Origin of the sequence: Allokutzneria oryzae, from assembly GCF_042429765.1 — a bacterium.
Lineage (GTDB): Bacteria > Actinomycetota > Actinomycetes > Mycobacteriales > Pseudonocardiaceae > Allokutzneria > Allokutzneria oryzae.
Genome location: NZ_JBHLZU010000002.1, coordinates 284190 through 341456, shown reverse-complemented (window position 1 = coordinate 341456; position 57267 = coordinate 284190). Strand labels below are relative to the sequence as shown.

Below are 57267 nucleotides of genomic sequence, written 5' to 3'. Positions count from 1 at the left end.
GGCGCGGACGGGCCGACACGATCAGGGCGGCGGCCCGCGCGCGCGGGCGGCGGCTGGGCGAGCTCGTGCTGAACCACGCGGGTCTCGACGACTCCGGGCGGCGGATCCTGGAGCACGCCGCCGCGGTCACCGCGCTCGTGCTGCTGATCCGGTCGAGCGCGTCGGCCGCCGAGGAGAAGGCGCGCGGGGAGCTGCTCACCGACATCCTCGCCGGGCGCGACGAGGTGCGGGACCGGGCGCGGCGGCTCGGCGTCGACCTCGACTCGCCGCACTGCGTCGTGGTGGTGACCGGGGCCGCCCGGCTCGCCCCGGCCGCGGCGCGCTTCGCGGGTGCCCACGGCGGGCTCGCGGTGGAGCACGACGGGCACGTCGTGCTGCTGCTGCCCGGAGCCGACGCCGCCGACCACGCCAACCGGTGCGCGCACACGCTCGGCGCCGAGCTGCGCAGGCCGGTGACCGCCGGGGCGGCGCCCGCGCGCGAGAGCGTCGCGCACGCCCACGCGGAGGCGCGGCGGTGCCTGACCGCGCTGCTCGCGCTCGGCGGGACCGGGCGGGGCGCGAGCGCGGAGCAGCTGGGGTTCGTCGGGCTGGTGCTCGCCGACCGGCCGGAGCCCAAGGTGTTCGTGCGGGCGACGCTCGGGCCGTTGCTGGACCACGACGCCCGCAGGGGGACGAGGCTGGTGCCGACCCTGCGCGCGTACTTCGCCGCCGGACGCAGCCCGACCAGGGCGAAGGACCTGCTCAACGTGCACGTCAACACGGTGGCCCAGCGGATGGAGCGGATCGGCTCGCTGCTCGGTCCCGGCTGGCAGGAACCCGGAAGGGCACTGGAGGTCGAACTCGCGCTGCGGTTGCTCGACCTGATGTGAATGTCCTTCTGTGTAAGTGTGAAAAACTCAATTAGCCCGCTAATGGACCTGCCGGGGACACAAAGCCGAACTTATCATCGGTAATTGCCATAGTCCCAGGTCACGTTGCCAGCGCTATACCGCCGGGCGGAGTGGTGCGATGCCGCCGAAAAGAACAGGACCACGTTCGAAAAACGGACAGCTGTGTACGTTACCGGCTGGTACGTCTAGGCTGCTGAGCGTGGTGACCCGGCGCGACAACGACGGGGCGAGCGGCTGGCTGCCCAACGGGGCGGACTGCCGCTACGCGGTGGTGCTCGCGGTACTGGTGATTTCGGGATCGACGCTGATCGGCGAGCTGCTGGACAACGCGCGGCCGCCCGACGCGTGGGGCTACGCCCTCGCGATCGTCAGCTCGGCGGCGCTGGCCTGGCGCAGGCGCGCCCCGATGGCCGCGCTGGCGGTCACCGTGGTGGCGGTCGGCGTCTACACGCTGCTCGGCAACCCCTACGGCCCGATCCACCTGTGCATGGTGCTGGCGATGTTCGAGGTCGCCCTGCGCCGGTCGGCCGCGGCCTCCAGCCTCGCCTGCGGCGCCGCGGCGGCGGCCGGGGTCGCCTTCGCGGCCCCCAGGCTGATGACGGACTTCCGCCAGCCCGTGCTGATGGTCATCGCGTGGACCGGCTGGTTCGTCGTTCCGTGGCTGCTGGGCAGGCTCGCCCAGGTCAGGCAGGCCGCGTCGGACCGGATGCGGCACGCCCTGATGGCCAAGGCCGCGCTGGAGGAGCGCATGCGGATCGCCCGCGAGGTGCACGACGTCGCCGGGCACGGCTTCGCGGTGGTGGCGATGCAGGCAGGGGCGGCGCAGGTCGCGCTGGACGCGCGGCCGGACCAGACGAAGGCGGCGCTGGAGGCGATCCGGCTGACCAGCACGCAGGCGCTGGCCGAGCTGCGTTCGGCGCTGGACACCATCCACGCCAGGGACACCGACTGCCCCGCGGCCACCGGACTGCGGGGACTGCCCGCGCTCATGTCGAGGGTGCGCGCCGGCGGGATGCTCGTGGAGCACGAGGTGAGCCTGCGCGGCGTCGAGCTGCCCGAGGACGTGGACGCTGCCGTCTACCGCGTGGTGCAGGAGTCGCTGACCAACGTGCTGCGGCACGCCGGGCCGACCAGCGCGAAGGTGCGGGTCTGCCGGGAGGCCGACGAGATCGTCGTCGAGGTGGCCGACCGCGGCCGCGGCGCGGTGCAGCGGTCCAAGCCGCCCGGCCGTGGCCTCACCGGCATGCGCGCCAGGGTGGAGGCGGCGGGCGGCAGCTTCCTCGCCGGTCCGCGCACCGGCGGGGGCTTCGAGGTGCGGGCGCGCTTCCCCTGCAACACCTGACGAGATACCTTTGACTGCGTCAACGATATAGTTGAGGTGGTCAATGGATACCCAGGTCGCGGCCGTGCGCGCCTTCTCGCGCTTCTACACCAACTCCGTGGGGGCGCTGCGCGACGGCCTGCACGACAGCCAGTACTCCCTGACCGAGGCGCGGGTGCTCTTCGAGCTGGCGCAGCGCGATTCCACCGAGGTCGCTGACCTGCGCAAACGACTCGACGTCGATGCCGGGTACCTCAGCAGGATGCTGACCCGCTTCGACGCCGACGGGCTCACGACGCGGTCGAGGTCCACTGTGGACGCCCGCCGCCAGGTGATCGGCCTGACCGAGCACGGCAGGAACGCGCAGCGCGAGCTGGACGACGCCTCCTCGGCGCAGGTGGCAGCGCTGCTCGACCGGCTCACCGAGGAGGAACGCGGACGCCTGGTCGGGGCGATGGACACCATCCGGCGGCTGCTCGGCGACGAGCCGAAGGACCGGACGCTGGTCCTGCGGCCGCCGCGCGTCGGCGACTACGGCTGGGTGGTGCAGCGGCACGGCGAGCTCTACGCGCGGGAGTACGGCTGGGACGCGACCTTCGAAGCGCTCGTGGCGCGGATCGTGGCGGACTTCGCCGAGGACCACGACCCCGCACGCGAGGCGGGGTGGATCGCCGAGGTGGACGGCGAGCGCGTGGGCTGCGTCTTCTGCATGCGCGAGGACGAGCAGACGGCGAAGCTGCGCATCCTGCTGGTGGAGCCGAGCGCGCGCGGGATGGGCGTCGGCGGGCGGCTCGTCGAGGAGTGCGTGCGCTTCGCCAAGTCGGCCGGGTACAGGCGGATGACGCTGTGGACCAACGACGTGCTCAGCGCGGCGCGGCGGATCTACCAGCGAAACGGGTTCGCGCTGGTGGACGAGGCGCCGCACCACAGCTTCGGGGCCGACCTGAACGGCCAGAACTGGCAGCTGACCTGGGACTGAGCGCCCTCACCCCGGTCGGACACCCGTTTCTCGCGTTGTGGCGACTCAGCGCGAAAGAGAGCGTTCCCAATGCGCGCTGAGTCGCCACAACGCGAACGGTGGGTGGGGTGGGGCTATTCCACGGGATGGCCGATGACGACCGAGGGGCCGCAGTCGTCGTCGTTGTCCCGGCAGATGCTCGCCTGGGCGGAGACCGAGAGCGAACCCGTCTCCACGTGGAACTTGACGGTTCCCGGTCCGCACTGCTTGTTGGAGTGCCTGGTACCGATCGCCCAGCCCTGGATGAGCTTGACGTAGAAGCAGCCCGGCTCGGTCACCACGAGGTTGCCGTCGGCCTTGATGGCGTCGACGGGACCTCGGACGTAGCCCCAGGTGCCGTCGGTGACCGACGCCCCGTGGTGCGGGGTGAGGTTCAACGGCGGCAAGGCGGAGGCGACTCCCGCACTGGCGAACATCGTCGCGACCGCGATACCGGCCAAAACTGTCTTGCGCATTCGTTCCCCCATCACTGATCAGAAGAACGGCCGACGTTAGCCACCTCGGGTATCGCGGTCTTATCCGAACTTTGGCGGTAGTGCTAAGGAAGGACGGTGACGGAGACGTCCACCGGGGCGACGCCCATGGACAGCGGGGAGATCTTCTCGAAAGCGCCGCTGGTGAGGTTCACGCAGCGATCCGTCTGGGCGGCGAAGCGGTCGTTGATGCGGACCACCACCGACAAGCCCGTGCGGCGGTGGGTGACCTTGACCTGGGTGTCGAAGGGCAGCGTCGCGTGGGCCGCCGTCATCGCGGCCGGGTCCAGCAGCTCCCCGCTGGCGGTGTAGACCGGCGTGGTCGCTCCCGGCTTGCCGTACCAGGTCGCCGTGCACTGCTCGGGCTTCGGCTCGGTCACCGGAGGCCCAGTCACCGGAAGCCCAGTCACCGGAGGCTCGGTCACCGCCGGGGGCTCGGTCGTGGCCGGGGGCTCGGACGCCGACGCCGGGGCGGCGAGTCCGAACACCATCAACACCGCGGTGAGCAGGGCAGCCGTTCGCACCAACAGTCTCCTTGATCGGTTCCGAGGGTCGGAGCCGATGCTAGGCAGGCGGCACCGTCCGGTAGAAGATCACCCACTCGGCCGGGCGAAACCGAAGGCGCCCCGGTCGAGCACCACCGAACCGTCGGCGTTGGCGGTCCGGAACGCCACCTCGCCGGGCGCGGTGAGCCACGCCGACACCACCAGCTCCTCCCCCGGCCACACGGGCGCGGAGAACCGGCCGGACATCCGGCGCACCAGGTTCGCGTCACCGCCGCAGAACTCGTTGACCAGCAACCGGCAGGTGATCCCGTACGTGCACAGGCCGTGCAGGATCGGCCGGTCGAAGCCGCCGCGCGCGGCGAACACCGGATCGGTGTGCAACGGGTTGTGGTCCCCGGTCAGCCGGTACAACAGGGCTTGGTCCACCGCCGTGGTGAAGCGCGGCTCCGCGTCCGGCGGGCGCGCGGGCGGCTCCCAGGACACCGACGGCCCGCGTGCGCCGCCGAAGCCACCCTCACCGCGCACGAAGACCGACGATGTCGTTGACGCCAAAGGCTTTCCGGACTCCTCGTCGACCGCGTCCCAGCGGCTGACCACCAGCGCGCCGGAGCCCTTGTCGAACACGTCGGTCACCGTGCGCAGCACCGAGATCGACCCGCGCACCGGAACTGGTCGGTGCACAACGATCTCCTGCTCACCGTGCAGCAACAGGGCGGGGTCGTAGTCGCCGAGCTGCTCGTCGAAGGCTCCGAACTGGGCGAGCACGATGCCGAACGTCGGCAGCACCTGCTGCACGACGCCCTCGGTGTTGTTCGTCGTCCACGCCAGCTCGCGCATCGGATCTTGTTGGCCCGCACCGACCCCGAGCGCGTAGAGCATCGCGTCGGACTCCGTCCACGAACGCCGCAACGGGCCGGCGGTCTGACCGACGAGGCCCTGGAAGATCGCCACGGCTCAGCCCTTCGGTCCGCCGTCGACGTAGAGCACCTGGCCGGTCACGAAGGACGCGCCGTCGCTCGCCAGGAAGGCCACCACGCTGGCGACGTCCTCCGGCCTGCCGATCCGCCGCAGCGGCACAGCGTCGGCCACCGCCTTCTGGAAGGTCTCGAACTCCACGCCGATCCGGCTCGCGGTGGCGGCCGTCATGTCGGTGGCGATGAAGCCGGGAGCGACCGCGTTGACGTTCACCCCGAACGGGCCGAGCTCGATCGCCAGGGTCTTGGTGAAGCCCTGGATGCCTGCCTTGGCCGCCGCGTAGTTGGCCTGGCCGCGGTTGCCGAGCGCCGACGTGCTGGACAGGTTGACGATCTTTCCGTAGCGCTGCTCGACCATGTGCTCCTGCGCGGCCTGACTGCACAGGAACGCGCCGCGCAGGTGCACGTCCATGACCGTGTCCCAGTCGTCGTCGGTCATCTTGAACAGCATGTTGTCCCTGATCACCCCGGCGTTGTTGACTAGGATGTGCAGCCCGCCGAGCTCGGTGACGACCCGCTCGACCGCGCGCTCGACGGCCTCGCGCTTCGAGACGTCCGCGCCGACGGCGATGGCCCTGCCGCCCGCCGAGGTGATCGCGCCGACGGTCTCCGCGCAGGCGGACTCGTCCAGGTCCACCACGGCGACCGCGGCGCCCTGCTCGGCGAGGGTGCGCGCGGTGGCCGCGCCGATCCCCCTCGCCGCCCCGGTCACCATGGCGATCCGTCCCCGCAATGTGCTCACCAGTCGGCCCCTCTCAGTAGTCAGCCCAGTTCAAGGGCAAGGTAGAGATCCACCCGGTCGTGGAAGGAGCCCAGGTCGCGCCCGGTCAGCTCCTCGATCCGGCTCAGCCGGTACCGCAGCGTGTTCACGTGCACGTGCAGCCGGGCCGCGCTCCTGGTCGGCGACCCGGCGCAGTCCAGGAACACCCGCAGGGTCTGCACCAGCTCACCCTTGTGCGCGCCGTCGTAGTCCAGCAGCGGCCCGAGCAGCTTGGCGCGGAAGGACCTCCGCAGCTCGTCCGGCACGGTGGCCAGCAGCAGCAGGTGCGAGGCCAGCTCGGCGGCGGTGGCCACCTTCGCCCGCCCCGGCCGGTGCTCGGCGAGCCGCCGCGCCTGCCTGGCCTCCTCGACGGCGGCGCGCAGGCCGCCGACCGTCGCCAGCCCGCTGACCCCGACGACCAGGCGCGCGTCGCCGAGCCCCTGCTCCACCGTGCGCACCGCCTCGGCGATCTCCTCAAGCGCGGCGGCCAGCCCCTCGGCGTCGGCGGAGAGCAGCGCCAGCGCCTCCTGTCCTGCCACCGCGACCAGGCCGCGCGCCGGTGCCCCGTGCACGAGCTCGCCCAGCACGATCGGCGCGAGCCCCGGCCCGCCGCCCGAGGTCGTCGCGGCGAGCACGCACAGCGGCTCCCCCCTGGCGAAGCCGAGCACGCCCAGCCGCGCGTCCACCTCGGTGGCCTCGACCTCACCGTGCATCGCCGACAGCAGCAGCGGCCCGGCGAGCCTGCTCTCCAGCCGCTGCCGCTCCTCCCGCCGCGAGCGCTCCAGGGCGATCAGCGTGGCCAGCTCGGTGGCGGTCGCGCTGGTGGCGGCGTCCCACTGCTCGTGGTCGCCCTCGACGACCAGGAACCAGCTCGCCAGCCGCTGCCCCGCCCTGCTGGCCGAGGGCAGCAGGGACATCGCGCCGCCCGCGCGGTCGCGTGCGGTCTTGGGCAGCCGGTCGGCGTGCAGGAACTGCTGCACCAATGAGCGCCTGCGCGCGGCAGCCGGGGGTGGGGCGCTGCCGCCGACGACCCGGCCGGAGGGCGAGAGCACCCAGCAGTCGGCGCCCAGCCGCGCCGCGCCCAGCTTCAGCACCGCGGACGGCCCGCCACCCTCCACCGCAGCGGCGACCATGCGGCGGTGCCAGTCCAGCTCCCCGCGCTCCCCTGCCAGCGCGAGCACCACCCGTTCGGTGATCGTCGCGAAGGAGACGTCGACCGGAACGCCCAGCAGTGGCACGCCGTGCCTGCGGCACGCCTCCACCAGGTCGGCGGGCACCGCGCCCAGCTCGGCGTCCCCCGCGGCGAGCGCGGTCACCCCGGCGGCGGCCAGCGCGGCGACGAACTCCTCGGAGTCCTCGGCGCGGCGCCGCCACACCAGGCCGGTGAGCACCAGCTCCCCGCCGGAGAGGTACCGGCTGGGGTCGCGCAGGTCGGTGGTGTAGATCCACCTGATCGGCCGGTCGAGCTGGTCGGAGCCGACGAGCAGGGCAAGGTGCAGGTCAGCCGCCTCCAGCAGCGTGCGCAGCAACATCGCCGTCGGTTCGCCTCTCCGTCTCGGTTGCCCGAATCTACCGGCGACCCGGCCCGCTCACCCCGTGTCGCGGCCGGTTGGCGTAGCGGACGCCCCCGGCCCGCCGAGGCGGTGCGAGCCCGGGCTTTGGAGGAAGTTACGAAAGCCTCACCCGGCTGCGCGCTCACGTTCATGCCTTCTCGCCATAGTCGCGACCAGGACGACCCGTGTGTACTCGAACGCTCTCGGCCGCCAGGAGGGACATTGCCCACCGTCCTCGACGAGTTCAACGCCAGCCCGGAGCCGGACGCGCGCACCGAGCTGCTCGCCTGCTGCGCGAGCCCCGTGTGGGCGGAACGGGTCGCTCTCGCCCGCCCGTACCCCGACGTCGAAGCCCTGGTCGCCGCGTCCGCCAAGGAGCTGGCGGAGCTGGACTGGGCCGAGCTGCGGGTCGCTGTGGACGCGCATCCCCGGATCGGCCAACTCTCCGACGGCCCGGGGCGCGAGGCGCGTTGGTCGCGGGGCGAGCAGGCCGCGGCCGCCACCGAGGACGACAGGGTGCGGGCCGAGCTGGTCGCGGGCAACATCGCCTACGAACAGCGGTTCGGCCAAGTGTTCCTGATCTGCGCGACCGGCCTGTCGGCGGCGCAGGTGCTGGCGGGGCTGAACGACCGGCTGGACAACGACGAGACCGCCGAACGCGCGGTCGTGCGGGAGGAGCTGGGCAGGATCGTGGAGCTGCGGTTGCGGAAGCTGGTGGCGGGATGAGCCTCTCGACGCACGTGCTGGACTCCAGCAGCGGACTGCCAGCCACGGGCATGGCTGTGCGGCTGGAGCGGCTGAGCGGGTCCGACTGGGAGCCGCTGGCCGCGGCGAAGACCAACTCCGACGGGCGGATCACCGACTGGGGACCCTCCGTCGAGGTGCCGCCCGCGACCTACCGGCTGGTCTTCGAGACCTCTTCCTACCTGGTGCGGCAGAACCTTCCGGTGTTCTTCCCCGAGGTCACCATCAGTTTCGTGATCACGGACGGTTCGCGGCACCACCACGTGCCGCTGCTGTTGAGCCCGTACGCGTACTCGACCTACCGGGGGAGCTGACATGGCAATCACGCTCGGCGGCAACCAGTACGGCAAGGCCGAGGTGCGGCTGGTCCGGGTCGACCTCGACGGCGAGCGGCACCGGGTCACCGACCTCAACGTCAGCGTCGCCCTCTCCGGCGACTTGACCGACACGCACCTCACCGGTGGCAACGCCCACGTCCTGCCGACCGACACGCAGAAGAACACCGTCTACGCCTTCGCGCGCGACGGCGTCGGCGAGATCGAGGAGTTCGGGCTGCGGCTCGGCGAGCACTTCGTGCGGTCGCAGCCCGCGATCCACCGCGCGAGAGTGGCGTTCGAGCAGTACACCTGGGACCGCGTCGAGCAGCGGCCGCATTCCTTCGTGCGCAACGGTTCCGGGACCAGGACGGCGACGGTGACGTGGGCGGAGGGCGGCGTGCACGTGGTCTCCGGGCTCACCGGCCTGACGGTCATGAACACCACGGACTCGGAGTTCTGGGGCTACGTCAAGGACGGGTACACCACGCTGCCGGAGACCACCGACCGCATCCTGGCCACGGCCGTGGACGCGAGGTGGCGGCACGACGCGCTGCCCTCGGACTGGGCGAAGTCCTACGAGCAGGCCAGGAACGACCTGCTCGCCGCGTTCTCCGACACCTACAGCCTTTCGCTTCAGCAGACCCTGTACGCGATGGGACAACGGGTGCTGGACAACCAGCCGGGCATCGCCGAGATCCGCCTCGCGCTGCCGAACAAGCACCACTTCCTCGTCGACCTCGCGCCGTTCGGGCTGGACAACCCGAACGAGGTCTTCTACGCCGCCGACCGGCCGTACGGGCTGATCGAGGGCACCGTGCGCCGCGACGACCTGCCAGAGCAGCACTCGGCCTGGTGACTTGAGAAAGGAGTCCGCAGTGGACTTCATCCGCCCCGCGACCCTCGCGGAGGCCTTGCGCGCCAAGGCTGACATGCCCGAGGCGGTGCCGATCGCCGGGGGCACCGACGTGATGGTCGAACTGAACTTCGACCGCAGGCGGCCACCGGCGCTGCTGGACCTCAACGGCGTCGGGGAGATCGCCGAGTGGTCCGAAGTGGACGGACGGGTCCGGCTCGGCGCCGGGGTACCGTACGTGCGGGTGATCGGCGAGCTGGGCGACCGGCTGCCCGGCCTGGCGATGGCCGCGCGCACGGTGGGTTCGCCGCAGATCCGCAACCGGGGGACCGTGGGCGGCAACCTCGCAGCGGCCTCCCCCGCCGGTGACTCGCACCCGCCGCTGCTGGCGTCCGACGCCGTGGTCGAGGTGGCGTCGGTGCGCGGAGCGCGGACCATCCCGATCACCGAGTTCTACTTGGGAGTCAAGCGAAGCGCGCTCGAACCGGACGAGCTGATCACCGCCGTGGTCCTGCCACCCGCCGACGGGCCGCAGCAGTTCTCCAAGGTGGGAACGCGCAACGCGATGGTGATCGCGGTGTGCTCGTTCGCGCTGGCGCTTCACCCGTCGAGCGGAACCGTCGGCACCGGGGTCGGTTCGGCCGCCCCGGTTCCACTCCGCGCCCGCGACGCGGAGGACTACATCGCCGGGGAGCTGTCGGCGCTGTGGCGCTCTCCCGCTCCGCTGGCCGACTCCGTGCTGCGCCGGTTCGGCGAGCTCGTCGGCAGCGCGGCACGACCCATTGACGACGTTCGGGGCAGCGCCGCCTACCGGCGGCACGCCCTGGCCGTGCTCGCCCGCCGCACGCTCGGCTGGGCCTGGCACGACTACTGCGAAGGGAAGGTGACGGCATGCGCGTGAAGTTCACGGTGAACGGCGAGGAGCGCACGGCCGACGACGTGTGGGAAGGCGAGAGCCTGCTCTACGTCCTGCGCGAGCGGCTCGGCCTTCCCGGCGCGAAGAACGCTTGCGAGCAAGGCGAATGCGGCTCGTGCACGGTGTACCTGGACGACACTCCGGTGTGCGCGTGCCTGGTCGCGGCGGGCCAGGTCCAGGACCGCGAGGTCCGCACGGTGGAGGGCCTGGGCTCGGAGGACGAGCTCGACCCGGTGCAGCGTGCGTTCGTGGAGCGCGGTGCGGTGCAGTGCGGCTTCTGCACGCCCGGTCTGATCGTCGCGGCGCACGACCTCATCCGGCGCAACCCGTGCCCGAAGGACGCGGAGATCCGTGAGGCTCTTGCCGGGAACCTCTGCCGCTGCACGGGTTACGAGAAGATCATCGACGCTGTGCACACCGCAGCAGCCCACGCCCGAGACGGGGAGGCGGCGCGATGAGGACAGTCATCAACGGCGCGTTCGTCGCGACCGTGGACGCGGCGGGCACCGAGCACGCCTCCGGGCACGTCGTGGTGCAGGACGGCGTGATCGTCGCCGTCGGCGAGGGCGCGGCGGAGACCCGCGAAGGTGACCAGGTTGTCAACGGCTCCGGCTGCCTCGTGACACCGGGGCTGGTCAACACCCACCACCACCTCTACCAGTGGGCGACACGCGGATTCGCCCAGCAGGCAACGCTGTTCGAGTGGCTGGTGGCGCTGTACCCGGTGTGGGCGGGCATCGACGAACGGATCGTGCACGCGACCACGAGCGCGGGGTTGGCGTGGATGGCCAAGTCCGGTTGCACCACAGCCGCCGACCACCACTACGTATTTCCGCCGGGCGGCGGCGACCTGATGGCCGTGCTGGTCGACGGCGCCAACCGGGTCGGTACGCGGCTGCACGCGGTGCGCGGCTCGATGGACCGAGGCAAGTCGCACGGTGGCCTGCCGCCGGACTCCATTGTGGAGTCAACCGAGCAGGCATTGCTGGCAACTGACAAGGCCATCACCGACTACCACGACTCCGCTCCGGGAGCACGGGTGCGGGTAGCGGTCGGCCCGTGCTCGCCGTTCTCCGCCAGCGAGGAGCTGATGCGGGAAGCCGCCGCGCTCGCCAGGCGACACGGCGTGCAGATGCACACCCATCTCGCCGAGACGGTCGACGAGGAGGAGCACTGCGTCGAGCAGTTCGGCTGCACTCCGTTGGAGTACGCGGACAAGCTCGGCTGGCTCGGGCCGGATGTGTGGCTGGCGCACGGAATCCACTTCTCCGACAAGGAAGTGCGGCGGTTGGGTGCCACCGGAACCGGCATCGCGCACTGCCCCAGCTCGAACGCACGACTCGGCGCGGGCATCGCGCGCGTGCGCGACCTCCTCGACGCGGGCTGCCCGGTGGGGCTCGGCGTGGACGGTGTCGCGTCGAACGAGGCGGGCGGACTCGGCGAGGAGCTGCGGCAGTCGCTTCTCGTCGCACGGCTGCGCAACGGTCCGACCGCGCTCACCACGCGTGAGGCGTTGTGGCTCGGCACGATGGGCGGCGCGCGCTGCCTCGGCCGGGCCGACGAGATCGGTTCCCTGGAGGTCGGCAAGCAGGCCGACATCGCGGTGTGGCGCGTGGACGGCCTGGGACACGCAGGGATCGCCGATCCCCTCGCGGCCCTGGTGCTCGGCTCGCTGCCGCCGCTGGAGCTGCTGCTGGTCGGCGGCGACCCGGTCGTGCGGCTGGGTCAACTGACCACTGTGGACGAACAGCAGCTGGCAGAAGACCTGGAGACGGCCTGCGAGGTCCTCGCCGAGCGAGCGGAGGCGGCAGGATGACCCGCGCACAGACGACTCGGACGGCGAACCCGCCGTTGACCACGCCCATCGCCGGTGGTGTCGGCGAGAGCCCGCTGCGGCCGGACGGGGCCTTGAAGGTGCGCGGGGAGTTCGCCTACTCCTCGGACCTGTGGGCTGACGAGATGCTGTGGGGCGCGACGCTGCGCACTCCGCACCCCTATGCCCGGATCCGGTCCATCGACGTCGGCCCGGCGCTGGCGATCGCCGGTGTGCACGCGGCGCTGACGCACGAGGACGTCCCTGGCCAGAACGCGTACGGGCTTGAGCACATAGACCAGCCCGTGCTCGCCGTGGATGTCGTTCGCTACCAAGGGGAAGCGGTCGCGATCGTGGCCGCCGACCACCCGGAGACCGCGCGCAGGGCCGCCGCGGCGATCGTGGTCGACTACGAGGTCCTGGAGCCGGTCACCGACGCCCAGGTCGCGATCTTCGGTGCGGACGTGCCGAAGCTGCACGAGGGCGGGAACCTCGTGCGCTACGTGCCGATCCGGCACGGCGACCAGGACGCGACCGCCGAGGTCGTGGTCAGCGGGACCTACGAGGTCGGCATGCAGGACCAGGCTTTCCTTGGGCCCGAGTCCGGGATGGCGGTACCAGCGGAGGACGGCGGCATCGACCTGTACGTCGCGACCCAGTGGCTGCACGTCGACCAGCAGCAGATCGCACCCGCGCTGAACCTACCGCAGGACAAGGTGCGGATCACCCTCGCCGGGGTCGGTGGCGCGTTCGGGGCTCGCGAGGACCTGTCGATGCAGGTGCACGCCTGCATGCTCGCGCTGCACACGGGAAAGCCGGTGAAGATGGTCTACTCGCGCGAGGAGTCCTTCTTCGGCCACGTCCACCGGCATCCCGCCGTCATGCACTACGAGCACGGTGCCGACCGCGACGGGAAACTCGTCTACGTCAAGGCGAAGATGTACCTCGATGGCGGTGCGTACGCGTCCAGCACCAGTGCGGTCGTCGCCAACGCCGCGACGCTCGGCGTCGGTCCGTACAACGTGCCCAATGCGACGATCGAGGCATGGGGCGCTTACACCAACAACCCACCGTGCGGCGCGATGCGTGGTTTTGGTGCTGTACAAGCATGTTTCGCCTATGAGTCCCAGATGGACAAGCTCGCTGAAGCCATCGGCGTTGACCCGGTGGAGATCCGTCTGCGCAACGCGATGACCGAGGGTTCGGTCATGCCGACCGGGCAGCTGGTCGACTCCGCCGCTCCCGTCGCCGAGTTGCTGGAGCGGGTCAGGGACAAACCGCTCCCAGCGGAACTTTCGTCCGAAGTGGACATCCGGACGATGCCGGGCGGAGCGTCCAACACCACGCACGGCGAAGGTGTCGTGCGCGGCGTCGGCTACGGCGTCGGCATCAAGAACATCTGTTTCTCGGAAGGCTTCGACGACTACTCGACCGCGCGCGTGCGCTTGGAGGTCATCGGTGGAGAACCCGTCGCGATGGTGCACACCGCGGCCGTCGAGGTGGGCCAGGGGCTGGTCACCCTCCAAGCGCAGATCGCCCGCACCGAACTGGGCGTGCAACGGGTGACCATCCAGCCCGCCGACACCTCGGTGGGCAGCGCGGGCTCCAGCTCGGCGTCGCGGCAGAGCTACGTCACCGGCGGAGCCGTGCAGGCTGCGTGCGCGGCCGTCCGCGAGCAGGTGCTCGACCTGGCCAGGCAGCGCTTCGGTGGCGACGACCTGGCTCTGGAAGGCGGAAAAGTCGTCTCCGCGAGCCGGGGCGTGCTCGCCGACCTCGCGGAGGTCCTCGGGGAACAGGCGGTCGAGCAGACCCGCGAGTACCACCACCGCCCGACCTTCCCGATCGACCCGCTCACCGGCCAGGGAAACGCGCACGTGCAGTACGGCTTCGCCGCGCACCGTGCCGTGGTGGACGTGGACGTGGAGCTCGGGCTGGTGCGCGTGGTGGAGCTGGCGTGCGCGCAGGACGTCGGCAAGGCGATGAACCCCGACGCCGTGGTCGGGCAGATCCAGGGCGGGTCCGCGCAGGGGCTCGGCTTGGCGGTGATGGAGGAGATCCAGCTCTCCGGCGGCAAGGTCCGCAACCCGTCCTTCACCGACTACCTGATCCCCACGATCCTGGACATGCCGCCGATGACCATCGACGTCCTGGAGCTGGCCGACCCGCACGCCCCCTACGGCCTCCGAGGGGTCGGCGAGCCGCCCACCATCTCCTCCACCCCCGCCGTCGTGGCCGCCATCCGCGCCGCCACCGAGGTCGCTCTCACCCGGATCCCCGTCCGCCCCGAACACATCACCGGCACCTAACCCCGCCATTCGCGGGCTTATGGACGTGCGAGCGCGCTCAGAAAGGTCCATAAGCCCGCGAATGGCCGGAGGGGAACGTTGGGAGAGGAGGTGGGAGCGTGCGGGAGATCAGTGGGGAGATCGCGCGGTGGGGTGATCGTGACTTCGCGGTCGCGACGGTGATCGACGTGCGGGGCAGCGCCCCGAGGAGCCCCGGTGCCGCGATGGCCGTGCGCGGCGACGGGCACGTGGTGGGCAGCGTCTCCGGCGGCTGCGTCGAGGGCGCCGTGTACGAGCTCGCGCAGCAGGTTCTCGCCGAAGGCGGGACCGTGCGGCACAGCTTCGCCAGCTCCGAGGGCGACCCGTTCGCGGTCGGCCTCACCTGCGGCGGCGAGATCGAGGTGTTCGTCCGAAGTGGACGATCCGCCGCGATGACCGCCGCGGTCGAGGCCGCGGGGAGCGCTCAGTCGGTCGCGCTGGTCACCGCTCTCGACGGCCAGGCCGTCGGCAAGGAGGTGGCGGTCTTCGCAGACCACCACGTCGGCGAAGAGCTGCCGGGAGCGCTCTCCGTGGCGCGCTCGATGCTGCTGTCCGCGAGCACGGGACTGCGCACGCTGCCGGACGGGACGGAGGTCTTCGTGGAGTCGATCGCCGCTGCCCCGAGGATGCTGGTGTTCGGCGCCGTGGACTACGCGGGAGCCGTCGCGCGGATCGGCCGGTTCCTCGGCTATCACGTGACGATCTGCGACGCGCGAGCGGTTTTCGCCACCACAGAACGGTTTCCCGACGCCGACGACGTGGTGGTCGAGTGGCCGCACCGGTACCTGGCGAGCACGCACACCGACTCCAGGACCGTGGTCTGCGTGCTCACCCACGACGAGAAGTTCGACGTGCCCGTGCTGGTGGAGGCGCTGCGGATGCCGCTGGCCTTCGTCGGCGCACTGGGCTCGCGGCGCACTCACGAAGCGCGGCTGGAACGGCTGCGTGCCGCCGGCGTGCGCGAGGACGCCCTGGCGAGACTGCGCTCACCCATCGGGCTCGATCTGGGCGCGCGCAGCCCCGAGGAGACCGCCGTGTCGATCGCCGCGGAGATAGTCGCGGCCCACCACGGCGGCACTGGACGACCACTGTCCGAAGTGGATGGACCGATACACCGGCACGGCTGAACACGGAGGCGGGTATGGCACTGCTGTTCCTCAACGGAGGCGGTATGCGCGGCGGCCCACTGCACCACCAGTTGCAGGGCGCGGAGCCGGTGCGGATCGCGCGCAGCGCACCGAAGTACCGGTACTTCTCGGTCGGCAACCGCTTCCCCGCCATGCACGAGGTCGGTGAGGGCGGGCACAGCGTCGTCGGCGAGGTCTACGACGTGCCCCTGGAGACGCTGCTGCACCACCTGCTGCCTGCCGAGCCCGCCGAACTGGAACTCGGCGTGATCGAGCTGGAAGACGGGACCGCCTGTCTGGCAACGGTTCTGCGCAAGTCCTACGGCGGGGCCGACCAGCTGATCGACATCTCGGAGATCGGCGACTGGCGCGCGTGGTGCGCGACGCGGAGCACTACCTCGTGACCACCTACGACCTGGTCGTCCGATCGCGCGCGGTGCACCTTCCGGACGGCGTCCGAGCGGCGGCGGTGTGCGTGCTGGACGGCCGGATCGCGGCGATCGAGGACTACGAGTCCACACTGGAGACGAGCAGCGAGGCCGCCCTGGGTGATCTCACCCTGCTGCCCGGCCTGGTGGACACGCACGTGCACATCAACGAGCCGGGCCGCACGGAGTGGGAGGGCTTCGCGTCGGCCACCCGCGCCGCGGCGGCCGGTGGCGTGACCACACTGATCGACATGCCGCTGAACTCGCTGCCGCCCACAGTGGACATGGCGGCACTTGAGGTCAAACATGCTGCGGCGCAAGGAAAGTGCTATGTCGATGTGGGCTTCTGGGGTGGAGCGATCCCGGGCAACACCGGCGAGCTCCGCGCGCTGCACGAGGCCGGGGTGTTCGGGTTCAAGTGCTTCACCTCACCGTCCGGAGTGGACGAGTTCCCGCCGCTGTCCTGGGCGGAGCTCCCCGAGGTACTCGCCGAGCTGCGGCGGATGGACGCGCTGCTGGTCGTGCACGCCGAGGACCCGGCGGAGCTGGCTGAGGCCCCGGACAGCGACGACTACGCGGACTTCCTCGCATCACGTCCTCCGCGCGCCGAGGACAAGGCGATCGCCCGCCTCGCCGGGCTCGCGCAGCGGGCGCGGGCACGCGTCCACGTGCTGCACCTGTCCTCCGCGTCGGCGCTGCCGGAGATCCGCTCGTCCACCGTCAGCGCGGAGAGCTGCCCGCACTACCTCACCCTCGACGCGCAAGAGATCCCCGACGGCGCGACGGCTTTCAAGTGCTGTCCGCCGATCCGTGACCGCGGCAACGCCGACGAACTGTGGCGCGCGTTGGCTGACGGCACGATCACCTGCGTCGTCTCCGACCACTCCCCCTGCACAACAGAGCTCAAGGACGGCAGCTTCGGGACGGCGTGGGGCGGTGTCTCCTCGCTCCAGCTCGGGCTGTCGGCGATGTGGACCGAGGCCAGGCGCCGTGGCCACGAGCTCGCCGACGTGGTGCGGTGGATGAGCGCAGGACCCGCCGCGCTCGTCGGTCTGGACGACCGCAAGGGCGGCATCGTGGTGGGCAGGGACGCCGACCTCGTCGCGTTCGACCCGGACCGCGAGTTCACCGTGGAGGCCGGGGAACTGTTGCACCGCAACCCCGTCACGCCGTACGCGGGCCGAACCCTGCGCGGTGTGGTGACCCAGACCTGGCTGCGCGGCACCCCGGCAGGCCAGGCCCCCGTTGGAGAACTGCTCAGGAGGGACCCCCGGTGACGGACCTGCCCGATCTCGCCGCCCGCTCGCTCGGCGGCTCGGTGATCGCCGCCAACGACGAGTTCTTCGCCGAGAAGGAGAACCTGATCAAGGTGGAGCCGCCGACCTTCCGGCCGCACACCTTCACCCCCAAGGGCCAGGAGTACGACGGCTGGGAGACCCGGCGGCGGCGCGGCGAGCCGGGGCAGGACTGGGTGGTCGTCCGGCTCGGCGCGCCCGGCCTGATCAGGTCCGTCGTGGTGGACACCGCGTTCTTCGTCGGCAACTACCCGGAGAGCTGCACGGTGGAGGCCACCGCCGTGGAGGGCTACCCCTCGCCGGAGGAGCTCGACGACCACCCGTGGGTCGAGCTGGTGCCGCTCAGCCCGCTCCAGGGCAACACCGCCAACTCCTTCCCCGTCTCCACCTCGCAGCGCTTCACCCACGTCCGGCTGACCATCCACCCCGACGGCGGTGTCGCACGGCTGCGCGTGCACGGCGAGCCGCTGCCCGATCCGCGCGAGCTGGCCGACCTGCCGCTGGACCTGGTGTCGCTGCACAACGGCGGCCGGACCGTCACGTGCAGCGACAGCTTCTTCTCCCCGCCCAACAACATGTTGCAGCCCGGCGAGTCAAGGTTCATGAGCGACGGCTGGGAGACCGCGCGACGACGCGGCGAGGGCAACGACTGGGCTGTGATCCGCCTGGCGGGGGCCGCCGTGCCGAAGGTGGTCGAACTGTCCACTTTGCACTACAAGGGCAACGCGCCCTACTCGATCACCTTGCGCGGCAGCGAGAACCCCGATGACCCCGACTCGTGGTTCCCGTTGCTGGAGCGGGCCAAGGTGCAGCCGGACACCCGCCACCGGTTCCGGCTGACCGGGGACCGGCCGATGACCCACGTCCGGCTCGACATCCACCCCGACGGCGGGGTGGCGCGGTTCCGGTTATGGGGCAGGCTGACCGAGGACGCGGCCACCGGCCTGGCGCTGAGCTGGTTCAACCTGCTGCCCGCGGACCAGGCGGTCACCGTGCTGACCGGAGACTGCGGACTGACCGACCAGGCGGCGGCAGAGCTGGTCGCGGCCAGACCCGCCGCGCGGCTGCCGGAGGAACTGACGATGATCCTCGGATGAGCGCGCGTCACTACCCGGCGGCCGGGATCGTGCTGGCCGCGGGCGCGGGCGTGCGCTACGGCGGTCCCAAGGCACTGGTCGAGCTGGACGGCGAACTGCTCGTGGAGCGGGCCGCGCGGCTCCTGCGCGACGCGGGGGCCGACCCAGTGGCCGTGGTGCTCGGGGCGCGGGCCGACGAGGTCCGAGCCCGCGCGGCACTGCCGGGCGCGGTTGTGGTGCGCAACGACGCGTGGGCCACGGGCATGGGGTCCTCGCTGCGGGCCGGGCTGATGGCGCTGATCTCCTGCCGGGCGGCAGCGGTGCTGGTGCTGCCGGTTGACCTGCCGGGGATGACGGTGGCGGCGCTCCAGCGGGTCGGCGAGCTGGCCGCCCCGGGCGTGCTCGCGGCGGCCTCCTTCGGCGGCGAGCGCGGCCATCCCGTGCTGCTCGGCCGGGAGCACTGGGCCGGGGTCGCGGCCTCGGCCACGGGGGACCGAGGGGCGCGCGACTACCTGCGCGCCTTCCCGCCGACCCTGGTGCCCTGCGACGACGTGGCCGACGGCGCGGACGTGGACCGCCCAGAGGACCTCCGCCTCTAACGCCCCACCGACTGGACGCCGGGCCCGGGTGGGACGACGGGCGCGATCAGGATTCGGACCGTGCCGCGCAAGTCCTCCAGCGCAGGGTCGAACGGAGAACCAGCGGAACGCACACTCACCCCACCGCGCAGCTCGCGTTTTGTAGGCTTAACGCGAAATGAGAGCGCTCTTTCGCGCATTAAGCCTACAAAACGCGAAAACTTCGACCACGTCAGCCGATGCGGAGCGCAGGGCGTCGGAGTGCTGGGGGCCGCCAGGAGGGGGTTAGAGCTTCTCGCCGGCGTTGACGCGGCGGACGACCTGCTTCTCGGCGTAGAAGGAGACGAACGGGATCGTGCCCGCGATCAGCACGAGCAGGGTGCCCTTGATCGACCACTTGAGCTTCTGCGAGAGGTCGAAGGCGACCAGCAGGTACGCCGCGTAGAGGAAGCCGTGCGCGGGCGCGATGATCGCCGAGAACTGCGGCAGGTCGAAGCCCAGGCGCAGGATCATGGCCAGGACCAGGGCCAGCAGCGCGACGCCGACCACGTAGGCCATCACCCGGAACCGCTGCAGGGCCTTGGCGTGCACCGGGGCCTCGGTGTCGTGCTGCTGGGTCATCTCGTCTGTCTCCCGGGTCAGGGCGTGGTGTCGCGCGAACCGAGTTCGCGGAGGTAGCGGTTGTACTCGTCGAGCTCGGGATCGGCCTCGTGGGCGGCGGCGGGCGCCGGGCGCCTGCCGTAGCTGGTCGGCTTCGCCGGGGCCGCGACGACGGGCTCCGGAGCGGGTCCGCCCTCCTCGGCGACGCGTTCCTCGGCCAGCTCCATCCGCGCCGTCCTGACCCACATGTAGATGCCGAAGAGCGCGAACAGCGGCCACTGGAGGGCATAACCGAGGTTCAGGAAGCTCCCGCCCGCGGACTGCGACCGTTCCCACTGCCACCAGCCGAGCGCGCAGCAGATGACGACCCAGAGGACGGCGAGCACGTGAAGCACCAGCCAGCGGGGGGTCACGAGCTTGGCGAGCACATGTTGACCGTACACCGCCCTATTGGGCGAACGCGTGACGGTAGGGCAAGGCGGACCTCTCCCGTCCGGTGAAGATCAACGCACGATCGGCCCAGGGCTGCACACAGCGTCAGGACCGGGACACCGCGTGACCACCGTTTCCCACCCCGCATCGGAGTGACTAACCCCTGCGGGGTGGATTTCTTTGCGGCACAAGGAAAACACGGGTGAGCTGAAAGCGGCCCCAATCGCGAACAGCAGGAGGTTTCTGTCGTGTCCCGCACGTCACGAGTGGCCCAGCTCACCGTCGCCGCACTCGCCGCGCTCGCCCTGCCCGTCATCGCGGCACCAGCGGCGTCGGCGGACATCAGCCAGTGCCTGAAGTACCTGGAGCGCGAGGGCGTCACCACCGACCGCAGCCACGACAACGCGTGCTACTTCGGAGAGCGCGGGTTCTACTCCGACTACTACTTCGAGCGGTGCGTCGACGAACTCCTGGACAGCGGGGTCACGGCCTACGTGGCCCGCAGGGCTTGTGAGCGTGCCACGTGGTGACCGAGGCCGTCCGGGCGGGCGCGGAACGACGCTCGCCCATGACCGCGGCACCCACACCGCGATGGCTGCGGCCGTGGCCGCGTGACCCCTTACCCACCCGGCGCCGAACGCAGCGCGGGTGAGCTCGCCCCCAGCAGTCCACCCACAGTTGCCTGATCAGCTCGGCCGCTCCGGCCCCTCGCGCGCCCCGGCGGAACGGGAGACGCCGAGGGAGTAGCCACGATGAGCGGCCCCCACGCGGTGGGCGGCGATGCCAGTGACCTGGTGCCGCCCACCGCGTTGTGGCTTTCGCGCCGTCCCCGCACCGGCCCGCGTCACATGGCGGCGGAGTTGTACGGCGGGTAGGGGCGCGCGGCTTCGGCGAGCGCGTCGGCCACGTGGTCCACTTCGGACAGTGGAAGCACCGCCGTGGTGACGCGCAGGTGGCTTCGGCCCGTCGAGCGGACCAGGAACGGGGAGCCCGGAGCCGCCCCGATGCCTTGGGCGGCAAGCAGAACCAGCGCTTCGCGCTCCCGGTCGACATCGACCCACAGGTTGATCCCGTCGGCGCCGATGGAGCTCACCCCCCTGACGTCGAGCGCCCGGCGCAGCGCCTCTCTCCGCTCGGCGTAGACCACGCGCGCCTTGGCGACCGCCGCGATGCTGCCCGGGTCGGTGAGCATGCCCACGAGCACCTCCTGGAGCAACCTGCTCGACCACGCCGCGCCGAGGTGCCTGCGCGCGACCAGCGGGCCGACCAGGCGGGCCGGGCCGCCGAGGGCCGCCAGCCGCAGGTCGGGGCCGTGGGACTTGGAGAAGCTCTGGACGCGGACGGTGCGCTCCGGCAGCAGGCCGGCGAGGCTGACCGGTTCGGCCACCGCGACCTCGCCGACGTGGTCGTCCTCGACCACCACCACGTTCGGGGCCGTCAGCAGGACCGCGGCGAGCTGGTCGGCGCGGCGGGCGGTCATGCTGGTGCCGGTGGGGTTCTGCGCGCGGGGCTGCATCAGCAGCGCCACCGGCTGCTCGGCGAGGGCGGCGCGCAGCGCGTCCGGGCGCAGGCCCTCCGCGTCCATCGGCACCGGCAGCGGGGTCGCGCCCACCGCGTCCAGCAGGTCCAGGAACGGCGGGAACGTCGGGTTCTCCACGACCACCCGGTCACCGAGCGCCACCAGCTGGCTGAGCATCCGGTCGATGCCGTCCAGCGAGCCGTTGACGATGGTCAGCTCCTGCGGGTCGCAGGTCCCCCGCCACGACTCCCGGATCAACCGCTCCAGCTCCGGCAGCACCGGCGCGTCCAGGTAGCCGGACAGCGGGGGCTGGCCGTCGATGCGGGCCAGGGCCGGGCCCAGCGGTGGTAACAGCTCCGGGTCGGGAACGCCCGCGGACAGGTCCCTGGTGAAGCGGCCGGTCGCGCCCGCGAGCCGCCAGAAGCGGGCGGGCTCGGCGCGGCGCTGCTGCTCGGTGACGAAGGTGCCGTTGCGGCCGCGGGTCTCGATCGCGCCGACGCGGACCAGCGAGCGCCACGACTCGCTGACCGTGGTCGGGCTGACGCCGATGGCGCGGGCCAGCGCCCGGACGGTGGGCAGGCGGGTGCCGACGGGCAGGTCCCCGCCGCGGATGAGCCGGTTGACCGTGGCCGCGATGCCCCCGGCGGAGGTGTCGGTGACGGCCGCGGCGAGGCGGGTGAGGTCAGCGTCCATCAACACTCCAGACCTGGCCCCTGGTCGCGTGTGGGGTCCCAGTGTGGCCGAAGCACCCGAGGTCCTGGCAAGCCTTGTGACACGCGGGTGAAACTTTGTTCAGTAACAAAGAGCGTATTGCACCAGTGTGTTCCGCTTCATAGGTTCTACACCCTCTACCGCCCACCCTCCAGGGAGCTCTGGCATGGCGAATGTGGTGCGCGCGGCGCTCGTCCAGACCAAGTGGACCGGCGACGCCGAGTCGATGATCGAGCTGCACGAGAAGTACGCCCGCGACGCCGCCGCGCAGGGGGCGAAGATCATGGGCTTCCAGGAGGTGTTCAACGCCCCCTACTTCTGCCAGGTGCAGGAGCCGGAGCACTACAAGTGGGCCGAGCCGGTGCCGGACGGGCCGACCGTGCGGCGGATGCAGGCGCTGGCCGAGGAGACCGGCATGGTGCTGGTCGTGCCGGTCTACGAGGTCGAGCAGTCCGGCTTCTACTACAACACCGCCGCGGTGATCGACGCCGACGGCTCCTACCTCGGCAAGTACCGCAAGCACCACATCCCGCAGGTCAAGGGCTTCTGGGAGAAGTACTACTTCAAGCCGGGCAACCTGGGCTGGCCGGTGTTCGACACCGCGGTCGGCAAGGTGGGCGTCTACATCTGCTACGACCGGCACTTCCCCGAGGGCTGGCGCGCGCTGGGCCTGGCGGGCGCGCAGATCGTCTACAACCCCTCCGCCACCAGCCGCGGCCTGTCGGCCTACCTGTGGAAGCTGGAGCAGCCCGCCTCCGCCGTGGCCAACGAGTACTTCGTCGCGGCGATCAACCGGGTCGGCGTCGAGGAGTACGGCGACAACGACTTCTACGGCACGAGCTACTTCGTGGACCCGCGCGGGCAGTTCGTCGGCGACGTGGCCAGCGCGCACGACGAGGAGCTGGTCGTGCGCGACCTGGACCTGGACCTGATCGACGAAGTGCGTCAGCAGTGGGCGTTCTACCGAGACCGCCGCCCCGACGCCTACGGCCCGCTGACGGAGGCGTGATCACAACCATGGGAACGCACGCTGACCTCTACGCCCGCCACCAGGCGGTCATGCCGAGCTGGATCGCCACCTACTACGACCCGCCCATCGAGCTGGACCGCGGCGAGGGCCGCCACGTCTGGGACGCCGAGGGCAACCGCTACCTGGACTTCTTCGGCGGCATCCTGACCACGATGACGGCGCACGCGCTGCCGGAGGTCACCAAGGCCATCACCGAGCAGGCCGGGAAGATCCTGCACACCTCCACGGTGTACATGAGCCGCCACATGGTCGAGCTGGCGGAGCAGATCGCCGAGGTGTCCGGCATCCCGGACGCGCGCGTCTTCTTCACCACCAGCGGCACCGAGGCCAACGACGCCGCGCTGCTGCTGGCCACCAGCTACCGCCGGTCCAACCAGGTGCTGGCGATGCGCAACAGCTACCACGGCCGCTCGTTCTCGGCGGTGTCGATCACCGGCAACTCGGCGTGGTCGGCGACCAGCCTGTCGCCGTTCCAGACCTTCTACGTGCACGGCGCGAACAGCTTCCGCAGCCCGTTCAAGGACCTGCCGACCGACGAGTACATCGCCGCGTGCGTCGCCGACCTGCGCGAGGTGCTGGACCAGACCGCGAAGAACGTCGCGTGCCTGATCGCCGAGCCGATCCAGGGCGTCGGCGGGTTCAGCGTGCCGCCGGACGGGCTCTACGGCGCGTTCAAGGAGGTGCTGGACGAGCACGGCATCCTGTGGATCAGCGACGAGGTGCAGACCGGATGGGGCCGCACCGGTGAGAACTTCTGGGGCTGGCAGGCGCACGCGCCCGAGGGCGTCACGCCGGACATCGTGACCTTCGCCAAGGGCATCGGCAACGGCTCGTCCATCGGCGGTGTGATCGCGCGCGCCGAGGTGATGAACTGCTTGCAGGCCAACTCGTTGTCCACCTTCGGCGGTAGCCCGATCACCATGGCGGCCGGCCTGGCGAACCTGAAGTACCTGCTGGACAACGACCTCCCGGCGAACTCGCGCGAGGTCGGCGGCTGGCTGATCGAGCAGCTGCGCGCGGCAGGCTCCGAGCTGCCCGTGGTCGCGGACGTGCGCGGCAAGGGGCTGATGATCGGCGTGGAGCTGGTCAAGCCCGGCACGCTCGACCCGGCGCCCGCAGCGGCGACGGCCGCGCTCAACGCGGCGCGCGAGGGCGGCCTGCTGATCGGCAAGGGCGGCCTGCACGGCAACGTGCTGCGCCTGGCTCCGCCGTTGTCCCTCACCCGCACCGAGGCCGAGGAGGGCCTGCGAGTCCTCCGGCACGCCCTCACCGTCGCCAACGCGGAGGTGACGGCATGAGCGCCATTCGCGGGCTTATGGACGTGTCCCGCGCCGCGAAGAGGTCCATTAGCCCGCGAATGGCGGCAGGAGGGGCGGTATGAGGACGGTCATCAAGGACGGGTTGGTGATCAATGCGTCCGATGAGCTGCACGCGGATGTGCTGATCGAGGACGGGAAGGTCGTCGCGCTCGCTTCGAGCGGGTCGGAGTTGGCGGCGTCGTGGACCACGGGCGCGGACAAGGTGATCGACGCGACCGGGCGCTACGTGATCCCCGGTGGCGTGGACTGCCACACGCACATGGAGATGCCCTTCGGCGGCACCGTCGCCGCGGACAGCTTCGAGACCGGCACGCGCGCGGCGGCGTGGGGCGGCACCACGACGATCGTGGACTTCGCCATCCAGCAGAAGGGTTCCTCGCTGCGCGAGGGCCTGGACGCCTGGCACGGCAAGGCCGACGGCGAGTGCGCCATCGACTACGCGTTCCACATGATCGTCAGCGACGTGAACGACTCCTCGTTGAAGGAGATGGACGCGCTCGTCGGTGAGGGCGTGACCAGCTTCAAGCTGTTCATGGCCTACCCGGGCGTGCTCTACAGCGACGACGGTCAGATCCTGCGGGCGATGCAGCGCGCAGGGGACAACGGCGGCCTGATCATGATGCACGCCGAGAACGGCATCGCGATCGACGTCCTTGCCGCACAGGCGCTTGAGCGCGGTCAGACCGACCCGAAGTACCACGGTGCCGTGCGGCGCGAGCTGCTGGAGTCCGAGGCCACGCACCGCGCTATCCAGCTCGCCCGCGTCGCGGGCTCCCCGCTCTACATCGTGCACCTGTCGGCGTCGCAGGCGCTGGACGAGGTCGCGGGCGCGCGGAACAGGGGGCTCAACGTCTTCGCCGAGACGTGCCCGCAGTACCTCTACCTGTCCACTGAGGACTTGGCGAAGCCCGGCTTCGAGGGCTCGAAGTACGTGTGCTCGACGCCGCTGCGGCCGATGGAGCACCAGGCCGAGCTGTGGAAGGGCCTGCGCACCAACGACCTGTCCGTGGTCTCCACCGACCACTGCCCGTTCTGCTTCAAGGACCAGAAGGAGCTCGGGCTCGGGGACTTCACCAAGATCCCCAACGGCCTGCCGGGCGTGGAGTCCAGGATGGACCTGCTGCACCAGGGCGTGGTGGACGGCCACATCAGCCGCCGCCGGTGGATCGAGATCGCCTGCGCCACCCCGGCGCGGATGTTCGGCCTCTACGGGCGCAAGGGCGTCATCCAGCCCGGCGCCGACGCGGACGTGGTGATCTACGACCCGAACGCCGAGCAGGTGATGTCGGCGGAGACGCACCACATGAACGTGGACTACTCCTGCTACGAGGGCAAGCGGATCACCGGCAAGGTCGAGACCGTGCTGTCCAGGGGCCGGGTCCTGATCGAGGACAACGCCTACCACGGCCGCAAGGGCGACGGCGCGTACGTGCCGCGCGAGACCTGCCAGTACCTGACCTAGGGGAACCTGAGTGAAGACGATCAACCACTGGATCGGCGGGCAGGTCAGCGAGGGCACCTCGGGGCGCTTCGGCGCGGTGACCAACCCGGCGACGGGCGAACAGACCGGCAAGGTCGCGCTCGCCTCCGTGTCCGATGTGGACACCGCTGTCGCGACGGCGAAGGAGGCGTTCACGTCCTGGCGCAACGCCTCACTGGCGAAGCGCTCGCAGATCCTGTTCGCCTACCGGGACCTGTTGCACCGCAACCGCGACGAGATCGCGTCGCTGCTGACCTCCGAGCACGGCAAGGTGCACGCGGACGCGCTCGGCGAGGTCGCCCGCGGCCTTGAGGTCGTGGAGTTCGCCTGCGGCATCCCGCACCTGTTGAAGGGCGGGTACTCCGAGGCGGCCTCCAGCGCGGTGGACGTGTACTCGCTGCGCCAGCCGCTTGGCGTTGTCGCGGGCATCACGCCGTTCAACTTCCCGGCGATGGTTCCACTGTGGATGTTCCCGATCGCCATCGCCTGCGGCAACACCTTCGTGCTCAAGCCGAGCGAGAAGGACCCGTCGGCGGCGCTGCGGGTCGCGGAGCTGTTCGGCGAGGCCGGGCTGCCCGCCGGTGTGCTGAACGTGGTGCACGGCGACGCCGAGGCGGTGAACGCGCTGCTGGACCACTCCGACGTGAAGGCGGTGTCCTTCGTCGGCTCCACGCCGATCGCGCAGCACGTGTACTCGCGTGGAACCGCTGCGGGCAAACGGGTTCAGGCCCTCGGCGGGGCGAAGAACCACATGATCGTGCTGCCGGACGCGGACATGGACCTGGCCGCCGACGCCGCGGTCTCGGCCGCCTACGGCTCGGCCGGTGAGCGGTGCATGGCCGTCTCCGTGCTCGTCGCAGTGGGTGCGGCTGGTGACGAACTGGTCCCGAGGATCACCGAGCGGATCGCGAACCTGCGCATCGGCCCCGGCGACGACCCGAAGTCGGAGATGGGCCCGCTGATCACCCGCGAGCACCGGGACAAGGTCGCGTCCTACGTCGAGGCAGGCGCTGTCGCCGGTGCCTCGGTGGTCGTCGACGGGCGGGAGCTCTCCGTTGACGGCGACGGGTTCTTCCTCGGGGTGAGCCTGATCGACAACGTCACGCCGGAGATGAGCGTCTACACCGACGAGATCTTCGGGCCGGTGCTGTCGGTGGTGCGGGTGGACAGTTACGACGAAGCGGTCGAGCTGATCAACTCCAACCAGTGGGGCAACGGCGCGGCGATCTTCACCAGGGACGGTGGCGCAGCGCGGAAGTTCCAGAACGAGGTGGAGGCGGGCATGGTCGGCGTCAACGTGCCGATCCCGGTCCCGGTCTCCTACTACTCCTTCGGCGGGTGGAAGGCGTCGTTGTTCGGCGACAGCCACGCGTACGGGCCGGAGGGCGTGCACTTCTACACGCGCGGAAAGGTCGTCACCTCGCGCTGGCCGAACCCGGCCGACCGTGGCATCGATCTCGGCTTCCCGCAGAACCGCTAGGAGGGCGTCATGGACTTCGGCATGGTGTTGCAGACCGATCCACCCGCCTCCGGGGTGATCGAGCTGATGAAGCGGTCCGAGGACGCCGGGTTCGGCTACGGCTGGACCTTCGACTCCTGCATCCTCTGGCAGGAGCCGTTCGTGATCTACAGCCAGATCCTGGCGCGGACCAGGACCATGGTCGTCGGACCGATGGTGACCAACCCCGGCACCCGGGACTGGTCGGTGACGGCCTCGCTGTTCGCCACGCTCAACGACATGTACGGCAACCGCACGGTCTGCGGGATCGGCCGCGGCGACTCGGCGATGCGCGTGGTGGGCAACAAGCCGAACACGCTGGCCCGGCTCGGCGAGGCCATGCACGTGATCAAGGAGCTGGCCGAGGGCCGTTCGGTCCAGGTCAACGGCAAGGACGTCCAGATCCCGTGGGTGCGTGACGGCGAGCTGCCGGTGTGGATGGCGGCCTACGGGCCGAAGGCGCTGGAGCTGACCGGGAAGCAGGCCGACGGCTTCATCCTCCAGCTCGCCGACCCGTACCTGACCGAGTGGATGATCAAGGCGGTCCGCGCGGCGGCGGAGCAGGCGGGCCGCGACCCGTCCTCGGTGAAGATCTGCGTGGCCGCGCCCGCCTACGTCAGCGACGACCTGGACCACGCGCGCTCGCAGTGCCGGTGGTTCGGCGGCATGGTCGGCAACCACGTCGCGGACCTGGTGGCGCGCTACGGCGAGCACTCCGACATGGTCCCGGAGGCGCTGACGGCCTACATCAAGGAGCGGCAGGGCTACGACTACAGCCACCACGGCAAGGCGGGCAACCCGAGCACGGACTTCGTGCCGGACGAGATCGTGGACCGCTTCTGCCTGATCGGCCCCCCCGAGCGCCACATCGACAAGCTCGAACACCTCAGGTCCCTCGGCGTGGACCAGTTCGCCGTCTACAACATGCACGACGCCAAGGAGCACACCATCACCGCCTACGGCGACAAGATCATCCCCGCCCTCACCTGAGTCCCCCACGGCCATTCGCGGGCTTATGGACCTCTCAGCACCCTGAGAACGGTCCATAAGCCCGCGAATGGCGTTTTTGGTGCCGCCGGAGTGGAACAGTGGTGTACCGTTTCGGAATGTGACGGTTCCGAGAAGTGGGCGGGTGGCGGTGTGGTGCCTGCTGGGCGCCACCGGGCTGTCGGTGATGGGCAACGCCATCGTGGGGATGGCGCTGCCCTGGTTGATCCTGCAGCGGACCGGGAGCGCGACCGCCGCCGGGCTCGTCGGCTCCGCGGCGGTGCTGCCCGCGATGCTGTCGGCGATGTTCGGCAGCGCCCTGATCGACCGGATCGGGCGGCGGCTGGCCAGCAACGCCGCCGACGTCCTCAGCGCGCTCGCGGTCGCCGCCGTGCCGATCGTCGACGCGATCTACGGCATCGACGTGGCTCTGATGGCGTTGCTGGTGGCGATCGGCGCGACCTTCGACGGCCCCGGGATGGCCGCGCGGGAGTCGCTGCGCCCGGATGTGGCGGAACGCAGCGGGGTTCCGCTGGTGAAGCTCAACTCCTGGGGCGAGACGGTGGACAACATCGGGGCGTTCGGCGGTCCCGTGGTGGCCGGTCTGCTGATCGGTTTCGCCGGCCCGGCGAACACGTTGTGGGTGACCGTGGCGATGTTCCTGGCCGCCGTGGTGCTGGTGCAGTTCGGCGTGCCGAAGGTGCCGCCCGCGCCGCAGGCCGCCGAGGAGTCCTACCTGCGTTCGGTGCGCACCGGGCTGATGTACGTGGTGCGCGACCCGGTCCTGCGCGCCGTCACCCTGATGTCGTTGATCGACGTTGTCTTCCTCGCCCCGTTGGAGCCGGTGCTGTTCCCCGCGTACCTGCAGGGCGAGGGGGTGGCACCGGCGATGGCCGGGCTGGTGCTGGCGTCCTTCCCGGTCGGCACCATCATCGGCTCGCTGGGCTACAGCTTCGTCGCCGACCGGTTCCGGCGGCTGACGGTGCTGGTCGCCAGCCTCGCGATGGCCGGGACCGGGCTGATGCTGTTCGTGTTCACCCCGCCGCCGCTCGGCATGATCGCGCTCGCGGTGGGCATCGGGATCGCGGCCGGGCCGATCAACCCGATCGTGGCGACCAGCTACCAGGAACGCAGCCCGGCGCACCTGCGCGGCCGGGTCATCGGGACGCTGGTGGCGCTCAGCTCCGCGCTCGCCCCGGTCGGCCTGCTCGGCATGGGCCCGGTCATCGACGGGCTGGGCGCGCCGTGGGGCTTCGTGATCGTCGGCGCGGGCAGCCTGGTCACCGCCGCGTTCTGCCTGGCCAGCAAGGGCATCCGCCGAGTGGACGAGCCGGCGGACGCCCCGGCTGGGCTCACCCGGTGACCAGCCCCGGCCTGCCGTCGTTGACCACGTGGGTCCGCGCGACACCGCGAGTGACCTCGGCGGGGTCGAAGTACCGCGCGGTCATCTTCTCCGGGGTGACCGTCGCGTGCACGTAGCCGCGGCGGTCACTGACGAAGCGCAGGCTCGGGTTGGCCTTCATGCAGGCCGCCCGGTGCCGATGCACGTCGCCGGTCAGCACGACGGGGTTGGGCACCTGGCAGCCGCCCCAGCCACGGGTGATCCGGTCACGTCTGCCCATCGGCCCTCCCCGACAGCCGTTGACGCACAACGTGAAGACTGCGCCAGGAAGCACCCGGACGGAGTGCCGCTGAATGCCGAAAACCCCGGCCTGGGCCGGGGTTTTCGGGGATGCTGTCGCGGGTAATCCGCTGTCAGACGGAAATACCGCGCGCGGACAGCCAGCCGAGCGGGTCGACGTCCCTGCCGCCGGGCAGCTTGACCTCGAAGTGCAGGTGCGGGCCGGTGGACTGGCCGCGGTTGCCGATGGTGGCGATCTGCTCGCCCGCCGCGACGGTCTTGCCCAGCCGCGTGGTGATGGTGTTCATGTGGCCGTAGGTGGTGATGGTGCCGTCCGCGTGCTGGATGCGGACCCACAGGCCGAAGCCGCTGGCCGGGCCGGCGTCGATGACCACGCCCGCCGCGGCGGCCCGGATCGGGGTGCCGATGGCGTTGGCGATGTCGATGCCGCGGTGGCTGGTGCCCCAGCGGGCGCCGAAGCCGGAGGTGAGCCGGCCCTCGGCGGGCTTGGCGAAGGCGCCGCGGATCGCGGACTTGCGCTCGTCCTCGGCCTTGCGGGCGTCCTCGGCGGCCTTCACGGCCTTCTTGGCGGCCTCCTCGGCCGCGGCGCGGGCCTCGCTCTCGGCGGCGACGCGCTCGTCCTTCACGCGCTGGCCCGTCGCGAGCTTGCTCAGCTCCGCCGAGGGGTCGCTCGTGGCGACGCTGGGCAGCATCTCCACCGCCTTGGGCGGGGCCGCGTAGCGGGCCTTGAAGAGGTTGGCCTCCGCCGAGGAGGAGTCGATGCTGGCGGACGCTCCCTGGAATCCGATGACGACCAGGGCACCCGCCGCGACCGCTGCGACCGCCGCCTTGCCTGCGGGAGCGGACTTCGAGGTGTTCGACGCCGTGCGGGCCCTCTTGGGCCGGGAAACCTTGCCCGCGCGCCGTAAAGCTTCTTCCAAAGCCGGGGAGGTTGCCCCACCCGGGGAACGATGTCGAGCCACTACCAGCCCTTTCACTCACGTCGGGGAGTCCGAGCCGGACGCCCGGCGGGGGATCCGGGAGGGGTCGGCTGGGCGGCCGACGCCGTGTCCGTGGTGGTGCTCGAACCGTGATGTGCAGCGGCGAAGCTAACGGGGGGTTACCAGTAGGGGCAACCCTCACCCGCCTGGCGGGTGACCTATCCCACAAACAACTACCTAAGGTGAGAGCAACCTGCGTCTGGGCCGTTTACCGGAGCCGCTCGTCCACGAACGTCTGAGCGTCGGCGCACACCTTGGAACACTCCAAACCGGGGTTGTCCCTGGTGCACGCGAGCATCCAGGCCAGGTAGGAGCGGGCCTCCTGGGACCGCTGGACCAGCTCGTCGAGCTCCTCGATCCGGGCGCGCACGACCGCCTTCCAGTGCGCGCGGTCCGGGGAGGGGCCGGCCAGGATCCGGGCGATGTCGCCGAGGGACATGCCGCCGGAGGTGCTCCAGATCTGGATCAGCGCCAGCCTGCGCAGCTCGGCGGCGCCGTACCACCGCCTGCCGCCGTCGCGGCTGGTCGGCGTCAGGATGCCGAGCTCCTCGTAGTAGCGCAGGGCCGAGGCTCGGATCTCGAAGCGCCGCGCGACCTCGCCGATCGACAGAAGTTCGTCTTTCACCGAAACAGTTGACTTCAAGTGCGCTTGAACCTCAAGGGTGGGACGGCGACCACGGGAGGGGCCTTGACCGTCACCACACCCGCGACGCGGGTCGACCGCGCGCTGTTCACCTCGTTGTTCCTCGCGGTGTTCCTGGCGATGCTGTGCATGAGCGTCGTCACCATCGCCCTGCCGGTGATCCAGGCCGACCTCGGCCTCGACGTCGGCGGAATGCAGTGGATCATCAACTCCTACACCCTCTGCCTCGCCGGGCTCGCCCTCGTCGGCGGCACGGTCGGCGACCGCTACGGCCGCCGGAAGGCGCTGCTGACCGGGATCGCGCTGTTCGTGCTCGGCGCGGCCCTGTGCGCGCTCGCAACGGACCTGACCCTGCTGCTGGTCGGGCGCTTCGTCCAGGGCGCGGGCGCGGCGCTGCTGGTGCCCGGCTCGATGTCGCTGCTGTCCCGCAACTGCCCGGACCCGGCGACCCGTTCACGGATGATGGGCCTGTGGGGCACGGTCGCCAGCCTCGCGATCGTGATCGGCCCCGTGGTCGGCGGCCTGCTCGTCGGGGCGTGGGGCTGGCAGGGCATCTTCTGGGTCAACGTGCCGATGGGCGCACTGGCCTTCGCGCTCGCGTGGCGCTCGGTGCCGGAGTCGGCCGATCCGGAGCACGTGGCGCTCGACCCGCTCGGTCAGCTGCTGGGCATCGCCTGGCTGGTCGCGCTGTGCTGGGGGCTGATCGACGCGGGCCAACGCGGCTGGAGCGGCCTGAGCACGATCCTGATGGTGCTCGCCGCCGTGGGGCTGGTGGTGTTCGTGGTGGTGGAGCGGCGCCAGGAGCGGCCGATGCTCCCGGTGCGGCTGTTCGCCGGGCGCCGGTTCAGCGCGGCCACGGTGGCGTCGTTCCTCCTGGGCTTCGGCTCCTACTCGATGTTCAACTTCCTCCCGGTCTACCTCCAGCAGGTCCAGCACCACCTGCCGCAGGAGGCCGGCCTGCGCATGCTGCCGCTGCCCCTGGCGATCATGGCGGTCTCGGTGCTGGCGGGACGGCTCGCGGCGGCTCGCGGCGACCGCACACCGATGCTGCTCGGCTACTCCCTGATCGCGGCGGGCCTGCTCGGCCTCTGCCTGCTCGCCCCCGACAGCCCCTACCTGGCGGTGGGCGGGTTGTTCGCTGTGATCGGCGTGGGCACGGGGCTGGCGATGGCCCCGACGAGCACCGCCGCGCTGACGGGGGCGCCGCCGGAGCGCTCGGGCATGGCCTCGGCGGTGGTGAACGCCTCCCGCCAGACGGGCATCGTGGTGGGTGTGGCGGTGCTCGGCGCGGTGCTGCCGCTGGGCGGCCTGATGTCCGGCTTCCACCTCGCGAGCCTGATCGCGGGCGCGGCCACCCTCATCGCCGTCCTGGCCGCCCTGCTGATCACGCCACACCCCTGACGCGTCAGAGCACGAGGCGGTCGGCGAGTCCCGCCGCGGTGAAGGCGGCGACGAACTCGTCGAGGCCTTCGGTGAAGTGCGCCCAGCTGTCCAGGTGGGCGGGAACGACACGGCGGGCGCCGAGTGCGGCCGCGGCCTTGGCGGCGAGCTCGCTGTCCAGGGTGAGCAGCGCTCCGTCGAACCGCGAAGTGCGGACCGCGCCCGCGAACAGCACCGCCGTGTCGACCGGGCCGAAGCGCTCCGCGATCTGCTCCACCAGCGGCAGCGAGGCGTTGTCACCGCTGACGTAGATCGCGGGCACGTCCGGCGCGGTCAGCACGAAGCCGGTGACCTCGCCGGTGAGCGGCTCGCAGCCGTCCGGACCGTGCTGGGCGGGAACCGCCGTCACCGTGAGCACTCCCCCGTCGGGGCGCGCCAGGTCGTGCGTCTCCCAGGCCGCCATGCCGCGCGCCGTCCCGCCGAGGCGCTCGCCCCCGCTCGGGGTCGTGAGCACGGTCGGCACCGAGCCGAGCAGCTCACGCCCGGAGATGTCCAGGTTGTCGGCGTGTTGGTCGTGGGAGAGCAGGACCGCGTCGAGTCGGCCGAGGTCGGCGGGGGCCAGTCGCGAGGGCGCGGTCTTGGTGAGCGGCACCTCACCCGGGTAGTCGCCCGGGCCGTCGAAGGTGGGGTCGGTGAGCAGGCGGAGGCCGCCGACCTCGATCAGGACGGTGGGGCCGCCGAGGACGCGGAACTGAGCTTCGGACATCGTCTTCCTCACGGAGAAAGTTGCGTTTTGACGTGAGGAACGTAGCAGCCTCTCACGGCTACGCCAAGGCGTTACCATGAGAACCGTGAATCTCCCTCCGGCTCCGGGCGATGACCTGCACCCCGCGCTGGCGCTGGCCAACACGGTGCAGACCACTCCGGCGGGCACGGTGGACCTGATCGCCGACCCGGAGTCGGCGACGGCATGGCTGACCGAGCGGGAGCTGCTCCCCGAAGGCGGTCGCCTCGGCGAGTCGTGCACCGTGCGCGTGCAGGACCTGCGCCGCGATGTGCGGGCGCTGCTGACCAGCGTCACCGGCGGGACGCCACCGCCCGGCGAGGCGCTCGACGCGGTCAACGCCGCGCTCACCGCGACCCCGACCGCCGAGCTCCTCGCGTGGAGCTCGGACCGGGGCATGCACCGATCGGCGAAGCACCCCTTCGACCAGGCCACCGACCACGTGCTCGCGCTGGTCTCCGTGGACGCCGTGGACCTGCTCACCGGGCCCGACGCCGGGAAGATCGCGGCCTGCGGCGCCTCGCACTGCTCGCGGTTCCTGCTGCGGACGCACGCGGCCCGCCAGTGGTGCTCAGTGCGGTGCGGTGACCGGGTCCGAGCCGCCCGCGCCTACGCCCGCCGCGCGAAGAACCAGGTGGAAGCGGCAGCCGGGGCCGTGGTTGACCACGGTGATCGTGCCGCCGAGCGCGGTGACCAGGCCCTTCGCGATCGGTAGCCCCAGTCCCGCCCCGGACTCGCCCGGCGTTCGTGCCGCCGCGCCGCGGAAGGCCACGTCGAACACGCGCTCCAGATCCGGAGCCGGGATGCCGCCGCACTCGTCCTCGACGGTCAGCCAGGCGTGGTCGTCAGCCAGGCCCGCGCGGACCGCGACAGTGCCGCCTCGGCGGGTGTGGCGGATCGCGTTGTTGAGCAGGTTGCGCAGCACTCGCCCGAGCTCGCGTTCACCACCGAGCGCCACTGGCCACGTCAGTGCCTCCGCGTGCAGGCGGACGCCCGAGCGAGTGGCGTGCGGCTGCTCCGCCGAGAGCGCCTCCTCCACCACGTCGCGCAGCGGCACCGGTTCCCGTCGCGGCCGCACTTCGCCCGCGTTGATGCGGGACAGCTCGAAGAGGTCGTCGACCATGCCGGACAGGCGTTCCGTCTCGCCGCGCACGCGCAGGACGTAGTCGCGCACCTCACCGGGATCGGCCACGACACCGTCGGCGAGCGCCTCGGTCATCACCTGGATACCCGCGAGCGGAGTGCGCAGGTCGTGGCTGATCCACGAGACGAGCTCGCGGCGGGAGCGCTCGGCGGCGCGCTCGCGGTCGCGCGCCTCGCGCTCCCACACGCTGTGCCTGCTCATCGAGCGGCCGAGCAGCAGCGCCACCGGCACGGTAATCAACGCGACGAGGCCGCACACCACGAGCGCGGCCTGGGTCTGCTGGGTGTACATGAAGCCGCAGATGCCGATGATCCCGGCTAGCGCGGCGGCCAGCGGGACGAGCACGAGCACCGCCATCGAGACCGTGAGGGAGCCGCGCCGCAGTCGGTGCAGCAGTGCTGTGCCCAACGCCGCGACCGGCACCGAGCAGGCGAGCGCGATCAGCGCCATCCACGGCACGTCGGCGAGCACGGGACTCATCCCGATGGGTCGTATCTGTAGCCGACGCCCCACACGGTGGCGATGCGCGCCGGACTCGCCGGGTCGGACTCGACCTTCTCCCTGAGCCGTCGCACGTGGACGGTCACTGTGGACTGGTCGCCGAACTCCCAGCCCCACACCTGCGACAACAGGTCGGCGCGACTGTAGGCGCGGCCCGGGTTGGCCATCAGGAAGGCGAGCAGGTCGAACTCGCGGCCGGTCAGGGTGAGCTCGACGCCGTCGCGCTCGGCCCGCCGCGCCGTGAGGTCCAGGCGCAGGGAGCCGTCGGCGAGGCAGGGGGTCTCGGCGGCGGGCCTCGGGCCGACGCGGCGCAGCACGGAGGAAACCCGCAGGGCGAGCTCACGGGCGCTGAACGGCTTGCTGACGTAGTCATCCGCGCCGAGGGAGAGCCCCAGGACGCGGTCCTCCTCGTCGCCGCGGGCGGTCAGCATGATCACCGGGACGGCGCTGCGCGCGCGCAGCCTGCGGCAGACCTCCAGCCCGTCGAGTCCGGGCAGCATCAGGTCGAGCACCACCAGGTCGGGTTCCCGCGCGGCGGCCAACAGCAGCGCCTGTTCGCCGTCGCCGGCGAGCTCGACCTCGTGCCCGGCGAGCTCCAGGTAGCGGCGGACCACGTCGCGCACGGTGAGGTCGTCGTCCACGACCAGCACCCGACCGGTCACCTCGGCCTTCGGCAGCTCCTCCACGGGCGTGGTGTACCACGCCGAGTTCTCCCGCGCACGAGTCACTGCCGCTCCCTGGAGGTCAGCTCGGTCTCTGACCTCCAGGGAACGGCATGCAGGGGACCCGTGACGTGTTCGCGGTCTTACGAACTGCTTACGGCGCTCAGCCCGACCACGCGCAGTGCAGGTGCGTGCTGTGCCCGGCATCGCCCGGCCCGAGCACCTCGGTCGCGCCGTACTCCCGGCACTTCTTCATGAACGCCTTGTACTTGGGGTGGCTGGAGCTGACCGCGCGGCCGTTGATCTGGTCGACGTCGAAGGCCAGCCCGGCGTAGTGCCTTGAGGTGCTGCTGTGGTCGCCACCGGCGATGGTGGTGACCCGGAACTTGTACTTGGCGTCGGTGTTCAGCTTCAGCATCCCGGCGAGCATCCGGCCGTCCAGCGCCACCTTCTTGACGCCGACGTCGCTCCACGGGCTGGTGCTGGCCTTGTTGCCGGCCGCGGTGTCGTTGATGTTGCTGCGGGCGGTCGACGCGGCGTGCTTGCGGCCGCTGACGTGGGAGTTGAGCAGGCTGATGCCGGAGCTGGCCTTGATCTTCTTCGCGGTGTCGGCGGCCGCCGCGGCGGCCGGGTCCGCCGAGGCGGTCCCGGCGGCGCCGAGCAGAACGGAGAAGGCGCAGACGGCTCCGGTGAGGACGAGCTTGGTTCGCGACATGTCATCCAGGCTGGCAGCGACCGGTTAAGACTCGGTTTAGATCCGCTCAAAGACCGACGCCGCGGTGCCGCCATTCGGGTCCTGGAACCCCACGACCACCCGCGCGGGCGTCCCGGTGAGCCCGATCCCCAGCAGCGGAGCACCCGGACGGACATCGAGAACTTGTTTGCCCACAATACTTCCGGCCCTATCAAGGACGAAGACGTTGGCGCGTCCGGCCCCGGTGACCACCAGCTGGACATCCACTGTGGACCCGGTGACACGGGCGAGGACGACGCGCGCGCTCGACCGCGAGGCCGCTGAGCCACCCAGCGGGACCCCGGTGCGCACGGCCTGCTCGACCGACTGCGGCGAGTCCACAGAGGACAGCGCGACCAGCGGGAGCGCCGGTGGGGTCGCCGGGCGCTCGGGCGGCGCGGGGAACCCGCCGAGCACGGCCCTGCCCCAGCGGTACGGATCGCCCTGCACGCCGCCCCACGTCGACCAGCCGATGCGGGTCTGCCCGGTCTTGTCGCGCGTGTCGGAGTCGTAGACCAGCACGTTCAGCCCGAGGTTCGCCGGATCGACCGCGCCGGGCAAGGCGGACAACGGGATCGCTACCTCAACGGTGTAGCCGGTGTAGGGCTGGCTGACCTTGCTCGCCACCCGGACGCCGGTCGCGGAGCCCTGGTGGTTGTCCGCGTCCCGCAACGCGCACGCCGGGCCCTCGGTCGTCACCGGCAGAGCCGCGAGCTTGAACGTGCTGGAGGTGTTCTCCGAACGTCCACGCGGGTCGAGGGTGATCTCAACGGAGTCGGTGCGCCAATGCCGCTTGCAGTCCGCCGTGGCAAGAGTGCTGCCGAGCTTGTCATCGGTGACCTTGACCAAGGCGTGGAGCGTGTCGCCGTGCCAGCTCAGCCGCGCCGTCGCCGAGCAGTCGGCCGCGGACTCGCAGTCCGAGCCCTCCCATCGGGTGGACAGGTCCAGCTCCCGCCCGGTGTACTCCCCCGGCCCCGCGACACCGTCCACCACAGGCGGTGCGGACGCTTGGGTGATGGTGGTCGTCGGGACGAGTTCCAGTGCCTGTTTGGACGTGCTGGCCGGCCCGCTCTGCGGACGGGTGGTGATGCTGTACGCGTAGTCGCCACCCTTCATACCGGTCGGCATTGTCGCGTCGGTGTTGCGGACGGCGAAGCGCACCGTCGTGGTCGCGCCCGGAGCCAGTCCCTCGAAGGGCTTGCTCTGCGTATCGGCCGCGAACCCCTTGGGCAGAGCCATCTCCACGGTTCCCGACTGCGCGGTGGTGCCGTGGTTGACCACGTGGACGTCGATGTCGCGGGCGCCGCCGGACGGCAGTGTGAGCACAGGCGGGACGAGGTCGGCGAGAGCCGGGGCTCCCGCGCCGCGTGCCCAGTCGCGGAACTCCGAGACCTGCGGCAGCGCTTGCTGCTCCGCGCGGACCGGAGCCGTCACCTCGACCACTGCGGCACCCGCACCGCGACGGTCCATACTGGACAGTTCGATCGGAAGCCGGACACGTCCGGGCTGTGCACCAGCAGGCACAGTCACAGTGAACTCCGTGGTGGCCGGCCTGCCCGCCACCACTGTGCCCAGGTGACCGCGTCCGCTGACCGTCCAGCCCGGCGGTGCCGACACAACGGCCTTCGCGTCCGGCAGAACGCGGTCGGCCGTCGCGGTCACGCGGACCTTCAGTGACGCGCCCGCCACCACGGCGAAGCGGTCAACCTCCACGGAGAGCCCGGTGCGCGGCGGCAACGCTCCCGGCAGGATCGCGCCTTCGAGCATGCTCGCGGCACCGGGAACCCTGCTCACGACCTCGGTGAAGTAGTCACAACCGAGCTTCGCCGGATCGGTCGGCACGTCGGGGAACCCCGCCCAGCCCTGGCTGACGTACTCGCGCTGGGCCTTGCGCTCGACCTGCGCCCAGGTGCCGCCACCCGGTGCGGCGACGCCGCTCCACACCCCGTACGAGCCCGCAGGGAGACTGTCCACACAGGACGGACCGAGCTTGCGCTCACCGGAGGTGCCGGTGATGAAGATCTTCGAGACCGCCCAGGGCCGCAGTCCTTCCCGGGAGATCTGCTCCGGGTAGGCACCGGGGTCTGCCGCGGCCCGGTACGCCTCGACCGCGAGCCGCCCGGAGTACTGGTGGTTGCCGTGGTTGCCCGGGGTCGGAGCGGGGTCCATGGTCACCACGATCTCGGGCCGGGTCTGCCGGACCAGCCGCACGAGCCTGCCGAGGGTGTCCTCGTGGCCCCACGCCCGCCGGGTCAGCGGCGAGCTGACCGTGTAGTAGAAGTCGGCCTTGTCGAGGTTGAAGACCTCGGTGATCCCGGCCGCCGCGACAGCCCTGCGCTCCTCCGCCTCACGGATGCGGCCCAGCTCCGGGCCTTCCTCAGGACCGGCCGCGTTGCCGCCGCCCTCGCCCCTGGTGATCGTGACGACGCCCGTGCGCACGCCGTGCTCGGCCTTCCACCGGCCGAAGGTCGACAACAGCGAGGACTCGTCGTCGGGATGCGCGCCGACGAACAGCGCGCCGAGGTCGACCGGCCCCCGGTCCTCCGCGAGCACGGGTTCCTCCGCCCCCAGCACCACGGCCGCCGCAGCGGCCAACGGCACGAGCCCAGCGACCCAGCGAGTGATCCGCACGGAGAACCTCACCCCTTCACAGCACCGTCCAGCATTCCCCGGATGAAATGTCGTTGCAGGAACAGGTAGACCAGCACCACCGGCAGTGCGACGAGCACCGAGGCGGCGGCGAGCAGCGGCACACTGGTCACCGCGCGCCCGGAGAAGAACCGGAGCCCGAGCGGGGCGGTGCGCAGGGCCTCGTCGGTCACCATGACCAACGCGAGCAGGAACTCGTTCCAGGTCCACATGAAGACCATCACGACCAAGGTGACCAGCGCGGGCCGCCCCATCGGCAGCAGCACCCGCCACAGCGTCTGCCAGTGACCGGCTCCGTCGAGCCGGGCGGCCTCCACCACCGACCGCGAGGTCGAGCTGAAGTACGTGCGCATCCAGAACGCGCCGAACGCCACGGACTGCGCGACCTGCGGCGCGATCAGCGCGAGGTAGGAGTTGGTCAGCCCGAGGTCGCGCAGGTCGAAGTACAGCGGGACCACGATCGCCTCGGCTGGCACCATGATTCCCAGCAGCAGCAGGTAGAACAGCACCTCACGGCCACGGAAGCGCATGGTGCCGAAGGCGTATCCGGCGAGCACCGACAGCAGAACGGAGATGACCACGACGCTCGCGCTGACGATTGCGCTCGTGCCCAGATAGCTGCCGAAGTTGCCCTCGTTCCACGCCCGCGCGAAGTTCTCCCAGTGCACGCCATCCTGGCCGACGACCTCCGGACGCAGCGCGGTGAACAGGATCGCCAGCACCGGGTAGAGCGCGTACGCGGTGAAGACACCGAGAACCGCGTAGGTGCCGATGCGTTCCAGTCGGGAAGCCCTCATCAGCGATCCCTCCCGGTGATCTTCGTGATGCCGAAGGTGATCAGGAAGGCCAGCGCGGTCAGCGTGATGCCGATCGCCGCGGCCGAGCCGACCTGTCCACTGTGGAACGCGCGGTGGTAGATCTCGTAGGACGGCACGGTGGTGGACCCGCCGGGCCCGCCCTGCGGCGTCATCACGTAGACCAGGTCGAAGGTCCGCAGCGCGGCGATCACGGTCAGCGTCAGCGCGACCCCGATCTCCGCGCGCAGCGCGGGGAGCACGACGGTGCGGAACTCGGTCACCACACCGGCTCCGTCCAGGCGCGCCGCGTCGAAGAGCTCGCCGGAGATCTTGCCGATGCCGCCGAGGAAGAGCACGACGGCGAGTCCGGTCTGCACCCAGGTCCCGACCAGCCCGACCGCGATCAGCGCCGTGCCGGAGTCCCCGAGCCACGCCGTGGCGAGGCCGTCGAGGCCGACGAGGCGCAGCAGCTCGTTCAGCGCGCCGTCCGGGGCGAAGATCCGCTGCCAGGCGATCGCCACCACGACCATCGCGACAACCTGCGGCAGGAACAACGCGGTGCGGAAGAAGGGCAGGCCCCGCACCTTGGTGCGGGACAACGCGGTAGCGAGCACGAGCCCGATCGTCACCGGCAGCACGGAGAAGAAGACCAGCAGCACCGCGACGTGCCCGAAGGCGGCGAGGAACCCGGCGTCGGCGGCGAGCTCGGCGTAGTTGTCGAGCCCGACGAACGTGCCGAGGGTCAGCCCGTCCCAGGAGAACAGCGAGATCCACCCGCTGTGCAGCAAGGGGAACAGCAGGAACAGTCCGTATACGACCAGCGCCGGGAGGACGTAGAGGTACCCGACGCGGCGCGGCTCAGCGACCGCCACGACCGGAGTCCAGGTCGTCCTGGAGCACGGTCAGGAACCGTTCGACACTGTCCTGTTTGGACAGGAGCTGCTCGACCGCTCCGGTGACCGTGTCGTAGGCGGTCACCGTTGCGTAGTCCAGGTAGGGCACGAGCCCGGTGGAGCGCGATGCCGTCTGCCACGCCGAGAACACGTCCTTCTTCAGCCCCGTGGCAGCCTGCTTGTCGGCCTCGACCACCGGCAGGTTCCCGTTGTCCGCCAACACCTTCATCGCCTCGGGACTGGTGATGAACTGGATGTAGGACGCGGCGGCGTCCGGGTTCTTGCTCCGCCCGCTGACCGCGAACGGCAACCCCGTTCCGCCCGTGACGGTCTGCCCCGGCGGGAGCTGAAAGCCGGCGTTGTCGCCCATGGCCGCCTGGAGGTCGGCGGCGAGCCAGGTGCCGCTGACGTGGAAGACGCCCTCCCCCCTGGCGAAGGCGGCCCACGAGTCGTCGGCCTTGATCCCGGCAAAGCCCTGCGGGAAGTAGCCGTTGTCGGCCCAGGACAACACCAACCGCGCGGCCTGCTTGTTCGCGTCGGTGTTCCACGAGACCCCGTCGCGGCCGGTGGCGAGCCTGGTCTCCTCCTCGGCCTTGCCGTAGCGGTGCATGGCGAGGCTGAACAGGTAGGTGCCGCTGCTCTTCTCCAGGTTGCCGAACTGGATCGGCAGCTCACGCGCGCGCTTGGCGACGGCCAGCGCGTTGTCGAAGTCCTGCCACGTCTTCGGCGGCTGGAGGCCGAGCCTGGCGAGCTTGTCCTTGTTGTAGTACAGACCCACCAGCTCGCCGGTCTGGGGCACGCCGTAGAGCCTGCCCTCGCCGAGGACGCCGCCGCTGTCGGGGTACCTGGCGAGCCGGAGCACCGAGTCGGGGATGCGCTCGGTCCACCGGTGCGCGGTCGCGTAGCCGTCGAGTGGTTGCAGCAGACCGGCTTTCACGAACGAGCCCATGTCCTGCTTGCCGTTGTTGACCTGCACGACATCGGGCGCCTCGGCCCCGGTGAGACCGAGCTTGACGGTGCTGCGCAGGTCGTCGAATGACCTGGCGACGCGCTTGATGACGATGTTCGGGTACTTGCGCTGGAACGCCTCGTTGAGCGTGGTGATCTGCTTCTCCTGGCCGCCCCGGACCTCTTGGTCCCACACGGTCAGGGTCACGTTGCCCATGGTGGCCGGGTCGGTGCGCACCTCCCCGGCCGGGCGGTCGACGGGACGCTTGCCGACCGAACCCGATCCCGGGGTGCACGCCGTCGCCAGGGCCGCCAACGCCAGTAACGAGAACGTTCGGCGCGAGAGCACAGGTAACTCCTCCTCAGGGATTGCCGCGCAGTCCGATGGTCGCGCTGGCCCTGCGCACCGTGGAGCAGCCGTGGCTGGGCAGCAGGTCGTCGAGGAAGTGGTAGCCCCGCAGGCCGTCGTCGGGGCGGCAGCTCAGCGCCCGCCACCACGCGGCGATGTCGCACCAGCCGGGTGCGGACAACGACCCGCCGAAGTGCTGCACGGACAACGCGGCGCAGAGGTTGGCGAAGTGCACCCGGTCGGCCAGCGGCCATCCGGCCAGCGTGCCGAACACGAAGCCGGCGCCGAAGACGTCACCGGCCCCGGTGGGGTCGAGCGCGTTGACGCTGAGCCCGCGGACCTCGGCCTCCTCACCGGTGCGCGAGTCCACGGCGACCGCGCCGTCTCCGCCTCTGGTCACCACGACGACGGGCACGATGTCGGAGAGCGCGCGGGCGGCGGCCTTCGGGTCGTCGGTGCGGGTGTAGCGGGTGGCCTCGACGGAGTTCGGCAGGAACACGTCGTAGCCGTCGAGCAGCTCGCGCAGCATCGCGGGCGCCCACTTCTCGCTGGGGTCCCAGCCGACGTCGGCGAACAGCAGCGAACCGTCCTGCTTGGCCTGCCGGACCCAGTTGTCGCTGTGCAGGTCCACGTGCACGAAGCAGGCGCGGGTGCGCGGCGGCGGGCTGAGCAGCTCGTCCGCGCTGATCGGCGCGGGATGGCCGTGGGTGACCATGCTGCGGTCGCGGTTGACCGCCATGGAGACCGTCAGCGGGGAGTGCCAGCCGTAGAAGCGGCGGGAGTGGGTCAGGTCGACCTTCTCCTGGTTGGCGAGCACGTCCCAGCAGAAGTCGCCGTAGACGTCCTCGCCGAAGGTGGCCGCGAGGCCGGTGCGCATCTGCAGCCTGCTCAGCGCGACCGCGAGGTTGGCGATGCCACCGGGGCTGGAGCCCAAGCCGCTCGACCAGATCTCGGTTCCGGTCTCCGGCAGGTGCGGCAGCCCGGTGAAGATGATGTCCAGGAAGACCGTGCCGGACAGCAGCACGTCCAGGGCGGGGGGTTCGCCGGGGAACTGGGCGCCCGCGTCGAGGTCGACCTCGATCTCGACGTGGTCATGATCGTGGCGTTCGTCGTGTGGGCCATGGGGCGGCTGATGATCCACCGACACTCCTCCCCTGGGAATTCGTGGAGTCTGCACCCGCGTGCAGATATGTGACAAGACATGAGCATGCCATTTGACACTCGCTGGACATACTGGACCGTCGAGTGCGCAGAACCCGTCAAACGCTCATATTGATGAACAGTGTTGATTGCTTATGACTGATACTGTCCATCTCGTGCTCCCCCAGCGGCGTCACTCGGAGATCCTGCGCTGCCTCGCGCGGGACGGTTCGGCCACCGTCACCACACTCGCGGAGCTGCTGGACGCCAGCCCGGCGACGATCCGCCGCGACCTGATCTGCCTGGAGCGCGACGGCGTGCTGACCAGGGTGCACGGCGGCGCGATGATCAGCCCGGACGCGGAGCCGCCGTTCGACTTCGCCGCGGGCGAGGACATCGCGGACAAGGACGCGGTGGCGAAGGCGGCGGCCGCGCTGGTCGAGGACGGCGAGGTGCTGCTGCTGGACATCGGCACCACCACCCACCGCATGGCCGCGCACCTGCACGGGCGGCCGGTGACGGTGATGACGAGCAACCTCGCGGTCTACGAGGAGCTGGCCGGTGACCACGCGGTGCAGCTGATCCTGCTCGGCGGCGTGGTGCGGCGGAACTACCGGTCGATGGTCGGCTTCCTCACCGAGGACGCGCTGCGCCAGGTGCGGGCGAACCGGCTGTTCATGGGCACCGCGGGGGTGCGCGTGGACGGCTCGGTCATGGACGACACGGTGGTGGAGGTGCCGCAGAAGCGGGCGATGCTCGCGGCGGCCGACCAGGTGGTGCTGCTGGCCGACACCGCGAAGTTCCCCGGCGGTGGGCTGGCCAGGGTCTGCGGGCCGGACGAGGTGGACGTGCTGGTCACCAACTCCGGGGCTTGCGAGCGGACGCTGAACACGATGACCGAAGCGGGTGTGGAGGTAGTGCGCGCATGAGACTGGTCATTCTCGGCGGGGGCGGGTTCCGGGTCCCGCTGGTGCATTCGAGCCTGCTCGGCGATCCGGACCGGCTGGTCGACGAGCTGGTCCTGCACGACGTGGACCCGTTGCGCCTCAAGGCGATCACCGCGGTGCTCGACCGCCAGGCGGCGGGCGCGGCATGGCGGCCCCGGCTGCGCACCACGACCTCGCTGGAGGAGGCCGTGCGCGGGGCGGACGTGGTGTTCTCCGCGATCCGCGTCGGCGGCCTGCGCGGGCGCACCCTGGACGAGCGGGTGGCGCTCGGCGAAGGCATCCTCGGCCAGGAGACCGTTGGCGCGGGCGGAATCTGCTACGCGCTGAGGACGATCCCGGTCGCCATGGACATCGCGTCCACAGTGGACAAGCTCGCCCCGGACGCCTGGCTGATCAACTTCACCAACCCGGCGGGCATGGTGACCGAGGCGATGTCGGCCGTGCTCGGCGACCGCGTCGTGGGCATCTGCGACTCCCCGGTCGGCCTGTGCCGCCGGGTGGCGAACGCGTTGGGAGTGCCGCTGGAGCGCGCGGGCTTCGACTACGTGGGTCTGAACCACCTCGGCTGGCTGCGCGCGGTGCGGGTCAACGGCCACGACCGCCTGCCGTCGCTGTTCGCCGACCCGGCCGCCCTGACCTCCTTCGAGGAGGGCAAGCTCTTCGGTGCCAGCTGGCTGCGGACTCTCGGCGCGATCCCCAACGAGTACCTGCACTACTACTACTTCGCCCGCGAAACGCTGGCGGAGGTGCGCCACCAGGAGACCACCCGCGGCGAGTTCCTTCTGGCACAACAGGATCAGTTCTACTCGAAGGTGCTCTCCGCGCCCGATGCCCTGGAGCTGTGGGAAGCGGTGCGCCAGGAACGGGAGAACACCTACATGGCGGAGGGTCGCGCCGTGGCCGACGTCGGCGAGCGCGACGCCTGCGACATGGACGGCGGCGGCTACGAACAGGTGGCGCTGCAGCTGATGACCTCGATCGCGGACAACCGCCCGGCGACGCTGATCCTCAACGTGCGCAACCGCGCAGCGGTGCCGGGCATGGACGCCGACGCGGTGGTGGAGGTCCCGTGCGTGGTGGACGGCAACGGCCCGCGCCCGATCGCGACGGACCCGTTGGCGGAGCACGGCCTCGGCCTGATGCGCCGCGTGAAGTCCTGCGAGCGCGCGGCGATCACGGCTGCGACCACCCGCAGCCGCGACCACGCCCTGCTCGCCCTCGGCACCCACCCACTGGTCGACTCGGTCGCGGCGGCGGAGCGCATCCTGGACGGCTACATCGCCGCCTTCCCCGCCCTGGCCGACCTCAACCCCTAACCGCTCTCGCGGCGAGGCGACCGAGTCGTCACGGAGCCAAAACTCCCCGTCTCGTGCCTATCTCCCATTACGGACACGAGACGGAGCCTCCGGCCTCACCGCCTCAGTCACCCCCCTCTTTTCGCGTTTTGGGCACTTAACGCGAAATGGGAGCGCTCTCTCGCGCAACAAGGTGACAAAACGCGAAACCTCGACCACGTCGGCCGGCGTGCGCAGCACGGGACCGGAGCGAGGCAGAGGGAACGGGACGGCAGCGCGGCCGAGGGGAGACGGGGCGGCAGCGCGGCAGAGGGGAAACGGGGCGGATCGCCAACTCGGGGGAAACGGGACGCGTTGCGGGGCAGGCGCTAGCTCCCGCTGACCACGGCGCGCCACGCGTCCTGCGAGGGCTTGTCCTTCAGCCGCCAGTCGCCCTTGACCACGGAGTCGAAGTACGTCACGAACACCGCGTCGTTCGCGCGGGCCCACGCGGCCACGTCGGCCAGCCACTGCGGCCGGCCTTCCGGGATCGCTCCCCCGAACTCCGCGATCGCGTACTCGTTGCCCTCGGCCGCGGTCACGGCACGGGTCGGCTTCCGGCGCTCGTACTCCTCCATCGACAGGTACTTGCCGTTCTCCAGGAAGTCGTACATGTCCCACGCCTGCACGTCGACCACGTCCTTGCCCGGGTAGTAGTCGCGCCAGTCGCGCTTCGACCGCGGGTCCAGTGACCAGTCCATCAGGATCAGGGTCGTCCGCAGACGGGGGTTGCCCACCTTGTCCGCCAAGCCGTCCAGGTGGGTGAAGGCCGCGCGGTAGTCCGCAGCGGTGAACTCGCCGCGCTCGATGTTGTCCTCGGGCTCGTGGAAGTACGACCACCAGGTGGTCCGGTCCTTCGGCGCGGCGGCGAACCAGTCGGAGAAGAACTTGTCGTGCTTGCCCGACAGGATCTCCAGTGGCTTCTCCTTGAACGAGACCACCATGTCCCGCCCGGCGCGGGCGTACGGGTCCTTCTCCCACGCCTGTGGCAGGCCGGGGTGGAACGAGCGCAGCACCGGCAGGCGGCCATAAGTGCTGTCGCTGCGGGCAAGCGCCTGCTCTTTGGTCTCGCCGTCGACAGGCCAGAGCGAGGCGCCGAACAGGGGCAGGGACAGGGACAGCGCGAGCGCGACGGATCTCATGCGGCCGGACCCTGCTGCGAACACCCCGCCGGGGGAAGCCGCCTTCGCAAACCTTGAACAGCGAGGAGCCCCCAGCCGCGTGGACCGGGGGCTCCCCAAGCGAGACGCAAGCTACTCGAAGATCTCGCCCGCGTCGGCCTTGGCGCGCAACAGGGCGGGCGGGGTGAAGCGTTCGCCGTAGCGCTCGGCCAGCTCCTCTGCCCGCGCCAGGAAGCCCTTGGGGCCGCCCGCGTAGCCGTTGATGTACTGCAGCACCCCACCGGTCCACGGCGGGAAGCCGATGCCCATGATCGAACCGATGTTCGCGTCCGGAACCGAGGTGATCACGCCCTCCTCCACGCAGCGCACCGTCTCCAGGGCCTCGATGAACAGCAGCCGCTCCACCAGGTCCTCGAAGGCCACGTCGTCGGTGTGCCGCACCGGGAACGCCTCCGCCAGGCCCGGCCAGAGGCGGACCCGCTTGCCGTCGGCGTACTCGTAGAACCCGGCCCCTGCCGAGCGGCCCTCGCGGCCGAACTCCTCGACCATGCGGTCGATGACGTCCTCGCCGGGGTGCGCGGTCCAGGTGCCGCCCGCGTCGATGACCGCCTGCTTGGTCTCGTTGCGGATCTTGCGCGGCAGGGTCAGCGTCAGCTCGTCCATCAGCTGCAGCACCGGCGCGGGGTAGCCCGCCTGCGAGGAGACCTGCTCGATGGTGGACGGGCTGATGCCCTCCGCCAGCATGGCCACGCCCTCGTTGAGGAAGGTGCCGATCACCCGGCTGGTGAAGAAGCCGCGGCTGTCGTTGACCACGATCGGCGTCTTGCGGATCTGCCGCACCACGTCGACCGCGCGGGCCAGCGCCTCGTCCGAGGTCTGCTCGCCCGCGATGATCTCCACCAGCGGCATCTTGTCCACCGGCGAGAAGAAGTGCAGGCCGACGAAGTCCTCACGGCGCTTGACCCCCTCGGCCAGCCCGGTGATCGGCAGCGTCGAGGTGTTGGACGCCAGCAGCGCGTGCGGCGCGACCACGTCCTGGATCTCGCCGAAGACCTGGTGCTTGAGCGCGGTGTTCTCGAAGACCGCCTCGATCACCAGGTCGCAGCCGTCGAGGTCGGCGACGTCGGCGGTGGGCGTGATCCTGGCGAGCACCTCGTCCCGGGCGTCCTCTGTGGACCGTCCACGTGCGACGGCCTTGTCCAGGATCGTGCGCGAGTAGGCCTTGCCCTTCTCCGCGCTCTCCACGGAGACGTCCTTGAGCACGACCTCCATGCCCGCCTTCGCGCACACGTGGGCGATCCCGGCGCCCATCATGCCCGCGCCGAGCACCGCGACCTTGGTCGCCTTCCACGCGGGGACGTCCTTCGGCCTGCTGCCACCGGAGTTGGCGTGCTGGAGGTCGAAGAAGAACGCCTTGATCATGTTCTTCGCGACCTGACCGGTCGCCAGGTCGACGAAGTAACGGGTCTCGATGGTCAGCGCGGTGTCGAAGTCGACCTGCGCGCCCTCCACCGCCGCCGCCAGGATGTTGCGCGGCGCGGGCATCGGCGCGCCCTTGAGCTGCTTGCGCAGGTTGGCGGGGAAGGCGGGCAGGTTCGCCGCGAACTTCGGGTTGGACGGCGTGCCGCCGGGGATCTTGTAGCCCTTGACGTCCCAGGGCTGGACCGCCTCCGGGTTGGCCTTGATCCACTCGCGGGCGCGGGAGAGCATCTCCTCCGGCGTGTCCACGATCTCGTCGATCAGGCCGAGCTCCTTGGCCTCCTGCGCGCGCATCTGCTTGCCCTGCAACAGGACCCGCATCAACGCGTCCACGATGCCGAGCATCCGCACGGTGCGCACGACACCGCCGCCGCCGGGCAGCAGGCCGAGGGTGACCTCGGGCAGGCCGAAGCGCGCCTTGGGGTTGTTCAGCGCGATGCGGTGGTGGGTGGCCAGCGCGATCTCCAGGCCGCCGCCGAGCGCGGCGCCGTTGAGCGCGGCCACGACCGGGCGGCCGAGCGTCTCCAGCTTGCGCAGCGCGCCCTTCACGCCCTGCGCCGCGTCGAACGCCTGCTGCGCGTGCTCGGGGTAGATGCGGCTGAGGTCCTTGAGGTCGCCGCCCGCGAAGAAGGTCTTCTTGGCCGAGGTGAGGATGACGCCGGTGATGTTCTCGCGCTCGGCGTGCAGCCGCTCGACGGTCTCGGCCATGGAGCGCTGGTAGCGCTCGTTCATCGTGTTGGCCTGCTGCTCCGGGTCGTCGAGGGTGAGCACGACGATGCCGTCCTCACCGGACTCCCAGCGAATGGTCTCAGTCATTGTCCGTCTCGCTCCCGGGATTCAGACGCGCTCGATGATCGTGGCGATGCCCATGCCGCCGCCGATGCAGAGGGTGGCGAGGCCGTAGCGCGCCTCGCGGCGCTCCAGCTCGTCCAGCAGCGTTCCGGTGATCATCGCACCGGTCGCGCCGAGCGGGTGGCCCATGGCGATGGCCCCGCCGTTGACGTTGACCTTGTCGTGCGAGACGCCCATGTCCTGCATGAACCGCAGCACCACGGCCGCGAACGCCTCGTTCATCTCGATGAGGTCGATGTCGTCGATGGTCAGCCCGGCCTTGGCCAGCGCCTTGCGGGTGGCGGGCGCGGGTCCGGTCAGCATGATCGTGGGATCGGCGCCGGAGAGCGCGGTGGCCACCACGCGGGCGCGCGGGGTCAGGCCGAGGTCCTTGCCGACCTGCTCGCTGCCGATGAGCACGAGGGCCGCACCGTCCACGATGCCGGAGGAGTTCCCTGCCGTGTGCACGTGGTCGATGCGCTCGACCCAGTGGTACTTCTGCAGCGCCACCGCGTCGAAGCCGCCCATCTCGCCCATCGTGGCGAAGGAGGGCTTGAGCGCGCCGAGGCTCTCCACGGTGCTGTCGGGGCGGACCTGCTCGTCGCGATCGAGCACCACGAGACCGTTGCGGTCGCGCACCGGGACCACGGAGCGGTTGAAGTAGCCGTTGGTCCACGCCTTGCCCGCGCGCACCTGGGACTCCACGGCGTAGGCGTCCACCGCCTCACGGTCCCACCCGCCGAGCGTGGCGATCAGGTCGGCGCCGATGCCCTGCGGCACGAAACCGGTGCCGTAGCTGGTTTCCGGGTCCATGGCCCACGCGCCGCCGTCGGAGCCCATCGGCACCCGCGACATCGACTCGACACCGCCCGCGATGACCAGGTCCTCCCAGCCGGAGCGCACCTTCTGCGCGGCGGTGTTGACCGCCTCAAGGCCGGAGGCGCAGAACCGGTTGAGCTGCACACCGGCGACGGTGTCTGGCAGCCCGGCGGCGAGCGCAGCGGTCTTGGCGATCACCGCGCCCTGGTCGCCGACCGGCGAGACGACGCCGAGCACGACGTCCTCGATCCGCTGCGGGTCCAGGGTGGGGTGGCGGCGGCGCAGCTCGTCGATCAGGCCCACGACGAGCGAGATCGGCTTGACTTCGTGCAGCGACCCAGTGCGCTTGCCGCGGCCCCTCGGGGTTCGGATCGCGTCGTAAATGAACGCTTCAGACATCTTCGGCCGTGCCCTTCTCGCTCGCGAGCCTCGAATCGCTACCGGCGCGTAACAAGCTCACCGCAAGTGTTACACCAGTGCTGTCACATAGGTCAACGCCAGTCCCCACATGTGGCCCCAACCACACCACTACCGCGGCAACAACGCAGGAGAAGGGGTGGCGGCGCGACCCAGTCGCCGCACCGCCGCGAGGGCGTGGCTGGACGGGACCGACCAGCGCAGCCTCTTCGGGATCAGCAGCGCCACGTCGCGGAACGTGCGAGCCCTGGAGGTGGCGCGCTCCTCCGAGTACGCGGGGCGGTCGTAGAGCCGGATCGCCCAGTCCGGCAGCAACGAGTACGACAGGTGTCCGAGCGGCTGGTAGCCGTGGCGCACGGGCAGGCGCAACCACCGCGGCATCGGCGGGAGGTGCAGGAACTCGTAGACGATGTCCGCGTCCGGCGTGCACCGCAGCTGGGGCTTCATCGCGGTGAAGTAGTCCGCCATCTCCCCCACCGAACCCGGGACGTCCCGCGCCGACAGGCCCACGAGCTCGGCGGAGCGCCGCTGCTCCAGGAAGTACCGGTCCAGGTGGGCTCGCGTTGCCGGGAAGCCCGCACGCACGGTCACCGACGCGAACGACGCCACCTCCGCGCAGTGCACCCACAGCAGCAGCTCCGGGTCGTCCACCGGGAACCGCTCGCCGGTGTCCTGGTCACGGCCCTTCAACGCGCTGTGCACCCGGCGGACGTGGGCGGCCGCCGCGTGCACCTGCTCGTGCGTGCCGTACGTCGAGAGCGAGACGAAGCTCGCGGTCCGTTCGAGCCGCCCGAGCGGATCCGACCGGAAGATCGAGTTCTGCACGATGCCCGCGACCGCTCGCGGGTGCAGGGCCTGGAGGAACAGGCTGCCGATGCCGCCGAGCCACATCGCGGGGTCGCCGTGCAGGTTCCAGGTCACCGAGTTCGGGCCGAACAGGCCGGGGTCAACCGCCATGCGCGCCGACGTCCTCCAATCGATACCCGTTGGGGTAGCCAGGGTACGTCCGGTTGACCGTCCCGCGTTCCAGGCGGTTGACGTACCGGCGCGGCGACCACCGCTCGACGAGGCCGTGGACCCGCAGGAGGCCGTCCACGACTCGCTGCGTGCGAGAAGAGGGCTCGGGGAAGCCGAACGCCTTGCGGGACGACTCGTCGAGCACGGCCAGCACACCCTGTTCGGCCGCGGCGCGCATCGGCGGCGGGAACCATCCGCAGAACATCTCCAGCGTCGACCGCCCCACGGCCTCGTTGCTGCGGTGGTATTCACAGCTGTCCCGCTCGAAGTCGACGTTGAACCGCTCGAACGCCTCGTAGCTCGGGGGAATGTCCTTGATCCCCATGCGCCGCCCCACCTCGCGGTAGAACACGTATCCCGCGATCCGCTCGTGCTCGGACAGCGGACGCCAGCCGTACTTGGCGATCCACCGAACCGGCTCGTAGACGAACGTCGAGAGCACGTAGAGCATGTCGTCGTTGCTGATGTCGAAGCGCCCGTGCAGCCGGTTCATCGTCCGCAGCGCGACCTTGCCGCGTGCCGAGTCGTACCCGTGCAGCGCGAGCTCTCCCATGAGCACGCGCGTGTCGTCGTAGCGGCGTTGTGGGCGGTCGGCGAACTCACGGGTCCTGTCGAGCAACCGCGAGATGCTGGGCACGCAGAACGTGCGGAACAGTGCGACTTCCAAGGCCCGCGTGTAGTCCCACGGCAGCTCAAGGCCCGCGGAGACGCGGTAGATCAGGAGATGGTGTCTTTCCGGGTCCAGCCGCTCGATTCGCCGCAACCGGTCGAACCGCCCGAAGGGATCCACCGCGCCTCCAATACCTACGCACCCGCTCAGAAGTCCGGTCCGCAACTCCGGGGACGCCTCATGGCCATTCGCGGGCTTATGGACCCTTCTCAGCCGGTGAACACGTCCATAAGCCCGCGAATGGCCGAAAAATCAGACCTGCCTAGAGACCCATTGACCTGCCTACGATTTCCTTCATGATCTCGGTCGTCCCGCCGTAGATAGTCTGCACCCGGGAGTCCAGGTAGGCCTTCGCGATCGGGTACTCCGTCATGTAGCCGTAGCCGCCGTGCAGCTGCAGGCACCGGTCGACGACCTTCACCTGGAGCTCGGTGGTCCACCACTTCGCCATCGCCGCGTGCTCGACGGTGAGCTTGTCCGCGAGGTGCTCGGTGATGCAGCGGTCGGCGAAGACGCGCGCGACCTGCACCTCGGTCGCCATCTCGGCCAGCTCGAAGCGGGTGTTCTGGAACTTGCTGATCGGGCGGCCGAAAGCCTTGCGCTCCAAGCAGTACTGCTTGGTCAGCTCCAGCACGTTCTCCGCGGCGGCCACGGCGGCAACCGCGATGGACAAGCGCTCACGGGGCAGGTTCTGCATCAGGTAGATGAAGCCCATCCCCTCCTGTCCCAACAGGTTCGCGGCGGGAACGCGCACGTCGGAGAAGAACAGCTCCGCGGTGTCCTGCGCCTTGAGCCCGATCTTGTCGAGGTTGCGGCCGCGCTCGAACCCGGGCATGCCGCGCTCCACCACGAGCAGGCTGATGCCCTGGTGCCCCGCGTCCTGGTCGGTGCGCGCGACCACGATCACCAGGTCCGCGTGGATTCCGTTGGAGATGAAGGTCTTCGAGCCGTTGAGCACGTAGTCGTCGCCGTCGCGGACCGCCGTCGTGGTGATGCCCTGGAGGTCCGAGCCGACACCGGGTTCGGTCATCGCGATGGCCGTCACCAGCTCCCCGGAGCAGAAGCCCGGCAGCCATCTGCGCTTCTGCTCCTCGGTGGCGAGCTTGAGCAGGTACGGCGCGATGATGTCGTTGTGCACCGGGAAACCGATGCCGCTCGCCGAGGCCCTGACCAGCTCCTCGTCCAGGATCGCCTGGTAGCGGTAGTCGTCGACCCCGCCGCCGCCGTACTCCTCCGGCACGTCCATGCCGAGCAGCCCCTGCGCGCCCGCCTTGGTCCACACCTCCCTGCTGACGATGCCGTCGGCCTCCCACTGGGCGTGGAAGGGCGCGATCTCCTTGGCGACGAAGGTGCGCGCGGCCTCACGGAACGCGTCGTGGTCGGCGGTGAACAGCTCGCGCTGCATGTCAGCCCTCCCCATTCTGGTGCGCGGCACCGGACTCGATCAGTTCGTCCACATCGGACAGACCCCACTCGGTGAGCACGGCCCTGGTGTGGCTGCCCGGCGCGGACGGCGCACCGACCTCGGGAGCCGGAGTGGCGGAGAAGCGCGGCGCGGGCGCGGGCTGGACCACCCCGCCCGGCGCGACGAAGGTCCCCCGCGCCACGTTGTGCGGATGCGTCGCGGCCTCGGTCATCCCGAGCACCGGGGCGACGCAGGCGTCACTGTCGCCGAAGACCTCGGTCCACTCATCGCGGGTCCGGCCGGCGAAGGTCTGCGCGATGCGCCGCCGCAACTCCGGCCAGGTGGCGGGATCGTCGCGGTCGGGCAGTTCCCCAGCGTCCAGCAACCGCGTGAACTCGGCGTAGAACTGCGGCTCCAACGCGCCGACCGCCATGTGATGACCGTCGGAGGTCTCGTAGACGTCGTAGAACGGGGCGCCGGTGTCGAGCAGGTTCACACCGCGCCGGTCCCGCCAGCCGCCCGCCGCGACCATGCCGTAGATCATCGCGCTCAGGTGCGCCGTGCCGTCGACGATCGAAGCGTCGACGACCTGTCCCCGCCCCGTGCGCCCGGCCTGGATCACCGCGGAGAGCACGCCGACCGCGAGGTACATCGCGCCACCGCCGAAGTCGCCGACGAGGTTCATCGGCACCTGCGGCGGCCCTCCCGCGCGCCCGAAGGCGTGCAGCGCGCCGGTGATCGCGATGTAGTCGATGTCGTGGCCCGCCGACCTGGCGAGCGGACCGTCCTGCCCCCACCCGGTCATCCGCCCGTACACGAGCTCGGGGTTGCGGGCCATGCACTGCTCCGGGCCGATGCCGAGCCGTTCGGCGACACCCGGCCGGAAGCCCTCGATCAGCACGTCCGCCTGCTCGGCCAGGCGCAGCACCACCTCCGGGCCGCGTTCGTGCTTGAGATCGACGACCACCTCGCGGCGGCCCCTGCCGAGCACGTCGTGCTTGTCCCTCGGCAGCAACCCACCGCCGCCGGGGCGGTCGACTCGGACCACCTCCGCGCCGAGGTCGGCGAGCAGCATGCCGCAGAACGGCGCCGGTCCCAGCCCCGCCAGTTCGAGCACCCTGATCCCGGCGAGCGGACCCGGCACGGCCTTCACCTCTTCGTCTCTCCGCGACGACCTGGACGTGGCTAGTGTTACAGTCCTGGTGTCACATCAGTCAAGGAGAGATGCGCTGAGATGACCCAGGCAGCAGAGGCCGAGTACACCGTCGACGAGCTGGCCGCACGGGCCGGCGTCACGGTGCGCACCGTGCGCTTCTACGCGGGCCGCTCCCTGCTGCCGCCGCCCAGGCTGCGCGGCCGGGTCGGGCTCTACGGCGCGGTGCACCTGGCCCGGCTGGAGCTGATCCGCGAGCTCCAGGCGCTGGGCTTCACCCTCGCCGCCGTCGAGCGGCACCTCCAGCGCATCCCGGAGGACGCCTCCGTCGAGGAGCTGGCGTTGCAGCGCGCGCTGCTCACCCCGTGGGTGGCCGAGATCCGCGAGGAGGTCGAGCCGCACGAGCTCAGCCGCCGGGCGGGCCGCCAGCTCGACGAGCGGACCATCGAGCAGCTGATCTCCCTCGGCGTGCTGGAGCGGACCGGCGGCACCGGGTTCGCGTTGCTCAACCCCACGCTGCTGACCAACGGCCTGGAGATCATCGACCTCGGCATGCCGCCGGAGATGCTCGCGGCGGCGAAGAAGATCGTGGAGCGGCACGTGGTGGCGATGGCCGCCGAGCTCCAGGAGCTGTTCGCGGACAACGTGTTGCGCCCCTACGTGGAGCAGGGCCGCCCGGCGGAGGAACGCGAGCGGGTCCGGCAGATCATGGACAAGCTGAAGCCGGTGACGATCCAGGCGCTGGTGAGCGGCTTCGAGCGCGCGGTCAACCACACCCTGCGCCGCAAGGTCTCCGGAGCGGACTCCTCAGCGGCGCCGGTGGAACGACGCACCTGACGCTTGCCGCACCAGACCGTCCACATCAGACCGTCCACATCAGAACGGACGCGATCACGACGGCGGACAGCACCGACGACCGCCCCACCGCGACGTCCAAGGGCGGTATTCCGTCAACCCGGTCGCGCGTGCCCCGTAGCACGCCCCGAGGGGGCAGCCCCACGTAGAGCACCAGCACTGAGGCGACCGGGTTCCTCATGGCATCCCCCTTGCATGGCAAGGAGAAGACAGCAACCGCCGCAGAGGCTCAGTTCCTCCGAACACCGCACCAGCCGTATCAGGTTTCCTTGCGCCGACGGGAGATCAACAGGAGCACCAGGCCCGACGCGAGCAGCATCAGCCCCACTCCGGCGAGCGGCGACACCGACGCTCCGGTGCTCGCCAACGGCGGCTTGGTCCCGGTCGGTGGCACCGGGGGAACCGGCGGCTTCGGCTCGACCGGGGTCTCCGTCGCGCACTTCGGGTCCTCGTCACCGGGCTGGCAGTTGCCGCCCGGCGTGTCGGAGGTGACCGTGTTGCGGAGCTTGCGATCACCCGTGGCCGGGTCGTTGACGGTCACCGAGTACGTGATCGTCGCCGTCCCGCCGACCGCGAGGTCCCCGGTCCAGGTCAGCTTCGGCGCCGCATAGGTGACCGAGCCGGTCGTGGCCTTCCCGTCACCGTTGTACTCCGCATCGTCGAGGACTCCCGTCAGGTCGTCCACAAAGGACACCTTGGTCAGCGGTGCCGCACCGGTATTGGTGACCGTGACCGTGTAGACCACCTTTCCACCCGGCGCGACATTGGCGGATCCGGCGTTCTTGACGATCCGGACACCCGGCACGACGGTGCTGGTAGCGCAGTTCGGGTCGGTGGAACCCGGCGGACAGTTCCCACCTGGAGTTGTCGAACTGACCACGTTGCCGAGCTGGTGGTCGCCCTTGTTGGGCTTGCGCACAGTCACCGAGTACGTGACCGTGGCCGTCTCACCGATCTTCAGGTCACCCGTCCACGTCAGGCGCGGCTCCGCATAGGTCGCAGCACCAACAGAAGCGGACACATCCGCGTTGTAGACCGCGTCGTCCAAGACCTTCGACAGGTCGTCGGTGAACGTCGCGCCCTTCAGGTCCGTCTGGCCCGTGTTGGTCACCGTCACCGTGTACGTGACCTTGTCGCCGGGGTTCGCGACCTGCTTGTCCACGACCTTCTTGATGGCGACGCCAGGAACGTTCGTGGTCGTACCGCACTTGGGATCCGTCGAGCCGGGGGGACAGTTCCCGCCCGGCGTCTCGGAACTGACCACATTGATCAGCTTGTTGTCCCCGGTGGCGGGCTTGTTGACGGTGACGGAGTAGGTCACCGTGGCCGAAGCACCGATCGCCAGGTCACCGACCCACGTCAGGCGAGGCGCCGAGTACGTCACGACACCGAGGGAAGCCGTCGCGTCCGCGTTGTACTTCGCGTCGTCCAG

Annotated in this window: 55 protein-coding genes and 1 pseudogene (2 of these 56 running past the window's edge); 27 read left to right on the top strand and 29 right to left on the bottom strand. The window is 70.7% G+C overall.

Going from position 1 to position 57267, the window contains the following annotated elements; all coding sequences use genetic code 11:
* The 3 genes from ACFFQA_RS01965 to ACFFQA_RS01955 form a co-directional block, all read left to right on the top strand.
* A protein-coding gene (locus ACFFQA_RS01965; RefSeq protein WP_377849771.1) for a PucR family transcriptional regulator crosses the window boundary here: on the top strand, positions 1-869 show its 3' portion. Its footprint begins 157 nt before the window's first position; only the last 869 of its 1026 coding nucleotides appear in the window; its start codon lies beyond the left edge, outside the window; the stop codon is at positions 867-869.
* A gap of 220 nt (positions 870-1089) precedes the next feature.
* Positions 1090-2232: a sensor histidine kinase gene (locus tag ACFFQA_RS01960; RefSeq protein WP_377849770.1), complete on the top strand. Its 1143-nt coding sequence runs from the start codon at positions 1090-1092 to the stop codon at positions 2230-2232.
* Between the two features lie 43 nt (positions 2233-2275).
* Positions 2276-3190, top strand: a complete 915-nt coding sequence (locus ACFFQA_RS01955) for a bifunctional helix-turn-helix transcriptional regulator/GNAT family N-acetyltransferase (RefSeq protein WP_377849769.1) — start codon at positions 2276-2278, stop codon at positions 3188-3190.
* A gap of 113 nt (positions 3191-3303) precedes the next feature.
* Here the strand turns inward: ACFFQA_RS01955 and ACFFQA_RS01950 are convergent, their stop codons facing one another.
* From ACFFQA_RS01950 to ACFFQA_RS01930, 5 genes are all read right to left on the bottom strand, one after another.
* Positions 3304-3684, bottom strand: coding sequence for a hypothetical protein (locus tag ACFFQA_RS01950; protein WP_377849768.1), 381 nt, complete (start codon positions 3682-3684; stop codon positions 3304-3306).
* An 83-nt stretch (positions 3685-3767) separates the two neighbouring features.
* Positions 3768-4226, bottom strand: a complete 459-nt coding sequence (locus ACFFQA_RS01945; protein ID WP_377849767.1) for a septal ring lytic transglycosylase RlpA family protein — start codon at positions 4224-4226, stop codon at positions 3768-3770.
* 69 nt (positions 4227-4295) lie between these two features.
* Positions 4296-5159, bottom strand: a complete 864-nt coding sequence (locus tag ACFFQA_RS01940) for a MaoC/PaaZ C-terminal domain-containing protein (protein WP_377849766.1) — start codon at positions 5157-5159, stop codon at positions 4296-4298.
* A 3-nt stretch (positions 5160-5162) separates the two neighbouring features.
* Positions 5163-5924 carry a 3-oxoacyl-ACP reductase FabG gene (fabG, locus tag ACFFQA_RS01935; RefSeq protein ID WP_377849765.1) on the bottom strand — a complete coding sequence of 254 codons (762 nt, stop codon included), beginning with the start codon at positions 5922-5924 and terminating at the stop codon, positions 5163-5165.
* A 20-nt stretch (positions 5925-5944) separates the two neighbouring features.
* Entirely contained in the window at positions 5945-7474 is a 1530-nt protein-coding gene (locus tag ACFFQA_RS01930; protein ID WP_377849764.1) for a PucR family transcriptional regulator, read from the bottom strand.
* A gap of 243 nt (positions 7475-7717) precedes the next feature.
* On the opposite strand from ACFFQA_RS01930, the gene uraD reads away from it, so the two are divergent.
* From uraD to ACFFQA_RS01870, 12 genes are all read left to right on the top strand, one after another.
* On the top strand, positions 7718-8221 hold the full coding sequence (gene uraD, locus ACFFQA_RS01925; RefSeq protein ID WP_377849763.1) for a 2-oxo-4-hydroxy-4-carboxy-5-ureidoimidazoline decarboxylase: 504 nt from the start codon (positions 7718-7720) through the stop codon (positions 8219-8221).
* Entirely contained in the window at positions 8218-8553 is a 336-nt protein-coding gene (uraH, locus tag ACFFQA_RS01920) for a hydroxyisourate hydrolase (protein WP_377849762.1), read from the top strand. The genes uraD and uraH overlap by 4 nt, the downstream gene beginning before the upstream one ends.
* Before the next feature lies 1 nt (position 8554).
* Positions 8555-9412 carry a factor-independent urate hydroxylase gene (gene pucL / locus ACFFQA_RS01915; RefSeq protein WP_377849761.1) on the top strand — a complete coding sequence of 286 codons (858 nt, stop codon included), beginning with the start codon at positions 8555-8557 and terminating at the stop codon, positions 9410-9412.
* 19 nt (positions 9413-9431) lie between these two features.
* Positions 9432-10310, top strand: a complete 879-nt coding sequence (locus ACFFQA_RS01910; protein WP_377849760.1) for an FAD binding domain-containing protein — start codon at positions 9432-9434, stop codon at positions 10308-10310.
* Entirely contained in the window at positions 10301-10783 is a 483-nt protein-coding gene (locus tag ACFFQA_RS01905) for a (2Fe-2S)-binding protein (protein WP_377849759.1), read from the top strand. The genes ACFFQA_RS01910 and ACFFQA_RS01905 overlap by 10 nt, the downstream gene beginning before the upstream one ends.
* On the top strand, positions 10780-12141 hold the full coding sequence (locus ACFFQA_RS01900; protein ID WP_377849758.1) for an 8-oxoguanine deaminase: 1362 nt from the start codon (positions 10780-10782) through the stop codon (positions 12139-12141). Before ACFFQA_RS01905 ends, ACFFQA_RS01900 begins: the two co-directional genes overlap by 4 nt.
* Positions 12138-14444 (top strand): xanthine dehydrogenase subunit D, encoded by a 2307-nt coding sequence (gene pucD, locus ACFFQA_RS01895; RefSeq protein ID WP_377849757.1) that lies wholly within the window; start codon positions 12138-12140, stop codon positions 14442-14444. Before ACFFQA_RS01900 ends, pucD begins: the two co-directional genes overlap by 4 nt.
* Positions 14445-14542: 98 nt before the next feature.
* A complete protein-coding gene (locus tag ACFFQA_RS01890; RefSeq protein ID WP_377849756.1) occupies positions 14543-15589 on the top strand; it encodes an XdhC family protein in 1047 nt (348 codons plus the stop codon).
* Between the two features lie 14 nt (positions 15590-15603).
* Positions 15604-15993 carry an allophanate hydrolase-related protein gene (locus ACFFQA_RS01885; RefSeq protein ID WP_377849755.1) on the top strand — a complete coding sequence of 130 codons (390 nt, stop codon included), beginning with the start codon at positions 15604-15606 and terminating at the stop codon, positions 15991-15993.
* The gene (gene allB / locus ACFFQA_RS01880) at positions 15963-17294 is read left to right on the top strand and encodes an allantoinase AllB (protein WP_377849754.1); all 1332 of its coding nucleotides are present in this window, start codon (positions 15963-15965) and stop codon (positions 17292-17294) included. Before ACFFQA_RS01885 ends, allB begins: the two co-directional genes overlap by 31 nt.
* Positions 17291-18409 (top strand): allantoicase, encoded by a 1119-nt coding sequence (alc, locus tag ACFFQA_RS01875; protein WP_377849753.1) that lies wholly within the window; start codon positions 17291-17293, stop codon positions 18407-18409. The genes allB and alc overlap by 4 nt, the downstream gene beginning before the upstream one ends.
* The gene (locus ACFFQA_RS01870) at positions 18406-18987 is read left to right on the top strand and encodes a nucleotidyltransferase family protein (protein WP_377849752.1); all 582 of its coding nucleotides are present in this window, start codon (positions 18406-18408) and stop codon (positions 18985-18987) included. Before alc ends, ACFFQA_RS01870 begins: the two co-directional genes overlap by 4 nt.
* Before the next feature lie 264 nt (positions 18988-19251).
* On the opposite strand, the gene ACFFQA_RS01865 is transcribed toward ACFFQA_RS01870, so the two are convergent.
* Positions 19252-19587 (bottom strand): DUF3817 domain-containing protein, encoded by a 336-nt coding sequence (locus ACFFQA_RS01865; RefSeq protein WP_377849751.1) that lies wholly within the window; start codon positions 19585-19587, stop codon positions 19252-19254.
* A gap of 17 nt (positions 19588-19604) precedes the next feature.
* Positions 19605-19994, bottom strand: a complete 390-nt coding sequence (locus ACFFQA_RS01860; RefSeq protein ID WP_377849750.1) for a hypothetical protein — start codon at positions 19992-19994, stop codon at positions 19605-19607.
* A 252-nt stretch (positions 19995-20246) separates the two neighbouring features.
* On the opposite strand from ACFFQA_RS01860, the gene ACFFQA_RS01855 reads away from it, so the two are divergent.
* A complete protein-coding gene (locus tag ACFFQA_RS01855) occupies positions 20247-20528 on the top strand; it encodes a hypothetical protein (RefSeq protein WP_377849749.1) in 282 nt (93 codons plus the stop codon).
* Positions 20529-20842: 314 nt separating this feature from the next.
* Here the strand turns inward: ACFFQA_RS01855 and ACFFQA_RS01850 are convergent, their stop codons facing one another.
* The gene (locus tag ACFFQA_RS01850) at positions 20843-22210 is read right to left on the bottom strand and encodes an aminotransferase class I/II-fold pyridoxal phosphate-dependent enzyme (protein WP_377849748.1); all 1368 of its coding nucleotides are present in this window, start codon (positions 22208-22210) and stop codon (positions 20843-20845) included.
* Between the two features lie 184 nt (positions 22211-22394).
* Between ACFFQA_RS01850 and ACFFQA_RS01845 the strand changes: the two genes are divergently transcribed.
* The 6 genes from ACFFQA_RS01845 to ACFFQA_RS01820 all read left to right on the top strand — a co-directional run bounded on the left by ACFFQA_RS01845 (position 22395) and on the right by ACFFQA_RS01820 (position 29905).
* Complete coding sequence (locus tag ACFFQA_RS01845) at positions 22395-23237, top strand: nitrilase-related carbon-nitrogen hydrolase (protein ID WP_377849747.1); 843 nt, start codon at positions 22395-22397, stop codon at positions 23235-23237.
* Positions 23238-23245: 8 nt separating this feature from the next.
* Positions 23246-24556, top strand: a complete 1311-nt coding sequence (locus tag ACFFQA_RS01840; protein WP_377849746.1) for an aspartate aminotransferase family protein — start codon at positions 23246-23248, stop codon at positions 24554-24556.
* A 79-nt stretch (positions 24557-24635) separates the two neighbouring features.
* Positions 24636-26039, top strand: a complete 1404-nt coding sequence (gene hydA / locus ACFFQA_RS01835) for a dihydropyrimidinase (protein WP_377849745.1) — start codon at positions 24636-24638, stop codon at positions 26037-26039.
* Between the two features lie 10 nt (positions 26040-26049).
* Positions 26050-27537: a CoA-acylating methylmalonate-semialdehyde dehydrogenase gene (locus ACFFQA_RS01830; RefSeq protein WP_377849744.1), complete on the top strand. Its 1488-nt coding sequence runs from the start codon at positions 26050-26052 to the stop codon at positions 27535-27537.
* 9 nt (positions 27538-27546) lie between these two features.
* Positions 27547-28545, top strand: coding sequence for a TIGR03842 family LLM class F420-dependent oxidoreductase (locus tag ACFFQA_RS01825; RefSeq protein ID WP_377849743.1), 999 nt, complete (start codon positions 27547-27549; stop codon positions 28543-28545).
* A gap of 118 nt (positions 28546-28663) precedes the next feature.
* Entirely contained in the window at positions 28664-29905 is a 1242-nt protein-coding gene (locus ACFFQA_RS01820) for an MFS transporter (RefSeq protein WP_377849742.1), read from the top strand.
* On the opposite strand, the gene ACFFQA_RS01815 is transcribed toward ACFFQA_RS01820, so the two are convergent.
* The 3 genes from ACFFQA_RS01815 to ACFFQA_RS01805 all read right to left on the bottom strand — a co-directional run bounded on the left by ACFFQA_RS01815 (position 29895) and on the right by ACFFQA_RS01805 (position 31789).
* Positions 29895-30164, bottom strand: a complete 270-nt coding sequence (locus ACFFQA_RS01815; protein WP_377849741.1) for a hypothetical protein — start codon at positions 30162-30164, stop codon at positions 29895-29897. The genes ACFFQA_RS01820 and ACFFQA_RS01815 overlap by 11 nt on opposite strands.
* A 133-nt stretch (positions 30165-30297) precedes the next feature.
* Entirely contained in the window at positions 30298-31104 is an 807-nt protein-coding gene (locus ACFFQA_RS01810) for a M23 family metallopeptidase (protein ID WP_377849740.1), read from the bottom strand.
* A 268-nt stretch (positions 31105-31372) separates the two neighbouring features.
* Positions 31373-31789 (bottom strand): MerR family transcriptional regulator, encoded by a 417-nt coding sequence (locus ACFFQA_RS01805; RefSeq protein ID WP_377849739.1) that lies wholly within the window; start codon positions 31787-31789, stop codon positions 31373-31375.
* A gap of 63 nt (positions 31790-31852) precedes the next feature.
* On the opposite strand from ACFFQA_RS01805, the gene ACFFQA_RS01800 reads away from it, so the two are divergent.
* On the top strand, positions 31853-33208 hold the full coding sequence (locus ACFFQA_RS01800; protein ID WP_377849738.1) for a DHA2 family efflux MFS transporter permease subunit: 1356 nt from the start codon (positions 31853-31855) through the stop codon (positions 33206-33208).
* A gap of 4 nt (positions 33209-33212) precedes the next feature.
* On the opposite strand, the gene ACFFQA_RS01795 is transcribed toward ACFFQA_RS01800, so the two are convergent.
* Positions 33213-33953 carry an MBL fold metallo-hydrolase gene (locus ACFFQA_RS01795; RefSeq protein ID WP_377849737.1) on the bottom strand — a complete coding sequence of 247 codons (741 nt, stop codon included), beginning with the start codon at positions 33951-33953 and terminating at the stop codon, positions 33213-33215.
* Between the two features lie 76 nt (positions 33954-34029).
* On the opposite strand from ACFFQA_RS01795, the pseudogene ACFFQA_RS01790 reads away from it, so the two are divergent.
* Positions 34030-34536 (top strand): annotated as a pseudogene (locus tag ACFFQA_RS01790) (CGNR zinc finger domain-containing protein); the annotation flags it as partial.
* A 6-nt stretch (positions 34537-34542) separates the two neighbouring features.
* Here ACFFQA_RS01790 and ACFFQA_RS01785 read toward each other — a convergent pair.
* The 8 genes from ACFFQA_RS01785 to ACFFQA_RS01750 form a co-directional block, all read right to left on the bottom strand.
* Entirely contained in the window at positions 34543-35595 is a 1053-nt protein-coding gene (locus ACFFQA_RS01785; protein ID WP_377849736.1) for a sensor histidine kinase, read from the bottom strand.
* A complete protein-coding gene (locus tag ACFFQA_RS01780; RefSeq protein ID WP_377850201.1) occupies positions 35592-36293 on the bottom strand; it encodes a response regulator transcription factor in 702 nt (233 codons plus the stop codon). Before ACFFQA_RS01780 ends, ACFFQA_RS01785 begins: the two co-directional genes overlap by 4 nt.
* A gap of 148 nt (positions 36294-36441) precedes the next feature.
* A complete protein-coding gene (locus ACFFQA_RS01775) occupies positions 36442-36993 on the bottom strand; it encodes a carboxypeptidase (protein WP_377849735.1) in 552 nt (183 codons plus the stop codon).
* Positions 36994-37029: 36 nt separating this feature from the next.
* Positions 37030-39642 carry a sugar-binding protein gene (locus ACFFQA_RS01770; RefSeq protein WP_377849734.1) on the bottom strand — a complete coding sequence of 871 codons (2613 nt, stop codon included), beginning with the start codon at positions 39640-39642 and terminating at the stop codon, positions 37030-37032.
* Positions 39643-39650: 8 nt separating this feature from the next.
* A complete protein-coding gene (locus tag ACFFQA_RS01765; protein WP_377849733.1) occupies positions 39651-40457 on the bottom strand; it encodes a carbohydrate ABC transporter permease in 807 nt (268 codons plus the stop codon).
* Complete coding sequence (locus tag ACFFQA_RS01760; protein ID WP_377849732.1) at positions 40457-41329, bottom strand: carbohydrate ABC transporter permease; 873 nt, start codon at positions 41327-41329, stop codon at positions 40457-40459. The genes ACFFQA_RS01765 and ACFFQA_RS01760 overlap by 1 nt, the downstream gene beginning before the upstream one ends.
* Positions 41316-42647, bottom strand: a complete 1332-nt coding sequence (locus ACFFQA_RS01755) for an extracellular solute-binding protein (RefSeq protein ID WP_377849731.1) — start codon at positions 42645-42647, stop codon at positions 41316-41318. The genes ACFFQA_RS01760 and ACFFQA_RS01755 overlap by 14 nt, the downstream gene beginning before the upstream one ends.
* A 13-nt stretch (positions 42648-42660) precedes the next feature.
* A complete protein-coding gene (locus ACFFQA_RS01750; RefSeq protein WP_377849730.1) occupies positions 42661-43788 on the bottom strand; it encodes a carbohydrate kinase family protein in 1128 nt (375 codons plus the stop codon).
* 175 nt (positions 43789-43963) lie between these two features.
* On the opposite strand from ACFFQA_RS01750, the gene ACFFQA_RS01745 reads away from it, so the two are divergent.
* The gene (locus tag ACFFQA_RS01745) at positions 43964-44716 is read left to right on the top strand and encodes a DeoR/GlpR family DNA-binding transcription regulator (RefSeq protein WP_377849729.1); all 753 of its coding nucleotides are present in this window, start codon (positions 43964-43966) and stop codon (positions 44714-44716) included.
* Positions 44713-46050 (top strand): 6-phospho-beta-glucosidase, encoded by a 1338-nt coding sequence (locus ACFFQA_RS01740; protein WP_377849728.1) that lies wholly within the window; start codon positions 44713-44715, stop codon positions 46048-46050. The genes ACFFQA_RS01745 and ACFFQA_RS01740 overlap by 4 nt, the downstream gene beginning before the upstream one ends.
* 347 nt (positions 46051-46397) lie before the next feature.
* Here the strand turns inward: ACFFQA_RS01740 and ACFFQA_RS01735 are convergent, their stop codons facing one another.
* The 7 genes from ACFFQA_RS01735 to ACFFQA_RS01705 form a co-directional block, all read right to left on the bottom strand.
* Complete coding sequence (locus ACFFQA_RS01735) at positions 46398-47210, bottom strand: glycoside hydrolase family 26 protein (protein ID WP_377849727.1); 813 nt, start codon at positions 47208-47210, stop codon at positions 46398-46400.
* A gap of 111 nt (positions 47211-47321) precedes the next feature.
* Complete coding sequence (locus tag ACFFQA_RS01730) at positions 47322-49484, bottom strand: 3-hydroxyacyl-CoA dehydrogenase NAD-binding domain-containing protein (RefSeq protein WP_377849726.1); 2163 nt, start codon at positions 49482-49484, stop codon at positions 47322-47324.
* A gap of 21 nt (positions 49485-49505) precedes the next feature.
* Positions 49506-50717, bottom strand: a complete 1212-nt coding sequence (locus ACFFQA_RS01725; RefSeq protein WP_377849725.1) for an acetyl-CoA C-acetyltransferase — start codon at positions 50715-50717, stop codon at positions 49506-49508.
* Between the two features lie 129 nt (positions 50718-50846).
* Positions 50847-51692: an oxygenase MpaB family protein gene (locus tag ACFFQA_RS01720; protein WP_377849724.1), complete on the bottom strand. Its 846-nt coding sequence runs from the start codon at positions 51690-51692 to the stop codon at positions 50847-50849.
* The gene (locus tag ACFFQA_RS01715) at positions 51682-52542 is read right to left on the bottom strand and encodes an oxygenase MpaB family protein (protein ID WP_377849723.1); all 861 of its coding nucleotides are present in this window, start codon (positions 52540-52542) and stop codon (positions 51682-51684) included. The genes ACFFQA_RS01720 and ACFFQA_RS01715 overlap by 11 nt, the downstream gene beginning before the upstream one ends.
* 142 nt (positions 52543-52684) lie before the next feature.
* A complete protein-coding gene (locus ACFFQA_RS01710; protein WP_377849722.1) occupies positions 52685-53827 on the bottom strand; it encodes an acyl-CoA dehydrogenase family protein in 1143 nt (380 codons plus the stop codon).
* 1 nt (position 53828) lies between these two features.
* Complete coding sequence (locus ACFFQA_RS01705) at positions 53829-54971, bottom strand: CaiB/BaiF CoA transferase family protein (protein WP_377849721.1); 1143 nt, start codon at positions 54969-54971, stop codon at positions 53829-53831.
* Between the two features lie 90 nt (positions 54972-55061).
* Between ACFFQA_RS01705 and ACFFQA_RS01700 the strand changes: the two genes are divergently transcribed.
* Positions 55062-55817: a MerR family transcriptional regulator gene (locus tag ACFFQA_RS01700; protein WP_377849720.1), complete on the top strand. Its 756-nt coding sequence runs from the start codon at positions 55062-55064 to the stop codon at positions 55815-55817.
* Between the two features lie 25 nt (positions 55818-55842).
* Here ACFFQA_RS01700 and ACFFQA_RS01695 read toward each other — a convergent pair whose 3' ends face one another.
* Together ACFFQA_RS01695 and ACFFQA_RS01690 are read right to left on the bottom strand one after the other, a co-directional pair.
* The gene (locus tag ACFFQA_RS01695) at positions 55843-56016 is read right to left on the bottom strand and encodes a hypothetical protein (protein ID WP_377849719.1); all 174 of its coding nucleotides are present in this window, start codon (positions 56014-56016) and stop codon (positions 55843-55845) included.
* Positions 56017-56094: 78 nt separating this feature from the next.
* Positions 56095-57267 carry the 3' portion of a COG1361 S-layer family protein gene (locus tag ACFFQA_RS01690; protein ID WP_377849718.1) on the bottom strand. Its footprint extends 6066 nt past the window's final position, so the window shows 1173 of its 7239 coding nt (coding positions 6067-7239); its start codon lies beyond the right edge, outside the window; it ends in the stop codon at positions 56095-56097.

Coding starts and splice junctions, on each gene's coding strand:
- pucL (WP_377849761.1), top strand. CDS start 8,555: ATGGCAATCACGCTCGGCGGCAACCAGTACGGCAAGGCCGAGGTGCGG.
- ACFFQA_RS01865 (WP_377849751.1), bottom strand. CDS start 19,587: ATGACCCAGCAGCACGACACCGAGGCCCCGGTGCACGCCAAGGCCCTG.
- ACFFQA_RS01840 (WP_377849746.1), top strand. CDS start 23,246: ATGGGAACGCACGCTGACCTCTACGCCCGCCACCAGGCGGTCATGCCG.
- ACFFQA_RS01885 (WP_377849755.1), top strand. CDS start 15,604: ATGGCACTGCTGTTCCTCAACGGAGGCGGTATGCGCGGCGGCCCACTG.
- ACFFQA_RS01950 (WP_377849768.1), bottom strand. CDS start 3,684: ATGCGCAAGACAGTTTTGGCCGGTATCGCGGTCGCGACGATGTTCGCC.
- ACFFQA_RS01905 (WP_377849759.1), top strand. CDS start 10,301: ATGCGCGTGAAGTTCACGGTGAACGGCGAGGAGCGCACGGCCGACGAC.
- ACFFQA_RS01870 (WP_377849752.1), top strand. CDS start 18,406: ATGAGCGCGCGTCACTACCCGGCGGCCGGGATCGTGCTGGCCGCGGGC.
- ACFFQA_RS01785 (WP_377849736.1), bottom strand. CDS start 35,595: ATGAGTCCCGTGCTCGCCGACGTGCCGTGGATGGCGCTGATCGCGCTC.
- ACFFQA_RS01775 (WP_377849735.1), bottom strand. CDS start 36,993: ATGTCGCGAACCAAGCTCGTCCTCACCGGAGCCGTCTGCGCCTTCTCC.
- ACFFQA_RS01815 (WP_377849741.1), bottom strand. CDS start 30,164: ATGGGCAGACGTGACCGGATCACCCGTGGCTGGGGCGGCTGCCAGGTG.
- ACFFQA_RS01765 (WP_377849733.1), bottom strand. CDS start 40,457: ATGAGGGCTTCCCGACTGGAACGCATCGGCACCTACGCGGTTCTCGGT.
- ACFFQA_RS01930 (WP_377849764.1), bottom strand. CDS start 7,474: ATGTTGCTGCGCACGCTGCTGGAGGCGGCTGACCTGCACCTTGCCCTG.
- ACFFQA_RS01720 (WP_377849724.1), bottom strand. CDS start 51,692: ATGGCGGTTGACCCCGGCCTGTTCGGCCCGAACTCGGTGACCTGGAAC.
- ACFFQA_RS01730 (WP_377849726.1), bottom strand. CDS start 49,484: ATGACTGAGACCATTCGCTGGGAGTCCGGTGAGGACGGCATCGTCGTG.
- ACFFQA_RS01700 (WP_377849720.1), top strand. CDS start 55,062: ATGACCCAGGCAGCAGAGGCCGAGTACACCGTCGACGAGCTGGCCGCA.
- uraH (WP_377849762.1), top strand. CDS start 8,218: ATGAGCCTCTCGACGCACGTGCTGGACTCCAGCAGCGGACTGCCAGCC.
- ACFFQA_RS01955 (WP_377849769.1), top strand. CDS start 2,276: ATGGATACCCAGGTCGCGGCCGTGCGCGCCTTCTCGCGCTTCTACACC.
- ACFFQA_RS01795 (WP_377849737.1), bottom strand. CDS start 33,953: ATGTCCGAAGCTCAGTTCCGCGTCCTCGGCGGCCCCACCGTCCTGATC.
- ACFFQA_RS01900 (WP_377849758.1), top strand. CDS start 10,780: ATGAGGACAGTCATCAACGGCGCGTTCGTCGCGACCGTGGACGCGGCG.
- ACFFQA_RS01825 (WP_377849743.1), top strand. CDS start 27,547: ATGGACTTCGGCATGGTGTTGCAGACCGATCCACCCGCCTCCGGGGTG.
- ACFFQA_RS01845 (WP_377849747.1), top strand. CDS start 22,395: ATGGCGAATGTGGTGCGCGCGGCGCTCGTCCAGACCAAGTGGACCGGC.
- ACFFQA_RS01735 (WP_377849727.1), bottom strand. CDS start 47,210: ATGAGATCCGTCGCGCTCGCGCTGTCCCTGTCCCTGCCCCTGTTCGGC.
- ACFFQA_RS01740 (WP_377849728.1), top strand. CDS start 44,713: ATGAGACTGGTCATTCTCGGCGGGGGCGGGTTCCGGGTCCCGCTGGTG.
- ACFFQA_RS01850 (WP_377849748.1), bottom strand. CDS start 22,210: ATGGACGCTGACCTCACCCGCCTCGCCGCGGCCGTCACCGACACCTCC.
- ACFFQA_RS01710 (WP_377849722.1), bottom strand. CDS start 53,827: ATGCAGCGCGAGCTGTTCACCGCCGACCACGACGCGTTCCGTGAGGCC.
- hydA (WP_377849745.1), top strand. CDS start 24,636: ATGAGGACGGTCATCAAGGACGGGTTGGTGATCAATGCGTCCGATGAG.
- pucD (WP_377849757.1), top strand. CDS start 12,138: ATGACCCGCGCACAGACGACTCGGACGGCGAACCCGCCGTTGACCACG.
- ACFFQA_RS01725 (WP_377849725.1), bottom strand. CDS start 50,717: ATGTCTGAAGCGTTCATTTACGACGCGATCCGAACCCCGAGGGGCCGC.
- ACFFQA_RS01695 (WP_377849719.1), bottom strand. CDS start 56,016: ATGAGGAACCCGGTCGCCTCAGTGCTGGTGCTCTACGTGGGGCTGCCC.